The organism is Sphingomonas sp. P2_B6 (assembly GCF_056404755.1).
Map to the genome: position 1 here is coordinate 57,672 of NZ_JBFUDK010000015.1, position 55,520 is coordinate 113,191.

Here is a 55,520-nt window from a genome sequence, read left to right on the forward strand (position 1 = left end):
GTCGCGGTGATCGGGCTGCTCAACAAGCGCAATGGCGTCGCGCGCGACGTGACGCTCAAGCCGGGCCAGGCGGTGCGGGTGGGCGACGTGATCATCCGGCTGCGCGCCTGCGAGCAGACCGCGCCCTGGGAGCAGGACCATTATACCGGGGCGTTTGTCCAGCTCGACGTGCAGCAGCTCGACCGGACCTGGAAGCGGGCATTCTCGGGCTGGCTGTACAAGGAGCGCCCGGCGCTGAACGTCGTACAGCACCCGATCTACGATGTCTGGACCAAGAGCTGCGCGATGACCTTCCCTGCCGGCGGCCCCGAGTCGGTGCCGATCGGCAGCGACGAGGGCACGCCGCGGTCGAGCGCGAAGAAGTCGCCCGCCGAGGCAGCGCCCGCCGCCGAGGCGCCGGTGCCGACCACCCCGTCGACCGCCGCGGACAGCAACCCGACATAGGTGCTGCGCGGAATCTCGACCGCCCCCAGCGAGGCGAGATGATCCGTCATGAACTGGCAGTCGAGCAGGGTGAAACCGCCGATACGCAGCCGCGCGACCAGCCAGGCGATCGCCACCTTCGACGCGTCGCGCGCGCGGCTGACCATGGATTCCCCGAAGAACGCCCGGCCCAGCGCGATGCCGTAGAGCCCGCCGACCAACTGGTCGCCGTCCCACACTTCGACCGAATGAGCGAAACCCAGGCGATGCAGCTCGATCGAGGCCTGCTCGATCTGCGGGTTGATCCAGGTGTCGGGGCGATCGGCGGCCGATTCGGCGCAGAGCGCGATCACGCGTTCGAAGGCAGCATCGCCAGTGACGCGAAAGCGGTCCGAGGCGATGGTCTTGCGCAGCGAATGCGAGAGATGGAAGCCGTCGAGCGGCAGGATCGCGCGGAATTTTGGCTCGACCCAATAGACCCCGTCGGCGTCGCGGGCATCGGCCATGGGGAAAACGCCGATCGCATAGGCGCCGAGCACCAGCTGCGGATCGAGCGGCGTGAACGCAGCCGCCGGATCGGGCGGCCCAGCCTTCACTGTACCAGCCGCCGTTCGATCGCCTGCCAGAGCTGGGCAAAGGCCTGGCCGCCCGGCGACTTCGCAGCATAGGCGCCGACCGGCGCGCGGCGCACCGCCATCGACTCGACGATGCTGGCCATGGGCACGACCGGCCAGTCGGGGTTGCGCGCCAGCGCCGCGGCATGGAGCTTGCGGCGGCGGTCGACCATCGAATGGACGGGCATGATTTGTGCCTTGCTGCCGAGATGCTTGACCACCTCGGCATAAGCCCGCTCGGAGAGGGGCGAGGGGATGACGGGCACCACGATCAGGTCCGCGGCGCGCATCACCTGGTCGCTCGTCTCGGTGAGGCCGGGGGGACAATCGAGCAGGATGCGGTCATAGGATTTGCGGAGGCCCGTAAGCAGTTTTTGCAGGCGTTTCTTCTTGTCGAGCTCGTGGAAGAGCAGGTCGAGCCCGCGCAGCGACGAGTCGGCGCTGATCAGGTCTAACCGATCGATGCCGGTGGGTTGAATCAACCTGGACGGCTCGACGTCCTTCGAGAAGATCGACTGGGCCTGATCCCTGGTCTTGCCGCCCGACGAGAGCAGGAAGCTGCTCGCGGCTTGCGGGTCGAGATCCCATAACAGAGTGCGGCGGGCCGAGAGGGTCGCGGCGCACCAGGCGAGGTTGACCGCCAGCGTGGTCTTTCCGACGCCGCCCTTGAGGCTGTAGATCGCGATGGTCGCCATAGCGGCATCGTGCCCGACCCGCTGGAACCGCGCAACCGTTCGGCACATGAAAAAGGCCGGCGGATCGCTCCGCCGGCCTGTTGGAAGTCGATGAACCCGTGCCTTACTGGTGGCAGGTGGTCGAGCCCTTGCCCGGTGCGGTCAGGCTGATGCTCTTGGGCGTGCCGGTGAGCGAATAGCCCTCCGCCTTGAGCGGATCGCCGGCCTTTTCGGCCTTCAGCGTCGTCGCCGGGCCGTCCTTGGCCAGCTTGACCACCGCCATCTTGTCGCCTTCGAAGAAGGTGACGTAGACGAGGCTGTTGTCCTTGCAACGCATGGTCGCTTCCGCCTTCATCGCGGGCGGCAGTTCGACCGGCGCGCGATTGGCGATTTCGGCCGCCTGCGGATCCGGCGCGGTCAAGGTGACCGTCTCCGGCTTGTCGTTGTTACAGGCCGAAAGCGCGAGAAGCGCGACGGCGGCGAGGGGGATGAAGCGGCTCGTCATGTCGGAGGCTGCTTTGCTCACAGAATGGGGTGCGTCAATAGCTTATTAGTGCATCGTATAGGATTCTCCGACCCATTCCGGGCGGTCACAAAATCGTAATATCAAAAAGCATTGGCAAGTGTCGGACTATTCGTGGAACTCGCTCAATTCCGGGATTCTTCCAAAGGCGATCTTGGTGCCGACCCGGTCCAATCTGCCACCATGAAGCGGGCCGACACTGACCGCGTTCCGGCCGAATCGCTGGTTGATTCGGTCCATCGCGCGGCTGAGCGAGAGCGTGCGAGTCTCGCGTGCCAGCGGGTCGTCCGGATCGAGCAGCGCGAACAGCGAGTCCTGCTCCCCCGCCACCGGCTCGATCTCGGCGAGGGTGACGCCAACCATGCGGATCTGGAAGTCGCCCGGACGGGCGCGGCCGACCGCGACCAGCCGCGGGTAGAGCGCCTCGAGCCCGGCCAGCACCGCGAAACTGTCCTGCGTGGCGGGCAGCTTGATGCTGGCGCGCCAGGTCGACTTGTCATCCTCGAACCGGGCGTGGAGCACGAGCAGGCGGCTGCGACAGGATTTGCGCCGCAGCCGGCTCGCCGCCTTGAGCGCGAGACGGCGCGCGGTGAGGCGGACCGGTTCCACGCCGCGCTTGCCGGGCGAGAGGACATGGCTGTGGCCGATCGAACGGTTCTGCGTCGCCTTCTCGGGCAGGTCTACGCCGTGGAGCAGATACCAGAGCCGGTCGCCATTGGTGCCGCCCCAGGCGGTGCCGGCGTCGCGCGGGCGGCGTTCGCACAGCTGACGGATGTCGTTGATGCCGTCCTGCGCGAGGCGCCGCTCCATCTTTGCGCCGATGCCCGCGATGTCGCGCAGCGGCATGTCGAACAGGCGCTGGGGAAGCTGGTCTGCGGAGAGCACGACCAGGCCGTCGGGCTTCATCATGTCCGAGGCGAGCTTGGCGAGCAGGCGGTTGGGCGCGATGCCGACCGAGCTGGTCATGCACTCGCCGACATTGGCGCGGATGCCGGCCTTGATGCGGTGCGCCAGCGCGATCGCGGCCTCGGGGCTGTTCTCATTGTCGAGCAGGCGGCAGGCGACCTCGTCGATCGAGCAGACGCGGGTGACGGGGACGTGTTTCCAGATCTCCTCGATGATGGCGTCGTGGAACTCGACATATTTCTCGTGCCGGGCGGGCGTGATGATGAGGTCGCGGCAGAGGCGTTTCGCTTCCCAGACGGGCGTGCCGGTGGAGATGCCGTAGCGCTTCGCCTCGACCGAGGCGGCGATGGCGACGGTGGTGTCGCTGTCGACCGGCGCGACGAGGACGGGCTTGCCGCGCAGTTCGGGCTGGAGCTGCTGCTCCACGCTCGCGAAATAGCTGTTCAGGTCGAGGAACAGCCAGCGCAGCGGGCGTGGGGGCAGGAGGGGCGAGTCGTCCGGCACGGGTGGAACATAGCATGAACGATGGGATTTGTTGAATCGGATTCGGGACTTCCTTTTACCTTCCCCGGCGGAGGCCGGGGCCCAGTAGGGGAAGGGTTCGTGACTAGCGCGCCGACCGTTTCCAAGCGTCTCCCAACTGGGCCCCGGCCTTCGCCGGGGAAGCAAGAAGGGGGAGGGGGTTGTGGTTAGGCCAGATATTCCCGCAGCGCGTTCCATGCGGGTTGTTTCGCCGCTGCGCCGACGGTGTGGAGGGGGCTGCTGGAGGGGAGGGCGACCAGCGCGAGGCCGGGGGCGTCGCCGAGTTGCTTCGTGCCGTGGCGGAAGGAGGTGGCGCCGTTGAAGCCGATCGCGCGGAGATCGGGCAGGGTGGCGACCAGCCCGGCGAGATCGTTGCCGACGAGATCGCGGATCGCGGCGTCGCTGCTGCCGTCGCGGCGGGCGCTGGCGACGACATCCCACAGGCCGACATGGGCGGCGAGCAGGGCGGCGAGGCGGTCTTCATAAGCGAGCGCGGTCAGATCGCGATCGATGACGCCGGACATGAGCCGCCAGAACTGGTTCTGCGGATGCGCGTAATAACGCTGTACGTCGAGCGAGCGATCACCGGGGAGGCTGCCGAGCACGAGCAGGCGGACCTGCGGGTTCACGACCGGGGGGAAGGAGCGTTTCGCGACCATTTGCGTGCTTTACCGGTCGCGGGGCGCTTGTCGAAGCGCTGCGTGGGAAGGGGTTGGACGATGAAAAGAGCGGTGTGGGCTATGTCTGCGGCCGGAATAGAGGAGGGTGGGGGACGGTTGAATCAATCATGCGCCTTTCGCCGGCGGGTGTTGGAGCGGCGGGATGATAGTCACGAAGAATTCGCGGCATGCTTTGCGCGGGTCTGCGAAAAATCTCGAACTATTCGATGATTTTTGCCAGCCGACGTCGACCCCGAATTTTTTTAGTGTTTCTTCGGGCCTGCAAGAAAATCGGCGAGGATCGGAATCTGCCTTGGCGCGGGGACTGTCTGGACGTGGCGAAAGGCGATTCAGCGTACTGAAGGGGTATTCGCCTTTTACTTCCAGAATTATGAGAATGGGTCGTAGTTTCTTCACGCTTTCTCGCCCGTTGAATCGAGTAGTTCGGTGCCCGAACGAGGTGGCGTGCGGGCGGTTCCGGGAGATTTGAGCACAGGGGCGCGGCGGGTTGAATCGGGGATGGTCGGGGGTGGATCCACTATCGGCGTCCGTCCGGGCTGGCCTGATTTGGTTCACGCGAAGACGCGGAGGCGCGAAGGGAGATTGGGCAGGGCGCGGACGGGATCGAGCGGTCGCTTTCGCGGAAGGCCGGCGGCAGGGCGATCGCTCTATGCTCTGCGTCTTCTGCTTCGCGTCTTCGCGGCTTCGCGTGAAACCTCTTCCGCGCCGCAAGGAGCGAAGCCCGACCGAGTGCCATCGAGCCTCTCGAAGACGCTTGCGACAGGCTAGGTCTCCAGTCGACTGGAACGGGTGCCAGGGGCGGCGGCGCGGGCCTCAGTCCCCGTTTACGCTTTCGGCAGGCAAGGGGCCTTTGCCTTGCTGAAGCGGATGCAGTCCCACTCCGTGTCGTCCCGGCCGATCGCATTGTGCGTGTAGCGTACCGCGAGGGTCGCGTTTTGCGGGTCGGTGAGGGGCTCAGCCCGCGCGGCGGCGGCGGGGTCCGTCCAGCCATAGATGGTGCAGGCCTGCCGGCCCTCGCACTGCTTGCGAAGGGCGGCCTCGGTCTTCCGGACATCGGCGTTCGGGGCGATCGTGACGGCGAAGACGTCCGTGCCGATCGGCCTGAACTGGGTGCCCGTCGCGCCGTCGGCCTTGCCGCCACCGCCGTCGCAGCCCGACAGGAGCAGGGCGGCGGCGAGCGCGGCCGCGCGCGTTGCCGATGGTCGCACGGGCATCAGCGCGCGCCGAGATAGTCCAGCTTGCCGATCGGCACGCCCTTGTGGCGCAGCAGGGCGTAGGCGGTCGTGATGTGGAAATAGAAGTTCGGCAGGGCGAAATTGGTCACATAGGAACGGCCGGTGAAGTCGATCGAGCCGCCGGGCGTGGTGAGGGTGACGGTGGTCTCCTCCTTGCCGTCGATCGCCTCGCGCGGGACGGCCTGGAGGAAGGCGACCGTCTTCGCGATGCGCGCCTGCAGGTCGGCGAAGCTGGTTTCCTCATCGGCCATGGGAAGGTTCTCGACCCCGCCGAGGCGGACTGCGGCGAGCTTCGCCGTGTCGCTGGCGCGCTGAATCTGGCCGGTGAGCGGCGCCATATCCTCGATCAGCCGGGCGGTGAGCAGCGCCGTTGGATCCAGCCCCTTCTCGGCGGCGAAGGCCTCCCCCTTGGCGAGGAAGGTGGACATTGCGTGGAAGCCCCGGAGGAAGATCGGGACGGTGAGATCGTAGAGCTGAGTCGTCATGGCGCGCGGTGTAGCGGGGTGGGGGCGGGGCGTCGATGCCGCCAAGGACGGCAGGACTCGAAAAGCGATAGGCCGAGGATAACGCGGAACGCACTCCGGCCGTTTGTCCACGTCGCCTAGTCAGCCAACGTCCTGACACAGTGCGCGCACAGCCCGGCAAGCTCGACGAAATATCGTGGGTCCTTTAGCCCCGCCGCCATCACGAGGTTTTCGAGTCCGTCGAATGCCTCGGCGCAATGAATTTCGTTGAATTCACCGCATTCGGAACACCAAAGCACCGCTACCCGTTTTTCACCGACCAGCGCATAGCCCCCAGCGACGAAGATTTTGCGCGCCACCCCATGATCGATCAACCGCCTGATCTCCCGAAAGATCATGCTGAGAGGAACCACATTTCCTCGGTCGCGCAGCTGTTTGGCCAATTCCCGTCCGCTCAGTGGACGGCGCTGTTCCCGCAAGATTTGCATGACAGCTTCATGCACGTAGCGCGACCGTCGCCTGGACTCAGCCATGCCGATGCCGGCGATGGCGCAGCCGCCAATTCGAGAGATGGGCGAAGATCAGGCAGGCGCTGCCAATGATGGTCGCGGGCGTCTCCCAGCGATTGCCGGACACGAACAATGCGCCGACCGCCAGGAGGGCGAGGCCTACACCCCCTATAATTGCGGGGGAGTATGCGCGATGTCCCCGATGTCCCAGGAGCAACGCCGCGCCCGAGGTTGGGAGTGCAAAACCCAGTACCCAGACATGAAAGCTCTCGGGCAATGCGATCAGCCTGGAGAGAGCAGGCAATGCCGCGAGGAGTAGCGGGAGCCCAATGCAGTGGATCAGGCACAGCATCGAGGCGCCGACCGCTGCCCGCTCGAACCAATCGGCAACCGGGGGGCAGGCGGCCCGTTGTCCGCAGGTCATGATGTTTCTCCAGATCCGTGCCGGCCGAAACCGTGCCGCCGCGGGAAGACCCGCAGCGGCGCGTGGGGCTTAGAAAGACGCTGCCCGGAGGACGAAACGGATGGTGCGGCCTGGCATCACGACATCTTCCTTGTTGAACGCGGAGGCGTTGCGGATGACGTCGTCGGTCAAATTCTGTCCGACCACCGCCAGTTCGATCCCCGGATGATTCCTGAACGGGCGCACGGCGAGATTCGCGCTGAGCGTGTTGTACCCGTCGGTTTCGGTGTCGAAATCGCCGAACTTGTCCTGCCTGCCGACATGCATCAGCAGGAAGCCTGCGTCGACGCGCGGGCTGGTCCAGTCCAGTCCGCCGCCGATCCGGTAGGGCGGGATGCGGGGCACGTTGCTGCCATCGTCAAGTTTCGCCCGGGTATAGTCGCCGAGTGCCTTGACCTCGAGGCCGCCGACCTCCGTCTTCAACAGTCGATAGTGCGCCGCGGCTTCCAGTCCCGAGAAGCGTGCGCCTTGCTGGCCATAATTGAGTTCCTTCAACTCCCCGCCGTCGCCGACTGCGCACACGCCGTCATCGTCGCAGGTGCGGCCGGTCAACTGGCCGAAGATATAGTTATGGAACCAGGTGGCGTAGACGCTACCTTCGAAGCGGAACGGTCCCGAATTTACCCTGAGCGTACCCTCGAGCGAATTGGCGCGCTCAATCTTGAGCATCGGGTCACCGGTTTCGAAGGTCTGCGGGCCGTCATGTCCGCCGCGGGCAAACAATTCGGTGATCGCGGGCGCACGACCGGTGCTCGCAAAGGTCGCGCCCAGCTTGACGGCCGGGCTCAGGTCGAGCAGCGCGCCAATAGCACCGCTCACTGGCGTGAAGTCGCGGCGCGTGAGGACGTCCGACGCGGGCGTGCCCTCGACATGGACGTCTTCGACCCGCCCACTGGCCTGGAGGTGGAGCGCGGTGCCCACCGGCACCTCAGTGAACAGGTAGGCCGCGGCGCTCCGCGAGGTGGCCGGCTGGAGATAGGCGCTGTCCTCACCGATCGCGGAGAAATCGCGGTGGCCGGCCTGGATGCCTAGCGCCGTCCTGGAGAAAAAGCCGATCGGACCGAGCAGCAATTCTGCATGGCTGTCGAGCTCCTTGTTCTTGAAGGTCGTGTTGATCGAACCGTCGGGGTTTTTCTCGTCATGGCTATAATCGCCATAGCTGCCGTCGATCGACAGCGACTGGAGCGTGCCGTCGCCGAGCGTAAACAGCGAACGCCCGATCACCTTGGTCTGCCGCATATCGATCCAGGCAGTGTCGGCCGGAATGCCGTACTGCGCGGCATAGTGGATCACCGTCGCGCCGACATGGCTGCCATTGTCGGGCCCGAAAAAATAGGAGCCACCGAGCGCGCCGCCCCATCCGCGCAGGAACGAATTCGACTGGGTGCCGAGCGGGGTGTCGTAATCACCGGCATGACGATAAAAGCCATCGGCGTGCAGCGCGAGGTTGCCGACCTTCGCATCGGCAAGCGCCGAACCCTGCCACGTATCGGCATTGGTCGCGTAGCTGCCGCTCGCCTCGCCCGAAAGGTCGCGCGTCGGCAGATCGGTCGGCACGCGATTGTTGATCACGTTGACCACGCCGCCGATCGCCTGGCTACCATAGCGCAGCGTCGCCGCCCCGCGCACGACCTCGATGCGCTGAGCGGAGAGTGGATCGATCGGTACGCCGTGGTCCGGGCCGATGTCCGACACGTCGGAGGCGCTACTGCCGTCTTCGAGCATGCGCACGCGCGTTGCGTCCATGCCACGGATGATCGGCCGGCTCGCACCCGAGGCGAAGCCCGTGCCGGCGACGCCGGGCACCTCGCTGAGCGCGTCGGCGATGTTGCCACCGCCCGTCTTCACGATCTGGTCGCGATCCACGGTGGCCACGATCGTCGCGGTTTCCGACCCTAGTGGCGATCCGGTGACGATAATGTCACCGTTGCGGGATTGATCAGTCGAATCCGGATCGATCTTGTCCGGGCCCGTCGAGGACACCTCGGTCGGAACGGTGGTTGGGTCTTCGGCGGCGGCGGCATGGGGCAGCAGCGCCGCGGTCGCAGCGCCCAGCAAGAGCAGATATCGCATAATGAAACTCCAGAACCTTGGCGGCGAATTCCTTCGAGGAATCCGTCGAGACGCGACGAGGCGATCGACTCGCCTTCGTTCGTATTGGTGATTTTCAGGCTTGGAGTTGGTACGGCGGCGCCCGGCTTTGCCAGGTATGCGAGCGCTGCCGAGGTGCAATCGTCTGAGCGGGAATGACGATGTGCCAGGAGACGATGTCGTGGGGCAGATGGAATGCGGGCGGGCTCGGCAGCAGATAACTGCCGGAATGGGCCATCTCCTGGCACATCGGACAAGGAGTCGGCACATCCGGTGCTGGATGCCCGGTGTCCGGCCGGGCCGGACTGGCGGCATTTCCGGTCAGACCCGTCACGCCACCATCCGGCCATGCGTGAACGTGCGTCTGGAGGGTGAGGCTCTGCCAAGTCAGTGCCAGCAGCGCAACGAACAGCGTTGAGATCCATAGCGAGCGCAAGCGCTTGCCGGGCAAGCGCAGGCGAGCGTCAGCGCGCCGGGCGTCGGCCCGAGCTCCCATCGCTGCTCGCCTCTTGTTCACTCTATACGATTCCAAGCAGCAACGGATTCACAACACAGGGTGAGTGTGATATGGTGTATTATCACATTGGTCAATTCTCCTGCCGCCGAGACGCTAGAGTAGCTTGCATTAAATCAGAGCCACCAGCACCCGTTCGTCCTGAGTAGCCATCGAGTAGCCGCGCAGCGGCGTATCGAGAGGGCGTATCGAAGGACAGGTTCCGCGCGACAACCTGTCCTTCGATACGGGCTCTCGATACGCCTTCGGCACCTCGATCCCTACTCAGGACGAACGGATCAGATTTAACGCTCGCCGCTCTAGATCGACAACGAAGGTCGGGGGAGGGGGCAGGCGCGGTTTCCGCCCGGTCGCTTGTTGTCCACGCTCCCGCCCATGCCCTGCACCGGATGGCTTCATGCCCTGCCACCGCCTTTCCGCTGGCGCCGCCGCGTCTTCGCCTAGGCCTGTAAAGAGTTCTTGACAATAAGACGCCTGTCTGTAAAGAGCTCTTTACAGGCTTGGAGGATCGTCTTGGAAAGCAACTTGAAGGCGATGCGTGAGCGGCGGGGATGGAGCCAGGGCGAGCTTGCCCGGCGGCTCGGGGTTTCGCGCCAGACGATCAACGCGGTCGAGACCGACAAGTACGATCCCAGCCTGCCGCTGGCATTACGCATGGCGAAGCTGTTCGGCGTCGCCGTGCCTGAGCTCTTCATCGATCATTGGGAACCGGAGGACGAATGATGGCCATCGCGAGCAATCAACCCGTGTCGGTATGGCGCGATTTTGTGGCGTGGAGCGCCGTGGCGGCGATTCCCTACATCCTGGCCATGGGCGCGGCGCTCTCGCTGATGCACCGTGACGGGCTCCGCGCGATAGTCCAGCCGGGCGTCGCCCCGGTGCTGGGCCTGAGCCTGATCGCCGCGATGGCGGTGGTTGGCCTCAGCCGGCGGAAGCGGCCGGTCACGCCGCGGAATCTCCGCAACTTCCTGGTCGCCGATTCGGTGGCGGTCAGCCTGTTCCTGCTCGCCGCCTGGTCCTTCAGGTCGATCGGCGCGGCCCGCGCGATGGGCGCCTCCGAGGCGGTCGCCGCTTTTACGGGCCTGGTTCTCCTCATCTGCGCCATGACGGGCATGCTTTTCACGGCGAGCGCGCGGACCGGCGCCGATCTCATCGGCGACGAGGATGCGGCCGAGGAGATGCGCGACCGCAGCCTGCTCTATTTCTACAGCTTCATCTGGATGGGGATGTACGGCCTGTTGCTGATCGGGCTGAGCCTCGCGGGGCGCGGAGACCCGCTGCCGCCCGTCCCGGCGCTGGCGGGCGCCCTGGCGCTGGTCCTCGTCCTGGTCGCGCTGGGGATCGCGGTATGGCGGATGTCGGACGAGCTGGGGCGCACCCTGTCGCACGAGACCGGCAACATGGCCTTCTACCTGATCCTGGCGCTGGGCGGCGGCTGGGCGATACTGGCCCATCTCGGCTTCGTGGCCGCGCCCGCGCCGCTCGACTGGCTGACGCTGTTCACCGTGCTGCTGTTCGCGGCGAGTTTCATCGTCCTGGGGCGGCGGAAACTGCTGACGCGGTGAGCGCAAGCAAGCGACGACCTTGCCAAAAAGCGGTCGGGTGGCCAGAGGGGGAGGACCTCGGGCGAGTGGCGTCGGCCCCGGTTGGTCATCGTAACGGCCGTTCTCGAGGGACCAGGCAGCTGACCATGACTCCGCGGGTTCGCCACGGCATCGACCTCCTGCGCGCCGGCCTGCCCGTGCTGCCGATGGTCCTTATCGCCGTGCTGCTGTTCCTCTGGGCCTATCATCCGGCGATGCTCGATCCCACCCAGCTTGGCTGGGTGCTGCGCGGCGGCGACAATGGCGAGAATGCGCTGGGCATGCATGCCTTTCTGCACCGGGCCGACGGGCCGTTGCACACGCCGCTGCTCAACGCGCCGGAAGGCGCCTCCCTGTTGTTCACGGACAGCAATCCGCTGCTGGGCATCGCGTTGTGGGTGGTCGCGCCGCTGCTGCCGGCCGAGGCGCAGTTCGTCGGCCCGTGGATGTTGCTGTGCCTGTTCCTGCACGTCTTCTTCAGCTGGAAGCTGCTGCGGCCCTATGCGCCCGGTGTGATCCCGCTCTGGGCGGGCGTCGTGCTGATGACGCTGCTGCCGACCTTGTTCAACCGCTACGTCCATGTGAATCTGATGGCGCACTGGCTGATCCTGTGGGCGCTGTGGCTGTTCGTCGATGCGCGCCGCGCGGGCAATCTGCTGGCCTGGGCGGCGGTGCTGGTCGCGGCGGTGCTGGTCCACAGCTATCTGTTCGTGATGGTGGCGGCGATATGGGGCAGCGCGATGCTCGAGCGGTTCGCCGTCGCGCCGGACTGGCGGGAGCGGGGGCGGCTGGTGCTGGGCTCCGCGCTGATCCTCGCGGCGACCGGGTCGATCGCGATGATGCTCGGCGCCGGCGGGGAGTTCGTGCGGCCCTGGGGCTATGGCAAGTTCGCGATGTCGCTCGATGGCCTGTGGAACCCGAATTTTCCGGGCTTTTCGACGATCCTGCCGGCGACCCCGCCGAGCGGCCTGCGGCCCTATGAGAGCTTCCAGTATCTCGGCGTCGGCCTGCTGCTCCTGGCGGTCATCGGGCTGGCGGCCGGCTGGGCGGCGCCGCGCCGCCCGGTCGAGGACGGGCTTTATCGCCGGCTGCTCTGGCTGCTGCCCGCGCTGCTGGTGCTGACCCTGGTTGCGATCAGCAACGAGCTGGAATTCGGTGGGGTGGCGCTGGTCAGCCTGCCACTGCCCGCGTTCGTCACCCCGGTGACCGATGCCCTGCGGGCTTCGGGCCGCCTGTTCTGGCCGTGCAGCTATAGCCTGGTGTTCGCCGCGATCGTCGCCGTGTACCGCCTCAGGCTCTGGCAGAGCGGGGCGGTGCTTGCCGCGCTGGTCGTCGTGCAGCTGGTCGACATCTCCGGGATGATGAGCCTCATCCGTGCCTATCACTATACCGAGATGACGATGCCGTTCCAGAATTTCACGCGCAGCGCGCGCTGGGACGAGCTGATCGCCTCGTCGCGCGACATCTCGTTCGACGCCCCCGACGTGACGCGCGATCTCGGCCGGTTCCAGGAGATTGCGTGGCGCGCGGTGAATCACGGCGTGCCGGTGCGCCAGGCCTATGTCGCGCGCTGGTCGACCGCCACGATGGAGCGCTACCGCCAGGAAACCATCGCCTTCCAGGCCGGGGAGCGCGTGCCGGGCCGGCTCTATGTGGTCCTGGCGGGAACGACGCCGCCGGCCGGTGCGGATACCGAGATAATCGATGGGGTGACGGTGGTGCGACCGGCAAAGCCACTGGCCGGATCGGCGCGGTGAACGGCGGCGCCGAGTGAACCCGATAGGGAAAAGCCGGGCGCGGTTTCCCGCGCCCGGCCTCCCGTACCGCAACCCTGCCGCTCAGAGCCCGAACGAAATCCGCGCATAGCCAAACTGCCCCGGCACATCATAGGTGGTCGGGTCGAAGTTCGCGCTGTCGCAGGTGAAGCAGGCCGGGGGATCCCGGTCGAACACATTGTTCACCCCGAGCGTCAGGCGCACGCGGTGGTCCATCCAGGCGGGCGAGACATAGAGCTGCACGTCGCCATAGAGCACGCGGCCCATGGTGTGCACGCCGTCGCGTTCCGCGACCTTGCTGATATAGCGGCCAGTGAAGGACGCGCCGAACATCGGGCCTGACCAGTCGATCGTCGCGTTGGCCTTGAAGCGGGGATAGGCCTGGTCGGGGCTGCCGCGCTCCGTGCCGGCGAATTCGAGCGTCGGGGCGCCGAGATCGGCGGGCGGCAGGACATTGTATTTCAGCAGCCAGGCGGCGTTGACCGACAGGCCCGCGGTGCCCCCCGCGATGTCGCGCGAGCGGAAGTTGAACGAGGCGTCGACGCCGTCGGTCTCGATCGCGTTGAGGTTGAGCAGCCGGGCATTGATGCTCGCCACCGCGCCGCTGCCGGTGCGGCGGACCGCCGCGCAGCTGATCGGATCCGCATTGAACGCGCAGCGCGTGAGCGTGAGCGTGGCGGGGACCGAGTCGATCGCGTTCTTCAGGCTGATCTTGTACCAGTTGACCTCGAGGCTGAGCGCGCTCGAGAAGCCGCGCGCCCAGCTCGGGCTGTACACGCCGCCCGCCGTCCAGGTCTTCGCCGTTTCCGGCTTCAGCGCGGTGTTGCCCTGGGAGAAGACCCCGAGCTGTCCGCCGACCGGTTCCGCATAGCTGCCATTGGCGGGGACGCCGTTGGCGATGCAGTTGGCGCGGACGGTCGCGTTGGTCTGGAAGAAGCCGCCCGCCGCGCTGGTGCAGGGATCGTCGATCGTCGCGTCGAAGCGCGAGGGACCGGCATAGAGCTCACCGATGCTCGGGGCGCGCAGGCTCTCGGCATAGCCGCCACGCAGCAGCAGGTCAGTCACCGGCTTCCACAGGCCGGACGCGGTGTAGGTCGTGTTGCTGCCGAAGGACGAATAATTGGAATGGCGGACGGCACCGTCGAGTTCCAGCTTTTCGAAGAAGGGCGTGCCGCTGAGCAGGGGCACGCGGATTTCGCCGTAGAATTCGTCGACGTTGAAACCGCCGCGGGCCGGGCTGGTCGGCACGTCGGCACCGAGGCCGGCGACGATCAGCGGATCGGGATCGTAGCTCGCCTGCTGATCGCGGTGCTCGTAACCGATCGCGACGCCGACCGGGCCGGCGGGCAGATCGAACAGGTCGCCCGACAGGTTGGCAGTGAAATCGGCGAGGCGCTGGTTGCTCTTGTCGCGTTCGTCGAAGGTCACATAGTTGAGCATCGGCTGCGTGATCGAGCCGACGCCGCCGAAGATGTTGAAGGGCACGCACTCGCCGGTGCAGGCCGAGACCGGGCCGAGCGCGCGGGCGAGCTTCGCCGCGTTGAGGTTACCGGTGAACAGCTGGTGCGCGTCGTTGTTGCCGTAGACGCCGTTCACGTCCCAGTACCAGCGGTGATCGCCGATGTGGAAGGAGCCGTCGAAGGTGACGGTGGCCGACATGGTGTCGACATTCTGGGTGAAGGTGCGCTGCCCGCCCTCGACGAAGCGGCGGCGGATGGTGGAATAGTTGGCCGGGGTGCCGTCCGCGCCCGACGAGAGCGTGACGCCGAACGGGTTGTACGGGTTGGTCGCGTCGACCGAGATGGTGTCGAGCAGGTTGCCGTTGCCGGCGTCAGGCCCGAGGAACAGCGGGAGGAACGCCGCCTGGGTGGTCGAATGACGATGGTTGTAGACCAGCTTCACCCGCATGTTGATGTTGTCGGTCAGTTCCTGCTTGAAGTTGAAGAAGGCGCCGTAGCGTTCCGACGGGGTGAGCAGGTAATTATAGGGTGCGAAGTTGAAGCTGTCGGTCGCCGAAACATAGTTGCGGAAATCGGCCGGGTAGCTCGGGCGGCCGACGACCGGCGCGCGCAGGGTGAGGCTCTGACCGAGCACGTCGAAGCGCCCATTGGGGATCGCGCTGGAGCAGCCGCCCGCGGCGCAGCTGGTGGCGCCGGGAGTGGGGAATTGCGAGATCGCGCGGTCGCGGGTGCTGACCGCTTCCTGCTTGGCATAGCTGCCGCCGAACACGACCGAGGTGCCGGTGTTCGGGGACTGGATGCCGTAGCTTGCCTCGAGATTCCAGGTGTGGCCGTCGCCTGCGCGGTAGGTGCCGAATTGCGCGGACGCCTTGAGCCCGACTTGCGCCTGTTTGGTGATGATGTTGACGACGCCGGCGACTGCGTCCGACCCGTAGAGCGGGGAAGCGCCGGATTGCAGCACCTCGACGCGCTCGATCATGTTGGTGGGCAGCTCGTTGAGGTCGACCGAGGCGGGGATACCGCCCGCCGCCGAGCCGTTGACGAAGCGCAGCCCGTCGACCAGCACGAGCGTCCGCTTGGCGGCGAGATAGCGCAGGTCGATCTCGGCCGAGCCCGAGCTGACGCCGGTGCCGTCGGGCGGGCCGCCGATATTGCCGGCATTGTTGACCTTGGTGTTAAGGCCGCCCGCGGCGCTGGGCAGGCGTTGCAGCACGTCGCCGATGGAGGTGAGGCCGGTGCGCGCGATGGCGTTCTCGTCGACGGTGACGACGGGCTTGTCCTGGTCGAGCGGGCTGCGCCGGATGCGCGAGCCGGTGACGACGATGTCGTCGCTGCCGGCGGCGGTGTCGGCCGGCGTCTCCTGGGCCTGGGCCGGTATGGCCGACAGCCCCGCGATGAGCGCCAGCGACGCTATACCAATGAGTTTCCCCGATTTAAATGTGCGCATGATATCATCTCCTGAACCACGCCCCCCGCGACATCCCCCCTTTTTTTCTGCCCTGTCACAAAGGTGAAACGGTGCGGGGGACGCTGGCAAGCGGAGATGCGCGCGCGTACGGTTTCGTTGCTCGTTTGTTGCCGGAGCGTGCTTTGCGGGAGACACATCGAACGCGTTTCGGTTGATTTTTCAGGGCGCTCGTCCGGCGGCGGCGGGACCGCGTACCCATAGTGAGCGCATGGATGGTGCCAAAAGGTCCGAAATGGCATAAAGGCGCCGCCCGCGCGGTCTCACCGAGTCTGCGACGCGCCCGTGTCCGAGGAGCCTGCCCCCAATGCCGTCGACTGCGAGACGCAGTTCCCAGCTCGCCCGATGGGTGGTGGGCGTGGCGATCATCGGCATTCCGCTGATCCTGCTGATCCTGACGGTGACGATCGACCGGGGGTTCGGCGACGACGCCGAGCTCCGGCGCGAAGTCATCCGGTCGTACGAGACGCGGGCCGATCTGCAGCGTGTCCTGTTGCTCCATCAGGATATCGAGACGGGGCAGCGCGGCTTCGTGATCACCTCGAACCACCGCTTCCTAGGCCCCTATTTCACCGCCATCACCCGGGTGGACGCGGACCTCGCGCGGCTCTCGGAGGATCTGCGGTCCGACCCCGAGGAGCAGGCCGACCTCGCGGCGCTGCGCACGGCCTCGGCCGGGGTGCGCGACTTCGCCGCCCGCACGATCGCGCTGACGCGCGCCGGCGCGCGCGACGATGCGCAGCGGCTGGTGGCGGGCGGCGAGGGCAAGCAGCGGATGGACCGGCTGCGCGAACTGGTCGCGAAGCTTTCCAGCGCCGAACGGATCGACCTGAATCAGCTGACCCAGGAAGCCGAGCTAGCACGGATCGACCTGCGGCGCCGGAGCACCGCGCTCGAGGTGCTGATGCTGCTGACGCTGGGCGCGGCGGCCTATCTGATCGCACGCGGCAGCGCCTCGCGGCAGCGCGCGCTGCTGCGGCACGCCGACCTCTCTGCCCGTCTCGAGGCGATCTTCCACTGCGCGAAGGACGGCATGATCGTGCTCAACCCGAGCGGCAGCATGGAGAGCGTCAATCCCGCCGCGGCGAAGATGTTCGGCTATACCGCCGAGGCATTGTTGCGCCGCGACGTGGCGGTGCTGTACGATGTGGCGCCCGACCGGGGGCAGGTCGAAACCTTCCTGCGTCGGCTGGAATCGCGGCACCGCGAGTCCTCGGGCGAAGTGCAGGAGTTCGTCGGGCGCCGCGTCGACGGCACGGCCTTTCCCATCGAAGTGTCGATCAGCCCGGTCCATCTCGCCTCCAAGACGCTGTTTCTCGCGGTGACGCGCGACATCACCGAGCGGCGCCAGATCGACCAGATGAAGAGCGAATTCGTCGCGACGGTGAGCCACGAGCTGCGCACGCCGCTCACCTCGATCGCGGGTTCGCTCGGCCTGATCACCGGCGGCGTGGCGGGCGAGATCCCGCCCAAGGCGCTGCGCCTGGTGCAGATCGCCCAGGCCAATTCGGCGCGACTGGTGCGGCTGATCAACGACATCCTCGACGTCGAGAAGATCGAGGCAGGGCGGATGGAGTTCGACATCCGGCCGGTCAGGCTCGACGCCGTGCTGGCGAGCGCGGTCCAGGGCAATGCCGGGTTCGCCGCGGAATATGGCGTGACGATCGAGCTGGCGCCGGTCCCGGCCGGGGCGGCGGTGCTCGCCGACGAGGACCGGCTGATGCAGATATTGACCAACCTGCTGTCCAACGCAGTCAAATTCTCGCCGCGCGGCGCCATCGTGGGGGTGTCGGTGACGCCGCTCGACCGCCGTTTCCGGATCAGCGTGTCGGACAGGGGCGGCGGCATTCCCGAGGCGTTCCACGGGCGCATCTTCTCGAAATTCGCCCAGGCCGACAGTTCGGACACGCGGCAGAAGAGCGGCACCGGGCTGGGCCTGAGCATCGTGCGCGAGATCGCCACGCGGCTCGGCGGGTCGGTGAGCTTCGACAGCGTGACGGGGGAGGGCGCGGTCTTCCATGTCGACCTGCCGGCCGCGATGGAAGTCGAGACGCGGCAGAAGGCGGCGCCGGCGGCAGTGCCCAGGGGTCGGACCGGGCTGCCGCGCATCCTGCATGTCGACGACGATCCGGACATGCTGAGCGTGCTGTCGAGCGTGTTCGAGGATCGCGCGGTGATCCATTCAACACCGACGCTCAAGCAGGCGCGCGCAGCAGTGCGCGAGACCGCGTTCGACGCGGCGATCCTCGATATCGGGATGGAGGACGGGAGCGGGCTCGACCTGGTGCCCGAGCTGCGCCAGCGCCGTCCCGACATGCCGATCCTGGTGTTCACCGCGCAGGAAGTCGAACCGCATCAGTTGAACGGTGTCGACCTGGCGCTGGTCAAGTCGCGCGCGACGCTCGACCGACTGGTCGCCGAGGCGATGCGGATGGTCGAAGGGCGCCCCCAGGAGGAAGTCGAATGACGCGGATCCTCTATGTCGATGACGAAGCCGACATCCGCGAGGTCGCGCAAATGGCGATCGAGCTGGACCCCATGTTCGAGGTGCGATGCTGCGCGTCGGGGCCCGAGGCGATCGACCAGGCGACGGAATGGGTCCCGGACCTGATCCTGCTCGACGTGATGATGCCGGGCATGGACGGGCCGACCGTGTTCGCGCGACTGAAGGAGCAGGCCGGGACGGCGGCGATCCCCGTGGTGTTCATCACCGCGCGGACTCAGACCCGGGAAGTCTCGAGCTTCCTCAAGCTCGGCGCGCGCGGCGTGATCGCCAAGCCGTTCGATCCGATGACGCTGGCCGATCAGGTCAGCGCGTTCCTCGCTTGACCGAGTTCGACGCGCGCATGGCCGCGCTGCGCGGGCGCTTCCACGCGCGCGCGCTGGAAGAAGCCGATACCATCACCGGCCAGCTTTCCGCCGGTGCGTGGGGTCCCTTGCGCGACCTGAGCCACGGCCTGTCGGGACGGGCCGGCATGTTCGGTTTTCACGCGATCGGCGACGCCGCCCGGGCGGTCGAACAGGCGATCGACGCCGGCGCTGCGCCGGAGGCTGTACGGGCGTTGGGAGAAACGCTGGTCGCGCTTCTGCGGGAGCCGTCGCAGGCGTCCTGATTCACGGCCGCGTTGCATAGGCCTTGACGAGGTCGAACAGGAAATCCCGTCCGACATAGACGGCGCGCACTTCGCGCCGCTCGTTCAGGCCGTGCGTGCCGTTGCCCTCCACATCGCCCCAGCCGACCGGGACGCCATAGGTCGGGATACCGATCGGGGCGATATAGGTCGCGTCGGTCGCGCCCGTCATCATCACCGGGATGAGCGACACGCCGGGGAAATAGCGCGCGACGAGCTTTTCCGCGGGTGCCATGATCTTCGGATCGAGCGGAGGTGGGACGGCGACGGGGCGGAGGCGGCCGACCAGGGTAACCTTGGCCTTGGAATCGCCAATCGCTGCGATCAGTGCGGCGCGGGTGGAGTCGGCGTCTTCGCCGGGCACGATGCGGCAATTTACCGTCGCCCTGGCCCGTTGCGGCAGGGCGTTGGCGGCATGGCCCGCGTCGAGCATCGTCGCCACGCAGGTGGTGCGCAGCATCGAATTGTAGCTGCGGTCGGCCGACACCAGCGCCTCCGCCGCGCGATCGGCGGGATTGGTCGCGAGCGCCACCATGGCGCGACCGACATCGTCGTTCCGCGCGGCGCCCTCCTTCGCAAAATAGGCGCGGGTCGTGTCGTTGAAGCGGATCGGGAATTTCCAGGCGCGAACCTTCGCGATCGCATCGGCGAGTTCGTAGATGGCGTTGTCGTCGACCGGGGTCGAACTGTGGCCGCCGGGGTTGGTCGTTTCCACTTCGAAATTCCGGTTGGACTTCTCGCCGATCTGGATCGATTGCGAGACGACCTTGCCGTGCCCGTCAGCGCGGCCGCCGCCGCCTTCGTTGAGTGCGAATTCGGCGGCGATGAGATCGGGACGGTTCTCCGCGAGCCATTGCGCGCCGTTCATGCGAGCGCCGGATTCCTCGCCGCAGGTCAGCGCGAGCTTGATCGTGCGCTTCGGCCTGTAGCCCTGTTGCTTGAGGCGGATCAGCGTATCGACCCAGATGGCGACCATCGCCTTCATGTCGGACGTGCCGCGGCCGTAGAAATAGCCGTCCTCCTCGATCAGGCTATAGGGATCGCGCGTCCAGTCCTCGCGGCGGGCGTTGACCACATCGAGATGGCCGAGCAGCAGCATCGGTTTGGCGCCGGCGGAGGTGCCGGGAAGCTGCGCGACGAGGCCGCCATCGAGCGGAAACCCGTCGACCTTGAACAAGGTGAGCTGATCGTCCGCATAGCCGGCGGCCTTCAGGCGTGTCGCCATCTTCTCCGCGGCGGCGGTGCAGCTGCCGGTGGAGACGGAGGTGTCGGTCTCGACGAGCTCCTTGTAGAGGGCGCGGAAGGCAAGCTGGTCCGGCCGCGGGGCGATCGCCTGGGCTGAGGCTGCCTGGGAGAGGAGCAGTACGAGGGCCGTTGCGGCTGCTGTGGCGAGCGGTTTCATATGGTGTCCCCCGGTGCGTCAAGGCGAGGCTAGGGGGCCGGTTCGGGCAGTGTCAAACGCTTCTGCGAGGCGGGCGCCTCTATCCCGATGCTCCGCCTACCAGCAGGATATGCGCCGCGCGATCGATGAAAATGGGATCGCCGGCGCAGAAATGTTCGAGACGGGCAAGGCTTGCCTCGAGCGCGGGATTCTCGGTTTCCGGGTTCCAGGCGCTCTCGGGGCGGAAACGGCTGTGGAAGACGTCGATCCCGGCCAGCTCGCGGATCGCGCAATGCGGCGCGAACAGGGCGCGGAACTCGTGCGCGCTGAACAGATGAAGGCCGAATTCGAGATGGCGGCCATCGACCATGTCGATTTCCAGCCGGTCGTGCGCATGGTCCTGGTGGAAATGTCGCACCTTCTCCATGCCCGAGATGAAGATCGACGGCAGGCTGCCGGCCGAGCGTACCGTGGCGATCAGGACACCATCGGTCACCTGGGCGAGCGCGCGGGTGACTGCAGGGAGTTGAGCGGGGACGACATGGTTGAGCACGCCGTAGAGGCAGAGCGCGAGGTCGCAGGCGTGGCGCCCTTCCCGTTCGAGCGTCTCGAGGATGTCGCCGACGGCAAAGGTCAGGCCGATGCGGGGATCGGTGACCGCCATGGCGGCCTGGCGGGCGAGAGCGATCATCGCGGGCGAGAGGTCGATGCCATGCCCCTCGATCGCGGTGAAGCCGAGCGCGCGAGCGCGGGCGACCGTGCGCAGCAACCAGGTGCCGGGGCCACAGCCGAAATCGAGGATGCGGATGGCGTGGCGGCCCTGGGCGCGCAGCTCGATCAGCGCCTTGTCGATGCGTTGCCACAATTCGCGGTCGGCAAAGCCGTAGCGGCCGGAGAAATGGCCGTCGCCATCGGCATAGTCGCGATAGTCGATGCCGGCGGCGTCGTAGGCGAGGGCGATTTCCGCGCCGGCCGGGAGAGGGTAAGTGTCGTCGAAAGCGATATGGCGGGTTGCCATGGGTTGCTCCTGGAAAGGGGTATTCAGCTATCGGAGTTGCGGAACGGCCTCAGCGATAAGGGTCCCTGAATCCGAGGGTGATGTCGGGGTGCGATTTCCGCGCTGCGCCGAGGCGGCAGGCCAGGGCAGGGCCGATCAGCGCGAGGCAGATCAGCCCGATCACCAGCAAGCCCGTGAGATCTGGGGTCATCGTCTTCCTCCATGTCAGGCCGCGAGGGTTGAGATGAGCGGAGCGTTCACCAGTTCGACCGTCGCGCCGGGGAAGGCGTGGCGTTCGAGGCGGGCGAAATGCAGGGCGGCGTCGCGCGAGATGAACACGCCCTCGATCAGGCCGTGATTCTCCTGGACCATCCAGCGGCCGAGGCGATCCTGTCCGACCTGAAGAATATGGGGTACCGCACCGGCTTCGGCGGGACTGGTGTGCATCGGGATGCTCCTGCGCCGGCAATGGGGCCGCCGGCACGGCACGGCGCGCTGTCGCGTCGTGGTGCTCAGATAGGCGCAGGGAGCATTAAGCTTCGATGGCGCGCTGAAGGCTTTGCATAAGGAATGCGTAAAGAACGGCCGGGGGTTGGACATGTCCCCGGCCGCTCCCTGCTGTGGTGATCGCGTCGCTTTCCGGACCTCCCTAGCCGATCCAGTTGCGGCGCGATTCCACAGGCACTTGCCCCGCCTCGGCGAGTTCAGTGAGCTTGACGAATTCCTGGCGCCAATGGCCGTCCGGGTTGCCGGCGAGGCGACGGATATCGGCATAGGCGATGTCGCCCAGCCGCGTGTCGCCGCGCAGCTTCTGTCCGAAGGCGGCGACGGCAGTGGCGAAGGCCATGTCGCCCTGGGGCAGGGCGCGGGTGGCGAGTTGCGTAGCATCGACCGGGCGTTCGATCAGGCGCGACGTGTCGCCGTTCGGCAATTTGTAGCGCAGGCGGACAAACGCCATTTCACCGTCCTGCTTGCCGGTCGTGGTCGCGCGGCGGTTGTCGGTGTAGCGTCGGTCGGACAGCCAGCCTTTGGTGCCGGCGGGCACGACCTCGTAGATCGCGGTGACCTGATGGCCGGCGCCGATATCGCCCGCGTCCACCTTGTCGTTATCGAAATCCTGCTCGGCCAGCGCGCGGTTCTCGTAACCGATCAGGCGGTATTGGCTGACGTAGGCGGGGTTGAACTCAACCTGGACCTTCACGTCCTTGGCAATGGTGAAGAGCGTGGAGGACAGCTCCTCGGACAGGACTTTCTTCGCCTCCATCGCACTGTCGATATAGGCATAATTGCCGTTGCCGAGGTCGGCGATCGATTCCATCAGCGAGTCGTTGAAATTGCCCTGGCCGAAGCCGAGCGTGGTAAGGGTAATCCCGTCGTCGCGCTCCTGCTCGATCAGCTTTTCCAGCTCGGTCTGGTCAGTAATGCCGACGTTGAAGTCGCCGTCGGTCGCGACGAGGATGCGGTTGACCCCGTCCTTGATGAAATTGTCGCGGGCGATGGCATAAGCGAGTTGCAGACCTTCGCCGCCCGCGGTGGAGCCGCCCGCGCTGAGATCGTCGAGCGCTGCCTTGATCTCGGACGGATTACTGGTGGAATCGAGCACGACGCCAGCCGCACCGGCATAGACGACGATGGCGACCTTATCCTCGCGGCCGAGATTGTCGGCCAGGGTGGAGAGGGCGGATTTGACCAGAGGCAGTTTGTCGGGCTCGTCCATGGACCCAGAGACATCGACCAGGAATACGAGGTTCGCGGCCGGGCGGCGGGCATAGGACAGGTCGTAGCCGCGCAGGCCGATGCGCAGGATCTTCGTGTCCGGGTTCCAGGGCGCTTGCGCGACGTCGGTGGTGACGCTGAACGGCGCTTCGCGGTCGGCGGGCAGGGGATAGTCGTAGCGGAAATAGTTGATCATCTCCTCGGTGCGGACGGCATCGACCGGCGGCTTCTGGCCCTGGGTGAGGAAGCGGCGGACATTGGCATAGGCGCCGGTGTCGACATCGACCGCGAAGGTCGAGACGGGGGCATCGGCCACCATGTGGACCGGCGAGATGGCGTTGGGTTTGTACTTCTCGCCGCTGGCATCGGGGGCGACCAGTTCGTCCGCTACGGCGCCGCCCGTTTCGTAATTGGGGGTCGAATAGCCGTTGCTGCCGGACCTTTCACAGCCTGCCAGCATCGCTGCCAACGCCACGCCGCACAGAATCGCTTTGGACTTCATGACATGCTCCCTAACTCGGCGCGCCTTATTTGAGCCACATTATGGCCATGTTTGTGTCACGGCTTTTTGAGGCTGGCAAGCGTTTTCCTATCTCATCAGGGGAATTTCAATTTTCGGCGGAAAAGCTGGGTTCTTGGGTGGGTGGGCGCCTAAACGACGGCGCGAAATTTCGCCTCGACACTTGTGATGGTCGTGCTAGCATCCCGCTCATGGCAAATCAGATCGCTACCTATGCCGCATTCTGGCCTTATTATCTGCGCGAGCATGCCAGGCCGGATACGCGCCGGTTGCATTATGCAGGGACGGCGCTGACCTTCGTCTTCCTCGCGGTCGCGCTGGTAAAGGGCGGCTGGTGGTGGGCCCTGGTGCCGATCGCCGGCTACGGCTTTGCCTGGGCGGCGCATTTCGGCGTGGAGAAGAACCGGCCCGCGACCTTCACCTATCCGCTCTGGTCGCTGTTCAGCGATTACCGGATGTTCTTCCTGTGGCTGAGCGGGCGGCTGGGCCCGCATCTGCGCGCGGCGGGCGTCGCCCGATCATAGGGCGGAGACGATATCCGTCCGGGTGAAGTCGTTACCTTTGAAGAGGAGCGGTTCGCCGGTCGCCTTGGCGAGTGCGTAGGCGAAGCAATCGCCGAAATTGAGGTCGGCCGCATGCCGTGTACCTCGGCCATATTGCCGATAGCCGTCATTCGCTATTGCGGCGATTTCCCGCGTGACAGCCTCGATCTGGATGTCGAAGCGAGACAGCAAGACATCGGCCGCCTCGCCGATCCGCGCATCGCCCCCGCGTGTCGCGACCACCGTCAGTTCCAGCCAGGAGCCGGCGGACATCCGCACGCTCGTTGCCGTGGCTATGGCCTCCAGAAACGATCTCGCCTCGGGCTCGTCTCGCAGGATGGCAATGACCGCCGAGGTATCGACGATCACTTGAACGAGCCATCCTCATTATACAGCAGGTCGCCATGCGTGAGCGACAATTCCTGAGCGTGAAACTCCGGTTTCCAATGCTCCCGCAAGCCGCGAACGACCGCCATCATCTCCTCGACATTTGCCCGGGGCCGCGGCGCCGCCGTGCGAGCACGCCGTTCCTGAAGCGCGATGCGTACCGCCTGGGTAACGCTCTCGCCCATCTCGGCGGCGAGTTCGCGGGCCAGGCGAACCGTCTCTTCGTCCTTGATGTTGAGCTGCACACCCATGTTTCTACCTCCGGGATCAAAAATTCTACCATGGGGATGATGGAGCGACAATGGCGAACTTGGCGGGCCGATGATTCAGCTTGCTTGCCCGCCACGCGATCGCGCGCCATCTAGGCGCCATGCACACCGCCCCCAACACGCTCGCCCTGATCGGCAATACCCCGCTCGTCCGCCTGACCGGACCGAGCGAGGCTACCGGCTGCGACATCTACGGCAAATGCGAATTCGCGAATCCGGGCGCCTCGGTGAAGGATCGCGCCGCCCTGTTCATCGTCGAGGATGCCGAGGCGAAGGGGCAGATCCGGCCCGGCGGAACGATCGTCGAGGGTACCGCGGGCAATACCGGCATCGGCCTTGCGCTGGTCGCCAATGCCAAGGGATACCGGACGATCATCGTGATGCCGGAGACTCAGAGCCGGGAGAAGATGGACACGCTACGCGCGCTCGGCGCCGAGCTGGTGCTGGTGCCGGCCGCGCCTTATTCTAACCCTGGTCACTTCGTGCATACCTCGCGGCGAATCGCCGAGGAGACGGCCAATGCGATCTGGGCCAATCAGTTCGACAACATCGCCAATCGCCGCGCGCATATCGTGGGCACGGCGGAAGAGATCTGGACCCAGATGGAGGGGCGGGTCGATGGCTTCACCTGTTCGGTCGGTACCGGCGGTACGCTGGCCGGCGTCGGACTGGGGCTGAAGGCGAAGGACGAGAATGTCTGCATCGCGCTGAGCGATCCGTATGGCGCGGCGCTCTACGAATATTATGCCTGTGGCGAACTGAAGTCGGAAGGGAGTTCAGTCGCGGAAGGGATCGGGCAGGGGCGGATCACCGCCAATCTGGAAGGCGCGCCGATCGACACGCAATTCCGCATCTCCGACGAGGAGGGCATGGAATGGGTGACCCGGCTGCTCGACGAGGAGGGGCTTTGCCTCGGGCTGTCGTCGGGCATCAACGTCGCAGGCGCGGTGCGGCTGGCCCGGGAACTGGGCCCAGGCAAAAGGATCGCGACGATCCTGTGCGACACCGGGTTCCGCTATCTCTCGACCCTGTATAATCGCGCCTGGCTCGAGTCGAAGGGCCTGACGGTTCCGGAGCGGCTGAAACGCGACTAGTCCAGCCATCGACAAGACTATCTTCATGCGTTACATTTATGCCACACGTATGAAAATCATTGCTCAAGATCCTGCGCAGACGTCGCAACGGGTGAAGGTCGGGATGATCGGCCTTGCGGCCGTCCTGCTTCTCATCGGGCTGGCGGCCGCGATCTTCTCCACCGCCAGCAAGGAACGGCCGCTGATCGTGGTCGGCGGCGCACGTCCCGATGTCGTCGCCAACATGGCGGCGGGCAACCAGGCGCCACCGGCAGAGGGCACCACCAGCGAGCCGCTCGCGGAGCTCGGTGTAGCGCCGAGCACCGCGACCGACCTGAACGTCGCGCAGCTTTCCAACAACGCGAAGCCGAGATGACCTCCCGCCCCGGAACCGAGTGCGTCGGCCGGGAAAGTCGGGGAGATCATGGCAAAACTCCCGGGCATTCCGGGGAAAACGCCCCCAAAACCCAGCGAGCTGTGGAACACACCGGGAACATGTTGAAATGACAGTAATTAATTCCCCGGGGAATCGAAGATATTAGGGCCGCCGCCCCGGTTTTCCCCTGATTTCCCCTTGAATCCCCGAGAGCCCCGAGTTAACCCTGTGCCGACAGGGGTAAACTCATCTCGCCTGCGCGGCGTCGCGCTGGAGGGCGGCGAAAGCCGTCTTTCGAAGACGGGAGAGTCATGCCTGCTGGAGTTCGGGGTACGGCGTGGCGCAAAGGGCAGAATATCAGGGAGACGGACTTGGCCTTGTCGACGACAAGGGCCGTGTCGCCATCCCCGCTTCGCTCAGGGCCATTCTCGCCCAGAACAGCCCGCGTCCCGACGGCAAGGACGGCGGCACCGTCATCATCGGCGTCCATCAGAAGCACCCCTGCCTGATCGCCTATGACCCCGCCTATGTGCCGATCCTGAAGGCTAAGCTCGACGCACGCGAGGAAGCCTATACTGCCGATGACGGCGAGTATGACTACAACATCAAGCGCCGCGCGGCGCAGGGCGAGGCGACGCCGTTCGACGGCAGCGGTCGTTTCATCATGCCGGGCTTCCCACGCTTTCACGCCAAGATCGGAACCAACGCCTTTTTCTACGGCGTGTTCGATTATTTCGAGATCTGGGACCCCAAGACCCTGATCGAGGCCGAGGGCGTGGCCGAGATGGTCAAGTCATGTGCCCGCTATCACTGCCAGCTCAAGGGAATCGCGTTGTGAGCGCCCCGGAGCTGTCTGTCCCCGCGCCGCATGTCCCCGTGCTGCTCGACCAGGTCGTCGCCGCGCTCGCCGTTACCCCGGGCGAACGTCATGTCGATGCGACCTTCGGCGCGGGCGGCTATACCCGCGCTCTCCTGTCCAGCGGCGCGATCGTGTTCGCGTTCGATCGCGACCCCGATGCGATCGCGGGCGGGCGGGCGATGGAAGCGGCGTCGGACGGTGCCCTCACGCTGATCCCGGCGACCTTTTCGGCGCTTGATGCCGAGCTGGAGGCGCGCGGCGCGGTGCCGGTGGACGGCGTGACGATGGATATCGGCGTGTCCTCGATGCAGCTCGACCAGGCCGAGCGCGGCTTTTCCTTCCAGGCGGACGGGCCGCTCGACATGCGCATGAGCCAGGAAGGCGAGACCGCGGCCGACTTCGTCAACCATGCCGACGAAGCGGTGATCGCCGACGTGCTGTACAATTATGGAGAAGAGCCGCGGGCCCGCCGGGTGGCGCGCGCGATCGTCGCCGCGCGCCCGATCGCGCGGACGGGCGAGCTCGCGCACGTCGTTCGCCGGGCGCTCGGCTACAAGCCGCACGACAAGAAGGATCCGGCCACCCGGACCTTCCAGGCGATCCGGATTCATCTGAACAGGGAACTCGACGAGCTCGCCGACGGCCTTGCCGCGGCGGAGCGGGTGCTGAAACCGGGCGGCCGGCTGGCCGTGGTGACGTTCCACTCGCTCGAGGACCGGATGGTGAAGCGATTCCTGCGCGAGCGCAGCGGATCGCTGCCTGGCCGGTCCCGCCATCTTCCCGAATTGACGGCCAATGCGAAGCCGAGTTTCGAGAATGTCGGTCGCGCGGTGCGCGCCGACGACGCCGAGATCGCGCGTAACCCCCGCGCGCGATCGGCGACCTTGCGGACAGCGTTGCGGACCGATGCCGCAGCCTGGACTTCTGAAGGAGCGTTGTGATGCTTGCGTATGCTTGGAAGAGTCTCGGTTGGTTCCTGGCCGGCGTCGCTGTCGCGCTGGGCTTTCTGCTCGTGCCGTTGCAGGTCGCGGCGGAGCGCAAGAAGCTGGACAAGACGGTGGCGCTGATCGCCCAGGCGCACCGCGACATCCGCGCGCTCGAGACCGAGTTCGACACGCGGGCCAACCTTGCCCAGCTCGAGAGGTGGAACGGCGACACGCTGCGCCTGACCGCGCCGGCGGCGGCCCAGTTCGTGGCCGATGAGGGCGCGCTCGCGTCGCTCGACCTTAGCCAGGGCCAGGCCGCGACGGTGCAGACCGCGTCGCTGGTCGTGCCCGCTTTGCCCGACGGTTCGACCATGCGCCCGGCGGCGACGCCGGCGGTGGCGACGCGGATCGTCGAGACCACGCCCGCCGTGGCGCAAGCTCCGGCTCCCGTCACGGTCGCCGCGGCGACCCGCGTGGCGGCCAAGCCGATCCGGACGGCGGCTGCGGCGCCGACGACGACGCCCGGGCGCACCGTCCGGAGCGTCAAGCCGCAGGCGGTGGCGCTCCTCGACCGCAAGCTGCTCAGCGATTCGACGATCGGCGACCTGTTCAGCGGTGCCCGCACGGAATCGGGGCGCATGCGTTGACCGCGCTCGTCGCACGCCCGCTGCCACAGCGCCGCCCGACCGGCCAGCGCCATGCGCTGGTCGCGACGGCGCATGTGCGGCTGATGATGCTGATGCTACTGATCGCCGCCGGCTTCACGCTGGTGATCGGGCGCATCGCGATGCTCGGCTTCGTCTCGGAGCCGACCAGCACCCAGGGACCGGTATCCGGCATCATGCAGCGCGGCGACATCCTCGACCGCAATGGCGAGCCGCTGGCGCGGACGATCGAGGCGTGGACCATCGGCGTGCATCCCGGCAAGCTGCTCGGCGACAAGCGCGACCTGGCGGCGAAGCTCGCCGCCGTGCTGCCGGGGCATGACGAATCCTGGTATTATGCCAAACTGACCTTGCCGGTGAGCTTCACCTATCTCGATCGCCATGCCTCGCCCGCCTTGGTCAACGCCGTGCACGCGATCGGTGAGCCGGGGCTTGCCTTCGCGCGCGAGCCGGAGCGTCTCTATCCGCAGACGACCATGGCGGCGCATGTGCTCGGCTATATCGGCCCGACGGGCGACGACAGGCGGATCATGGGGCGTGCGGGAATCGAGCGGGCGTTCGAAGACCAGCTGACCAGCCCCTCGACGCGCGGCACGCCGGTGACCCTGTCGATCGACAGCCGCGTCCAGGCGGCGATGGAGAGCGAACTGGGTCGGGCGATGCTCTCGTTCAAGGCGCGATCGGCCACGGGCATCGTGCTCGACGTCCACACCGGCGAAGTGATGGCGATGGTGTCGCTGCCGGTCTACAATCCCAACAAGCTTGCCGGCACGAGCAGCGATGCGCTGCGCAACAACGTGACGCAGAGCGTGTACGAGCTGGGATCGACCTTCAAGCCGATCACGATGGCGACCGCGATCGAAAGTGGCGTCGTCACCTCGATGGCGCGGCGCTTCGACGCGACTGCGCCGCTGCATGTCGGCGGCTTCACCATCCATGACGACCATGCGCAGAAGCGTTTCCTCGACATGCCCGAGGCGCTGATCCATTCGTCGAACATCGTTACCGCCCGCATCGCCGACGAGATCGGCAAGGATCGCATGGCGGCGATGTTCAAGGCGATGGGCTTCGACACGCGCCCGGAGATCGAGCTGCGCGAGAAGCAGAAGCCGATCTGGCCGGTCTTCTGGGCGCGTACCACGGTGATGACCACGGCCTATGGCCATGGCATCGCGGTGACGCCGCTGCACCTCGCCAACGCCTATGCGACCCTCGTGAACGGCGGCATCTGGCGGCCGACGACTCTGCTCAAGGTCGCGCCGGGCAAGGCGCCGGAGGGCCGCCGCGTGCTTTCCGAGGCAACCAGCGCGCGTATGCGCCAGCTGCTGCGGCTGGTCGTGACTCAGGGCACCGGCCGCAAGGGCGAAGCGCCGGGATACCGCGTCGGCGGCAAGACCGGCACGGCCGAAGTCGCTGGTGCGGGCGGTTATTCGAAGAAAGCGAACGTCTCGACCTTCGCGGCGGCTTTCCCGATGGACGCGCCGCGCTATGTGGTGATCGCCATGCTCGATTCGCCCATCGGCAATGCCGAATCCTTCGGTCTCACCACCGCCGCCTGGACCGCGGCCCCGGTCGTCAGCCGCGTCATCTCGCGCACTGGCGCGATGCTGGGCGTGACGCCCGACGACCATCGCGACGTCGATGTCTCGGAGCTGCTGCCGCTGCTCTGGCATGCTCCGGGCGAGAACCCGGCGGACGCCGAATGAAGCTTGGCGCGCTGACCGGTGGAGCGGAGGACGCGACGGTCACCGGCTTCGCGATCGATCATCGCAAGGTGGCGCCCGGCACCGTGTTCGGTGCGTTCGAGGGCGCGCAGGTGAATGGCGAGGATTTCATTCCGGCGGCGATTGCCGGTGGGGCGATCGCCGTGGTCGCCCGGCCGGAGGCGCGCGTCGAGGGCGTGGCGCACATCGCCGACGTCAATCCGCGCAAACGCTTCGCCGGCCTGGCGGCGCGCTATTTCGCGCCTTTCCCGGGGACTGCGGTCGCGGTGACGGGCACCAACGGCAAGACCTCGACGGTCGAGATGACCCGGCAATTGTGGCGGATGACCGGCTTCCATGCCGCGTCGATCGGGACCCTGGGCGTGACCACGGCGGACGACCAGGTCTCGACCGGCCTGACCACGCCGGACATCGTCACCTTCCTGTCGAATGTCGCGGGGCTGGCGCGCGAGGGCGTGAGCCATGTCGCGTTCGAGGCGTCGAGCCATGGGCTGTCGCAATATCGCACCGAGGGGCTGCCGGTGCAGGCGGCTGCCTTCACCAATCTCAGCCGCGACCATCTCGATTATCATGGGACGATGGACGCCTATTTCGAGGCCAAGCTGCGGCTGTTTTCCGACGTGGTGGTCGATGGCGGCGCGGTGGTGGTGTGGGCCGATGATGCCCATGCGGCGCGGGTGATCGATATCGCGCGGGAGCGGGGGCTTCGCGTGCTGACGGTCGGCACCCAGGGCGAAACGCTGAAGCTGGTGTCACGCGATCCGACCCTGCTGGGACAGGGGCTGGTGATCGAGGCCGAGGGCAAGGCGCACAAGGTGATGCTGCCGCTCATCGGCGCCTATCAGGCAGCGAATGCGCTCACAGCTGCAGGGCTGGTGATCGCTACCGGCGGCGATGTGGCGCAGACCCTGGCGGCGCTCGGCCGGCTGCAGCCGGTGCGCGGGCGGCTCGAGCGCGCGGTGATCGCGCGGAGCGGGGCGCCGGTCTATGTCGATTATGCGCATACGCCCGACGCGCTGGAGGCAGCGATCGCGGCATTGAAGCCGCATGTCGCCGGCCGGCTGATCACGGTGTTCGGCGCGGGCGGAGACCGCGACCAGGGCAAGCGGGCGCCGATGGGCGCGGTCGCGGCGGCATTGTCCGACAAGGTCTATGTGACCGACGACAATCCGCGTTCCGAGGATCCGGCGGCGATCCGCTCGATGGTGATGGAGGGCGCCCCCGGCGCGACCGAGATCGGATCGCGGCGCGACGCAATCGGCGCGGCGATCGCCGAGGCGGGGCCGCGGGACATCGTGCTGGTCGCCGGCAAGGGACATGAGCAGGGGCAGATCGTCGGCGATCTGGTGCTGCCGTTCGACGATGTGAGCGTCGCGCGGGAGATGGCGGCATGATCCATTTTCCGTTCGCTTCGAGCGCAGTCGAGAAGCAGGCGCGCAACAAGTGTTTCTCAACTGCGCTCGAAACGAACGGCGGAGGGGTGGTGCTGTGACCGCTCCCCTCTGGACCTCCGCCGAGATCGCGGCCGCCACCGGCGGGACCGCATCGGCCGACTTCGCCGCCAGCGGCGTCACCTTCGACTCCCGTGAGGTCGGCCCGGGCGATCTGTTCGTCGCGCTGAAGGGCGAGGCGAGCGACGGGCACAAATTTCTCGATCAAAGCTCCGAGCGGGGAGCGTCGGGTGCGGTTGTCAGCGTATCGACACCGCACCCGCATGTTTTGGTCGCCGATACGATGGCGGCACTGGAAGATCTGGCGCGCGGCGCGCGGGCGCGCACGGACGCGAAGATCATCGGCGTGACCGGATCGGTCGGCAAGACCAGCACCAAGGAGGCGCTGTTCGCGGCGCTCGATCGTGGTGCGCCCGGCACCGCGCATCGGTCGGTGAAGAGCTACAACAATCATACCGGCGTGCCGCTGAGCCTCGCGCGCATGCCGGCGGCGAGCCGGTTCGGTGTGTTCGAGATGGGCATGAACCATGCCGGCGAACTGGCGCATCTGACCACATTGGTGCGCCCGCATGTCGCGATGGTGACCGCCATCGCCCCCGCACACACTGCCTTTTTCCCCGACGAATCCGCCATTGCCGACGCCAAGGGCGAGATCTTTGCCGGGCTCGAGCCGGGTGGGGTGGCAATCATCCCGTATGACAGCCCGCATCGCGACCGGCTGATCGGCCATGCCAGGCCCCATGCGGCCAGGATCGTGACCTTCGGGCTCGACCAGGGCGCGGACGTCCGCGCGATCGAGACGATGCGCACCGCGAGCGGCGGAACCTTCATCACGGCATCGCTGGGCGAGAAAGAGCTGAGCTTCACCGTCGGCCAGCCCGGCATGCACTGGGTGTCGAACGCGCTGGCGGTGCTGGTGGCGGTCGACGCGGTCGGCGGCGATCTTGCGATGGCCGGGCTTGCCCTGGCGGAACTGAGCGGGCTTGCCGGGCGCGGCGCCCGGTTGACGGTGCCGGTCGCGGGCGGCGAGGCGCTGGTCATCGACGAGAGCTACAACGCCAATCCAAGCTCGATGCGCGCGACCCTGGCGGTGCTCGGCGCCGAGAAGGCGATACGCAGGATCGCGGTACTGGGCGAGATGCGCGAGCTCGGCGAGAAGAGCGACGCCTATCACGCGGGGCTGGCCGAACCGATCATCGCGGCAGGCGTCGAACGGGTCATTCTGGTCGGTGAAGCGATGGCGGCACTGGCGAACGCGCTTGAGGGCAAGGTCGATTTCGTTCATGTGGCCGATGCCGCCGCCGCGCGGACGAGCCTGTCGGCATTGCTGGCGCCGGGCGACGCGGTTCTCATCAAGGGTTCGAACGGAGTCGGGTTGGCGAGCGTGGTCGCCGGTTTGGCGAACGGGACAGCATAATGCTCTATTTGATCGCCAATTATCTCGGTTTTCCGGGCCTTCTCAATCTCTTCCGCTATCAGAGCTTTCGGTCGGGCGGCGCGGTCGCGACGGCTTTGTTCATCGGCCTGATCATCGGTCCCCGTTTCATCGGCTGGCTGCGCGTGCGGCAGGGCAAGGGGCAGCCGATCCGCACCGATGGACCGCAGAGCCATCTGGCCAAGCGCGGCACGCCGACCATGGGCGGGTTGATGATCCTGACCTCGCTCACCCTCTCGCTCCTGCTGTGGATGCGATTCGACAACCCGTTCGTCTGGGCCTGCGTGTTCGTGACATTGGGGTTCGGCGCGATCGGTTTCCTCGACGACTATGACAAGGTGAGCAAGGCCAGCACCAAGGGCGTTTCGGGCAGGATGCGCCTGCTCGGCGAGTTCGCGATCGCGGCGATCGCGAGCGCCCTGATCGTCCATGAGAACGGGACGCATCTCTATCTGCCCTTCACCACCGGCGTCTCGATCGACCTGGGCTATTTCTACATCGTCTTCGCGGCGTTCACGATCGTGTCGTTCGGCAACGCGGTCAATCTGACCGATGGGCTCGATGGCCTGGCCACCATGCCGGTGATCATCGCCTCGGTGACGTTCATGATCATCGTCTACCTGGCGGGCAATGCGAAGTTCGCGGCCTATCTCGGTATCCCGCACGTGCCGGGCGCCGGCGAGCTGGCCATCTTCTGCGGCGCCATCGTTGGCGGCGGGCTCGCCTTTCTGTGGTTCAACGCGCCCCCGGCGGCCGTCTTCATGGGCGACACGGGCAGCCTGGCACTGGGCGGCGCGCTGGGTGCCATCGCCGTCGTCGCGCACCATGAGATCGTGCTGGGCATCATCGGTGGCCTGTTCGTGATCGAGGCGCTGTCGGTCATCATCCAGGTGTTCTTCTACAAGCGCACCGGCAAGCGTGTGTTCAAGATGGCGCCGATCCATCATCATTTCGAGCAGCTCGGCTGGAGCGAACCGACGGTCGTGATCCGTTTCTGGATCATCGCGCTGGTGCTCGCGCTCGCAGGCCTGTCGACCTTGAAGCTTCGGTGATCACCAGCCCCACCTGGCGCGGCAAACGCTACGCAGTGCTGGGGCTTGCACGCTCGGGCGCGGCGACGGTGCGCGCGCTGGTGGCGAGCGGGGCCGCGGTGACGGCGTGGGATTCGAACGAGGCGGCGCAGGCAGCGGTTGGCGGAGCGATCATCGCCAACCCGGAAGAGATCGATCTTGCCGGCTTCGACGGGCTCGTCGTGTCGCCGGGGGTGCCGATCAATCGCCACCCGGTGGCTGCCAGGGCGCGCGCGGCGAACGTCCCGATCATCGGCGATATCGAGCTGTTCGCGCAGGCGCGGGCCAGCCTCCCGGCACACAAGGTGGTCGGGATCACCGGCACCAACGGCAAATCCACCACGACCGCGCTGATCTACCATATCCTGGAGACCGCGGGCGTCCCTGCGCGGCTCGGCGGGAATATCGGCAAGCCGATCCTGGGCGAGGAGCCCTTGTCGGAAGGTGGCGTCTATGTACTCGAGCTGTCGAGCTATCAGATCGACCTGACCACCAGCCTGGATTGCGATGTCGCGATCCTGCTCAACATCACACCCGACCATCTCGATCGCTATGACGGTTTCGAGGGTTATGCCGCCTCCAAGGCGCGGCTGTTCGCGATGCAGTCGCCCGATCACGCTGCGATCGTCGGGATCGGCGATGCCGCCTCGGCCGGGATCGCGCGGTCACTGTCGGCGCGGGGCGAGCATCTGACCAGGATCGCGCCGGGCATCTGCATGGACCAGTCGCGTTGGCCGTCGCTGCAAGGGCCGCACAATGCCCAGAACGCGCTCGCCGCGATCGACGCGTGCACGGCGCTCGGCGTCGATGACACAGCGATCGAACGCGGTCTGGCGAGCTTCAAGGGTCTGCCGCACCGGATGGAGCGGGTCGCCGCGCATCGCGGCGTGGCGTTTGTCAACGACAGCAAGGCGACCAACCCGGAATCCACCGCGCCGGCGCTTGCCGCCTTCTCGCACATCCACTGGATTCTGGGCGGGCAGGCCAAGACCGATGACCTGGATGCCTGCGCTCCCTGGTTCGGGCACGTCGCGCGCGCTTATACGATCGGCGAAGCCGGACCGCGGTTCGCCGCTATCCTGAAGCCGCTGATGCCGGTCGAGCAAAGCGGCACGCTTGAGGCAGCGGTGAAGAGCGCGGCGGCGAACGCCGCGGCGGGAGACACGGTGCTGCTGTCGCCGGCCTGCGCGTCGTTCGACCAGTTCCGCGATTTCGAGGATCGCGGCGATCAGTTCCGCGCGCTGGTCGAGGCGTTGCCATGACCAGGACCGGCTCCGGCACGCTGACGCTGTGGAAGCGCATGAAGGGCGAAGGCGGTCGCGGCGACCGTTCGGCGCTCGGCATGTGGTTCTGGGATATCGACCGCGTGCTCCTGCTGCTCACGCTGTTGCTGATCGCGGTCGGGCTGATCGCGGTAGGCGCTGCCTCGCCAGCGGCGGCGACGCGCTATTCGGACGACAAGCATCATATCCCGCCGCTCTTCTATCTCTGGTGGCAGCTGGCCTGGGTGTGCGTGTCGCTGCCGATCCTGTTCACCGTGTCGATGCTGCCGGTCGCCATCGCGCGGCGCATGGCGCTGCTCGGCACCGTCGCCTGCCTCGTGCTGCTGATCGCGGTGCCGTTCTTCGGGGTGGAGAAGAATGGTTCGACGCGCTGGCTCAATTTCGGCGTGTCGCTGATCCAGCCGTCGGAATTCCTGAAACCCTTCTTCATCGTCACCTGCGCCTGGCTGTTGTCGATGCGCGCCAAGGACGAGTCGCTGCCGGTGGTGATCATCACCGGGGCGATGACCGTGCTTGTCGCGGCGCTGCTGATGCTTCAGCCCGATTTCGGCCAGACCATGGTGTTCGTCGCGGTGTGGCTGGCGTTGCTGATGATCGCGGGGACATCGCCCAAGGTGATGGCGGCGCTGATCGGCTGCGTGCCGGCCGGCGTGATCGCCGCCTATCTCTTCTACGGCACGGCGCGGACACGCATCGACGCCTATCTCTTCCCCAACGCCGAGGGGGCGGGGGGATCCGACCATTTCCAGACCAACGCGGCGCACGACACGATCACCGGGGGCGGCTGGCGCGGCACCGGGCCGGGCGGCGGATCGATGAAATTCCGCCTGCCCGAAGGGCATACCGACTATATCTTCTCGGTGATCGGCGAGGAATTCGGGCTGATCGCCTGCATGATCATCGCGCTGCTGTTCCTCGCGATCGTCGTCAGGGTGTTCGTGAAGCTGCTCGACGAACAGGACGAGTTCCGGCTGTTCGCCGCCGCCGGCCTCGCGACTCAGTTCGGCACTCAGGCGCTGATTTCGATGGCGGTGAACACCGGGCTCGCCCCGTCCAAGGGCATGACCTTGCCCTTTATCAGCTATGGCGGATCGTCGATGATCGCGCTGTCGATCGGCATGGGCATGTTACTGGCTTTCACCCGGCGCAATCCCTTCGTATCGCGGTCGCCTTATATCGCACGATGGAGCGGGGAATGACTCAGGCACGGCATTTCGTCCTCGCCGCAGGCGGCACCGGCGGCCATATGGTCCCGGCAGCGGCGCTCGCGGCCGAACTGATGAAGCGCGGCCATCATGTCGCGCTGATCAGCGACGATCGCGGCGTCCGTTTTCCCGGGCTGTTCGAGGACGTGCAGACTCATGTGCTGCCGGCCGGGCGTCTCGCCGGCGGGCCGCTCGGCTGGGCGCGCGCGGCGTCGGCGATGCTCAAGGGCCGCGCGATGGCGATCGAGCTGTACCGCACCTTCCGCCCCGCGGCGGTGATCGGGTTCGGCGGCTATCCCGCGCTGCCGGCGCTGCTCGCCGCGTTCCACCAGAAGATCCCGACCGCGGTGCATGAGCAGAATGCGGTGCTGGGGCGCGTCAACCGGCTGGTCGCCGGCAAGGTCAGCGCCATCGCGACCTCCTATCCCGATGTCGCGCGGCTCGCGCCGAAATATCGCGGCAAGACTCACCTGGTCGGCAATCCGGTGCGCGATTCGGTGCTGGCGCTGCGTTCCAGGCCCTATCCGCTGCTTGAAGAGGACGGCATCTTCCGTGTGCTGGTGACCGGCGGCAGCCAGGGCGCCAACATCTTGAGCCGGGTCGTGCCGGAGGGGCTATCGCTGTTGCCAGTGAGCTTCCGCCGGCGGTTGCAGGTGACGCATCAGGCGCGGATCGAGGATATCGATGCGGCCCGGGCGAAATATGCCGAACTGTCGATCGCGGCCGACCTTGCGACCTATCTGCCCGACCTGCCCGAACAGCTTGCCTGGGCGCATCTCGTGATCGCCCGGGCCGGCGCGTCGACTCTGGCCGAGCTGACCGTGGCGGGCCGGCCCGCGATCCTCGTGCCGCTGCCGAGCGCGACGGACGACCACCAGACCGCCAATGCGCGCGAAATGACCGAGGCCGGCGGCGCGCGCACGATCGACCAGCGCAGCTTCACCCCGGTCGAGCTGGCCAGGCAGATGCAGAAGCTCGGGCTGGACCCCGTGGCGCTGCAGAACGCGGCGGGCCGTGCGCGCAGCTGCGGCCGTCCCGACGCCGCGCGCGACCTCGCCGACCTGGTCGAGAATTTGAACGACACGCCCGGGGACATGCCGATCGGCGTGCCGATCCCGATGGGCAGCAATGGAAAGCCGCTTTACGCATGAAGGGTGTCGCAACCGATATCGGCACGATCCATTTCGTCGGAATCGGCGGGATCGGCATGTCCGGCATCGCCGAGGTGMTGCACAATCTCGGCTACAAGGTGCAGGGCTCCGACATGGCGGAGGGCTATGTCGTGCAGGGCCTGCGCGACAAGGGCATCACCGTCCATATCGGCCAGAAGGCCGAAAATCTCGCCGACGCGGTGGTGATCGTCACCTCGACGGCGATCAAGCGCGGCAACCCCGAACTCGAGGCCGCGCTCGAGCGCCGCATCCCGGTGGTGCGGCGCGCGGAGATGCTGGCCGAGCTGATGCGGCTGAAATCCACCGTCGCGGTCGCCGGCACGCACGGCAAGACCACGACGACGTCGATGATCGCGGCGCTGCTCGACGCGGGCGGCGTCGATCCGACCGTGATCAACGGCGGGATCATCAACAGCTACGGGTCCAACGCGCGGCTCGGCGCGAGCGACTGGATGGTGGTCGAGGCCGATGAAAGCGACGGCAGCTTCCTGCGGCTCGACGGGACGATCGCGGTCGTCACCAACATCGATCCCGAACATCTCGACCATTATGGCTCGTTCGACGCCGTGAAGGACGCGTTCGTCGAGTTCGTCGAGAATGTGCCCTTCTACGGCGCGGCGCTGCTCTGCCTCGATCATCCGGAGGTCCAGGGCATCATCCCGCGCCTGCGCGACCGCCGCGTGGTAACCTACGGCTTCTCCGCCCAGGCCGATGTGCGCGGCGTCAACGTCACGCCCATCCCCGGCGGCAATCGTTTCGAGACCATCGTGCGCAACCGTGACGGGACAAGCCGCTCGATCGAGGGGATCGAGCTGCCGATGCCGGGCCGCCACAATGTCCAGAACGCGCTCGCCGCGATCGGCGTGGCGCTCGAGCTCGGCATCGACGATGCCACGATCCAGCAGGGGTTCAGCAAGTTCGGCGGGGTGAAAAGGCGCTTCACCAAGGTCGGCGAGGTGCCGCTCGACGGCGGCGTCGTGACGATCATCGACGATTACGGTCATCACCCGGTCGAGATTCGCGCGGTGCTGTCGGCGGCGCGCGAGGGCGTCGAAAGCCGGGTGATCGCGGTGGTGCAGCCGCATCGCTATTCGCGGCTCGGCGACCTGATGGAGGAGTTCCAGCAGGCGTTCAACGATGCCGACATGGTCTATGTGACGCCGGTCTATGCCGCGGGCGAGGCGCCGGTCGAGGGGGTCGACGCGGAAGCTTTGGTCGAGGGCATCAAGCGGCGCGGCCACCGATCGGCGGCAACGATTGCCGATGCCGATGCGCTTGCGACGACGCTGGCCGGGGTGGCCCGGCCGGGCGACATGGTCGTATGCCTCGGGGCGGGGGACATCACCAAATGGGCTGCGGGCCTCGCCGATGCGATCGAGGCAGCGCGATGAGCAATGTCTGTCATGCCTTGCCGCCGCTGCAGGGCACGGCCGTGCATGACGGCAGCCTGGCCGACTTCATCTGGTTCCGCACCGGCGGGCCGGCCGAATGGCTGGTGCGGCCGAAGGACGTGCACGACCTGTCGGTGTTCCTGGCCGGGCTCGATCCCGAGACGCCGGTGCTGCCGGTGGGGGTCGGATCGAACCTGATCGTGCGCGATGGCGGCGTGCCCGGGGTCGTGGTGCGCCTGCCCAAGGCGATGGCGAAGACAGTCATTGAACCGGGCAACCGGGTGCGCGCCGGTGGCGCGGCGATGGGGATTTCCGTCGCGAGCGCCGCACGGGACGCTGGCATCGCCGGGCTGGAGTTCCTGCGCGGCATTCCCGGCACGGTCGGCGGCGCGGTCAAGATGAATGCGGGCGCTTATGGCCGCGACACGTCGGATATCCTGATCGAGGCGACCGTCGTGACACGCTCGGGCGATGTCGAGATCTGGCCGGCGGCGAAGTTCGGTTATGTCTATCGCCATTCCGATCTACCGCCGGGTGCCGTGGTGGTCGAGGCAGTGTTCGGAGGTACGCCAGGCGATCCGGCGGTGATCGGCGCCGAGATGGACCGGATCGCGGCCGAGCGCGAGGCGTCGCAGCCGCTGCGGTCACGCACGGGCGGATCGACCTTCAAGAATCCCGACGGCCACAAGGCCTGGGCGCTGATCGACCAGGCGGGCTGTCGCGGGCTGACCCGCGGCGACGCGCAGGTCAGCGAGAAGCATTGCAACTTCCTGCTCAACCTCGGCCGCGCGACCAGCGCGGAGATCGAGGCGCTGGGCGAGGAAGTGCGCGAGAAGGTGAGGGCGACGTCCGGGGTCGAGCTCGAATGGGAGATTCAGCGCGTGGGCGTAAAGAAGTGAGCTTGCACGTCGCAGTCCTGATGGGCGGCTGGTCGGCCGAGCGCGAAGTGTCGCTGATGTCGGGTGCCGGGGTCGCTGATGCGTTGGAAAGCCTCGGCCATCGGGTCACCCGGATCGACATGGGCCGTGACGTCGCGGCCAGGCTGGCCGAGGCGGCGCCGGATGTCGTGTTCAACGCGCTGCACGGGACACCCGGCGAGGACGGGTCGGTGCAGGGCATGCTCGACCTGATGGGCCTCAAATACACGCATTCGGGCCTCGTCACCTCAGTGATCGCGATCGACAAGCTGCTGACCAAGCAGACTCTGGTACCGCACGGCATCCCGATGCCGGGCGGGCGGATCGTGAAGAGCGAGACCCTGTTCGATGGCGATCCATTGCCGCGCCCCTATGTGCTGAAGCCGGTCAATGAAGGCTCCTCGGTAGGCGTGGCGATCGTCACCGACGAAGGCAATTACGGCAACCCGATCGCACGCGGCGTAAGCGGGCCCTGGGGCGAGTTCGAGGAGCTGCTGGCGGAGCCCTATATCCGGGGGCGCGAGCTGACCACCGCCGTGCTGGCCGGCGAGGCGCTCGCCGTGACCGAGCTCAAGCCCAAGAGCGGCTGGTACGATTATGATGCGAAATATACCGATGGCCTGACGTTGCATGTCTGCCCGGCGGAGATCCCCGACGAGATCGCCGACGCCTGCAAGCGCATCGCGCTCGATGCGCACCGGCTGCTCGGCTGCGAGGGCGTGTCGCGCGCCGATTTCCGCTGGGACGACAGCCAGGGCGTGGACGGCCTGTTCCTGCTCGAGGTCAATACCCAGCCCGGCATGACCGCGCTGAGTCTCGTGCCCGAGCAGGGGCGCTATATCGGTCTCAGCTATGCCGAGCTGGTCCAGAAGATCGTCGAGGAGGCCCTGGGTCCGGAGAAAAAGACGTGAGCCGAACGATCAAGCGCGGATCGCCGCCCCGCCGGCAGATCCAGTCGAAACGCCGCCAGCAGCCCAAACAGTCGATCATCGACCGGATGATCGAGGCGCTGCCGATCAGCCACGAGACCCTGGGCCGGATTGCCACCTGGTCGATCGTCGGCGCGGTCGGTGCGGTCGCGATCGCGGCGGCGACCTGGTTCGGCGTACCGGGCGCGATCGGCGTGGCCATTGCCGAGGGTGTCGGTCGTGCCGGCTTTCGTGTCGAGCAGGTCGAGGTCACGGGTCTCAAGCGAATGGATCGGATGACGGTCTATGCCGTTGCGCTCGATCAGAAATCCCGCGCGATGCCGCTGGTCGATCTCGAGGACGTTCGCCAGAAGCTGCTGTCCTTTGGCTGGATCGCCGATGCCCATGTCTCGCGCCGGCTGCCCGACACACTGCTCGTTCATATCGTCGAACGCACACCGACCGCCGTGTGGCAGGATCGCGGGCGGTTGTCGCTGATCGCGGAGAACGGGGTGTGGCTGGAGCCGGTAAAGGCTGACGCCATGCCCGATCTGCCGCTGGTGATCGGCCCCGGCGCGAACCAGCAGGAAGCGAATTATCAGAAGCTGCTCGAGGCCGCGCCCGCGCTCCGCCCGCTGGTCAAGGCGGCGACCTGGGTCGGCAACCGGCGCTGGAACCTGTTGTTCGAATCCGGCGAGACGCTGGCGCTGCCCGAAGGTGATGCCGACGCCGCCAGGGCTCTGGTGAAATTCGCCCAAATCGACGGAGTGACGCCATTATTGGGCAAGGGCTATCTCCGTTTCGACATGCGCGATCCGAAGAAGTTTGTCGCACGCAAGCCCGGTCAGGTGGTCGAGCGTGCGATTTCCGACCCGGACAGCGAAAATAGGCCGCAGGGACCGGCACTTATCGAAGCTAAGCATAGCGCGTTCAAATTGGTACAGGGATAAGGCGTATGGCGAAGACAGCACCTGAAGGACTGATCACTGCGCTCGATATCGGATCGTCCAAGGTTTCGGCGCTGATCGCGCAGAAGGGCGATGGCGGCGAACTGATCGTGCTCGGCACCGGCCAGCGCGAGAGCAGGGGGGTCAAGCGCGGCTATATCGCCGATGCGGCGGCGACCGAAGTCGCCGTGCGCGAGGCGGTCGAGCAGGCCGAGCGGATCGCCGGTACCAATATCGAGAATGTCTGGGTGAGCTTCTCGGCCGGCGGGCTGGTGTCCGATGTCGCCTCGATCGAGTTCGAACTGGGCGGCCACCGCGTCGAACAGTCGGATATCGACGCGCTGCTCCAGGCGGGGCGTGAATCGATCGATCCGGCCGGCCGCATGGTGCTGCATGCGCAGCCGGCATTGTACACGCTCGATGGCCTGACGGGGGTGAAACGCCCGCTCGGCCTGCATGCCGACCGGCTTGGCGTGCATATCCATGTCGTCGCCGCCGACGGATCACCGGTGCGCAATCTCGGCCTGTGCGTCGCCAATGCGCATCTCGAAGTGAAGGCGATCATCGCGTCGCCGGTCGCGACCGGCATGGCCTGCCTGTCGGAGGAAGAGCGCGAGCTGGGCGTCGCGATGGTCGAAATGGGCGCCGGCATCACCAATGTCTCGCTGTTCGCGGGCGGCATGCTGGTCGGCCTGACCTCGATCCCGATCGGGGCGGCGGACATCACCGACGACATCGCCTCGGCATTCGGCACGCGCCGGGCCCAGGCCGAGCGGATGAAGTGCTTCTACGGGTCGGCCAATGCGTCACCGCGCGACAATCACGACATGATCGAGGTCGCGCCGATCTCCGCCGAAGACGGCGCGGGCGAGGGCGCCCGCATCACGCGCGCGCAGCTGATCTCGGTGATCCGCCAGCGCCTCGATCATCTGATGAGCGAAGTGCAAAAGGCGCTGGTCGACCTGAAGTTCGAAGGTCCGGTCGGGCGCCAGGTCGTGTTGACCGGCGGCGGCGCCGAGCTGAAGGGGATCGCCGATTATGCGCAGCAGGCCCTGGGCCGTTCGGTCCGCATCGGCCGGCCGCGCGGGCTGACCGCCTTGCCGGAAGCGCATGGCGGACCGGCATTCGCGACCCTGGCGGGCCTCGCTTTCTATGCCGCGGCGGATCCGGTCGATTTGCGGTCCTTGTCACCGACTAACCAATTGGTGCACCGGCCCAAGGGACTTGCGATCTTCAAGAGGCTGATCGCAACCGCCAAGGCGAATTATTAAAGAAATACGACAAGATTTAGCTGTTCGTGCTGGAGTCACCGCAAGGGATGGTGCAGAACGAACGGTATCATCATTTAAGCGCCCCGATGTTTGGGGTGTTGCGGAGACCAGGCGATGAGCATCGAATTCCTTCCCCCTGAAGTCGACGAACTGACGCCGCGCATCGCGGTGATCGGGGTCGGCGGTGCCGGAGGCAACGCGATTGCGAACATGATGCGCGCTGAAGTCCAAGGCGTCGATTTTCTTGTCGCCAACACCGATTCGCAGGCGCTCAAGCAGTCGAGCGCGTCGCACAAGATTCAGCTCGGCGCGAAGATCACGCAGGGCCTGGGTGCCGGTTCGCGTCCCGAGATCGGCCGCGCCGCGGCGGAGGAGACGATCGAGCAGGTCAGCAAGATGCTTGAGGGCGCGCACATGTGCTTCATCGCCGCCGGCATGGGCGGCGGCACCGGCACGGGCGCCGCGCCGGTCATCGCCAAGGCAGCACGCGACATGGGCATCCTGACCGTCGGTGTCGTGACCAAGCCGTTCGCCTTCGAGGGCAAGCGCCGCGCCGCGAGCGCAGAGGCAGGCATCGAAGAGCTGCAGAAATATGTCGATACGCTGATCGTCATCCCGAACCAGAATCTGTTCCTGGTCGCCAATGCGAACACCACCTTCAAGGAGGCGTTCCAGATGGCGGACGAAGTGCTGCAGCAGGGCGTGCGCGGCATCACGGATCTGATGGTCATGCCGGGCCTCATCAACCTCGATTTCGCCGACGTCCGCTCGGTGATGCAGGAGATGGGCAAGGCGATGATGGGCACCGGTGAGGCGTCGGGCGACAATCGCGCGATCGAGGCGGCGTCCAAGGCGATCGCCAATCCGCTGCTCGACGGTGTGAGCATGAAGGGCGCCAAGGGCGTGATCGTCTCGATCACCGGCGGCGACGACATGCGCCTGCTCGAAGTCGACGAGGCGGCGAACCACATTCGCGAACTGGTCGACGAGGACGCGAACATCATCTGGGGTTCGGCGTTCAACCCCGAGCTCGAGGGCAAGATCCGCGTTTCGGTCGTTGCTACCGGCATCGAAGCTGACTCGCGTCCGACCGCCGCGGCGGCCCCGGTGTCGCGCGCCTTCACCTTCTCCGCGCCGAAAAAGGCCGAGGAAGCGCCAGCACCCGTGATAGAGGCCCCCGAGCCCGTGGCGTTCGATGCCGAGCGACCAGCGGACATCGTCCTTGAGGCGCCCGAGGCCGCCGGCGACAGCGATGAACTCGTACTCGGCAGCGAGACACGGGTTTCCGACATCCCGGTGTTCGGCGACGAGGAAGAGGTCGCGGCGGCGCCTGAAGCCGCACCCAATCCCGATTTCCCGGCGCGCCGCCGCTGGCTGTCGCCCGGTGCCCCCGCCGCGGAGGAAGCTCCGGCCGAAGCGGAGCCCGCCCCCGCCGCGCCGCGCGTGAAGCTGGGCGGTACCCTGTTCGAGCGCATGTCGAGCGTCTCGCGCGGTGCCGCGCGCGACGAGGAGCCGACCGACAAGGATGGGCTCGACATTCCACGCTTCCTGCATCGCCAGAACAATCAATGAGATGACGCCAGCGTGCGCGCCCGGTTTGTCGCCGGTGCGCGTCGCTCTGGCGCGCGGTGCCCCGACGGGACATTGCCCGTTCAGCCGGGCTCGGCTCTAGGCTGCCTTCTCATGCGCGTCTCCCGCCTCTTCGGATATGCCTTCACGCTTGCCGTGCCCCTTTCGGCGATGTCGGCGGTGGCACAGGTGCAGACGGTGCAGCCGCTCAATCCGATGGGCGACGAGCTGGCGGCGGAAATGCGCCTGCTCGCGGCCAACCCGCTCGACATCAACGCGTTGGTACGCGCCGGCGAACTCGCGCTGAAGCTGGGTGACCAGACGGCGGCGGCGACGTTTTTCGCGCGCGCCGAGCGGCTCGATCCGCGTAATGCCCGAATCAAGGCCGGCACGGGCAGCCTGCTGGTCCAGGCCGAACGGCCCGGCGAGGCACTGCGCCGGTTCGGCGAGGCCGAGGCACTGGGGCTCGATCCGCGCTATTATGCCGCTGATCGTGGCCTGGCCTATGATCTGGTCGGCCAGCAGGAACGCGCCCAGCGCGACTATCGCCTGGCCCTGAAGGATGGCGCCGCCGATGAGACGATCCGCCGCTATGCCCTGTCGCTGGGTATATCGGGCAAGCGCGATCTGGCGCTGCAGCAGCTCGATCCTTTGCTCCGCCGAAGCGATCGCGGCGCATGGCGCGCGCGCGCCTTTATCCTGGCGATGAATGGCGACGAGCAGGGCGCGGCGCGTATCGCCACCAACATGATGCCCCCGGGACTCGCCGAGGGGCTGCAGCCCTTTTTCGAGCGGCTTCCGGGCCTCGGCGCGACCGATCGGGCCTTTGCGGTGCATTTCGGCGAGCTGCGCGCGACGCCCGAGCGGATCGCGGACAGCCGGATGGTCCCGACGCTCGCACCGCTGCCGCCCGAGCCCGGTGCCGTCGCGCCCGCAGTCTTGGCGGCGGCGCAGGTCCAGTCCAAACCCCAGCAGGACGATCGTCGCAGCCGCCGCAGGAAGCGCGGCAAGCTGGATATCGTGCCGGCGGCAACGGTGCCGCCGCCGCAGGTCCAGCCGCAGGCGCCGCCGTTGCCGCAACCGCCGGCCTATGTCGCAAGCACTGAACCGGCCTATCAGCCACCCTACAGCCAGCCGGGCATGGTACAGCCGCTCCCCGGCGTACCGACGCGGACATCGGAGGTCGGTCGGCGAAACATGACGCTGGCCCCGGCGACCGGATCGCGGCCCGCGACCGTCGCCCCGACGCCGCCGCCCGCGCCGGAACGGCGTACAGTACAGGCGGAAGCCGATACGCGCGTGGCTGCTGTTTCGACCCCGTCGCCGGCCGCTCGGCCGGTATCGCCGCCGCCCTCGGCATCCGGATCAACAGCGCGTGCCTCGTCGACGTTGCCGGATCGTCCGGCAATCGTGACGAGGTCGCCGCTGCCGTCCGCGATGGAAACCAGCACCGGGGCCCCGGAAAACTCTCCCCGGCCGCTCGTCGGTGCACCGGTATCGGTTGCGTCGTCCACCGCGGTGCCCACGCCTGCCGTGACGACCCCGCCGGTGCGCGGCGTCGCGGCGGCACCGACCCCGGTACGGAGCGAGGATTCGATCCTCGCCAGCATTATCGCGAATATCGCCGTGCCCGGATCGGAACTGGTGGCCGGCGCCCCGGTCGACACCGTCCGGGCCGATCCGACTCCCGCGCCAGCGCCGGTCCGGGCGGCGCAACCACCGGCCGACACGGGTGCAGCGGCGCGCGAGCTCGCGGAAAAAAAGGCGGCGGCCGATAAGCAGGCGCTTGCCGACAAGAAAGCGGCTGAAACGAAGAAGCTGGCCGAGGCCAGGAAGCTCGCGGACGCAAAAAAGGCCGCCGAGCTGAAAAAGAAGAACGATCCCAAAATCCTGGAACCCTCGCGTATCTGGGTTCAGGTCGCGGGCGGGGCGAATGAAGCGACCCTGCCCAAGGAATGGGAGAAGGTCCGCGCCAGGGCGCCTGTGGCGTTCAAGGGCAAGACCGGCTGGACCACGCCGCTGCGCGCCACCAACCGCGTGCTGGCGGGGCCGTTCAAGACCAATGACGAGGCCCGCGCCTTCGTCAATGCGCTGGCCAGGGAGGGGCTGTCGGCCTTCACCTTCACCAGCGACGCTGGCCAGAAGGTCACGAAGCTGGCGGCGAAGTGAGCGCCGCCCCGCGTCACGCGCCCTGGGCCGCGGACCCGGCGAAGAGCCGCGGCCGCCTGAACGACGAGCAGCGCGAAACCGTGCGTGGGCCGCGCGACGCGTTCCAGCGCGACCGCGACCGCATCATCCATTCGATCAGCTTTCGCCGGCTGCGCCACAAGACCCAGGTGTTCATGGCACCGGATGGCGACCATTTTCGCGTTCGCCTGACTCATAGCCTGGAGGTTGCGCAGATCGGGCGAACCGTGGCGCGCACGCTTGGCCTGAATGAGGACCTGACCGAGGCCTTGTGCCTGGCGCACGACATCGGCCATCCGCCCTTTGGCCATGCCGGGGAGGATGCGCTGAAAGAGGCGCTGACCGGGCTGGGCGGGTTCGACCATAATGGCAACACGCTGCGGGCGCTGATGGTGATCGACAGCCCCTATCCGCGCTGGAACGGCCTGAACCTGACCTGGGAGACGCTTGAGGGGCTGGCCAAGCACAATGGCCCGATCGCCCGACCGCAATGGGCGCTGGCGGAGGCCGATGCGGCGTTTCCGCTCGACCTGACGCGCTGGCCTTCGCTCGAGGCGCAGGTCGCGGCGATCGCCGACGACATCGCCTATGACAATCACGATATCGACGACGGATTGCGTGCCGGGCTGCTGACGCTGGATCAGATCCTGGCGGTGCCGGTCGTGGCGGCGGGCTGGGACGCGACCCGCAAGCGCTTTCCCGACATCGCGCCCGACCGGCTGGTCGGCGAGCTGGTGCGCTCGCAGATCGGCACGATGGTCAACGATCTGATCGCGGAGACCCGGCGCCGCGTGACCGATGTGGGAATCGAGACGGCCGAGGATGTACGGGCCGCAGAGACCTGCCTCGCAGGCTTTTCGGACGAGATGCGTGAGGCCGAGCGGTCGCTCAAGCGCTTCATGTACGCCAATCTCTATCATCATCCGCGCCAGCTCGAGGCAGCGCGGATCGCCGGGGAACTGGTGGCGGGGCTGTTCGACGCCTATCACGCCGACCCGAGCCGCATGCCCCCCGACTGGCATGGGCGGCTACCCGCGGAAGAACCCGCGCGCAGCCGCCACATTGCCGATTTCATTGCCGGGATGACCGACCGATATGCCATCACCCGCTATCGCGAAGTGGTCGGTCCGATCGATCTGCCCGAAGGGTTTTAGCGCAAGAGTTTGTTGGCTTGAATCATCTCTCTCCGTTCGCCCTGAGCTTGTCGAAGGGCTGTTCTTTCTTCGGAGGAAGAGAAGAGCAGGGCTTCGACAGGCTCAGCCCGAACGGTGGGGATCAACCCAGCCCGAGAACGTCTTAGCGCGAGGCGAGCACGACCGGGGTCAGCTTGGCCTGGGCGTCCTTGACGGTGAACGAGACGGGCTCGCCGCCCGACACACCGCTGACCTGGTCGCCGCGCACGACGAAATCGAACGCGCTGCCGGAGGGATAGCGGCGGCCGCTGATGACCACGCGGTTGGCCTTGATCGCCATGGTGTAGACATAGGTCTGGCCGTCGCGGGTGAACTTGCGCTGGGGTGCCGCGTCGCTGGCGAGAGCGGGCGCGGAGAGGGTTGCCAGCATCGCGGCGGCGGCGAGGAGACTCTTGGGGAGGATAGTCATGGATCTTTCCTTTCGTTGCTCGAAAGCCAGATCAGCATCCTCACCGCTCGTCTTGTGGGCTCATGATATTGCAGTGCAGCAAAATCCCAACCGCAAAGATTGCGCGGCCAGTTGCAAGAAATGGAGGTGCACCGCTGCGGCCATGGATCCGAGGGCTTGCCTGCGAACAGGACTGGGTTGGTCGCGCGATTTGAGTGTGGGCGCGCCATCCGCTAAGGCCCGCGCTCGCTCTTTTGACCGGACCAGCAATGACCCTTTACACCCGTTTCGCCGCGCATCTCGATGCGGCGCTTGATGCCCTTGTCGCGGCGGGCGATCTGCCCGCCGGGCTGGATCGCGCCAACGTCACCGTCGAGCCGCCGCGCGACCCGAGCCATGGCGATCTCGCGACCAACGCGGCGATGGTGCTGGCCAAACCCGCGGGGACCAATCCGCGCGTGCTGGCGGAGAAGATCGCGGCCGAACTGGGCAAGCTCGACGAGGTCCAGGCCGTCTCGGTCGCCGGCCCCGGTTTCATCAACCTCGCGCTGACCGACGACACGTGGCGGTCGGAACTGTCGACGATCCGTGACGAGGGCGGCGATTATGGCCGCTCGACCAAGGGCGCGGGCACCACGGTGAACATCGAATATGTCTCGGCCAACCCGACCGGGCCGATGCATATGGGCCATTGCCGCGGCGCGGTGGTGGGCGATGCGCTGGCCAGCCTGCTCGAATTCGCCGGCGCCACCGTGATCCGCGAATATTATGTCAACGATGCCGGCGGCCAGGTCGATACGCTCGCCCGCTCGGTACACCTGCGGTATCGCGAGGCGCTGGGCGCCGATATCGGCGAAATTCCCGAAGGCCTGTATCCGGGCGATTATCTCGTACCGGTGGGTCAGGCGCTGGCCGCCGAATTCGGCGACGAATATGTCGACGCGCCGGAGAGCGAGTGGCTGGTGCTGTTCCGCAAGCGGGCGGTTGCGGCGATGATGGAACTGATCAAGGCCGATCTCGCCTTGCTCGGCATTCACCACAACCTCTTCTCCTCCGAGGCGGAACTTCAGGCAGCGGGCAAGCCCGAGGCGGCCGAGGCGGATTTGCGTGCGCGCGGCCTGGTCTATGACGGCATGCTCGAAGCGCCCAAGGGCGAGACGCCCGAGGATTGGGAGCCGGTGGTGCTGCCGCTGTTCCGCTCGACTCAGTTCGGCGACGACCAGGACCGGCCGATCAGGAAGTCGAACGGGCAATGGACTTATTTCGGCGCTGACCTGGCCTATCATTACCAGAAGGCGCAGACCGCCGACGCGCTGATCGACATCTGGGGCGCCGACCATGCCGGCACGGTGAAGCGGATCGTCGCGGCGGTGCAGGCGCTGACCGGCGGCAAGACGCGCTTCGACGTGAAGCTGGTGCAGATGGTGCGCCTGCTGCGCGCCGGCGAGCCAGTGAAGATGTCGAAGCGTTCGGGCAACTTCGTCACCCTGGCCGATGTCGTGCGCGAAGTCGGCAAGGACGTGGTGCGGTTCACCATGCTGACCCGCAAGTCGGACGCGCAGATGGACTTTGATTTCGCCAAGGTGGTCGAGGCGTCGAAGGACAATCCGGTCTTCTATGTCCAATATGCGCATGCCCGGGTTGCGTCGCTGCATCGCCGGGCCGCCGAGGCGGGTATCGTTTGCGGGGCGGTCGATCTGTCCCGACTGGAAACGGAGGATCTCGCGCTGGTGAAGCGCGCCGCGCAGTTCCCGCGAGTCGTGGAAACGGCGGCGGCGGCGCGCGAGCCACACAGGATCGCCTTTTATCTCTACGATCTGGCCGCTGAATTCCATGCGCTGTGGAATGTCGGCAACGATCGGCCTGACCGCCGCTTCCTGATCGCGGACAATGCAGCGGTTACCTGCGCGCGTCTTTTCCTGGCGGAAGCAATCGGGCAGATCATCCGCAATGGCCTCGGCATCATGGGGGTGCAGGCGGTCCAGGAGATGAACTGATGACGACGTCGAGAGACTATGAGGTCCGCGACGAGGATCGGCTGCCCTGGCTTCAAACCGTGGAAGAGGATTACGATCAGGGTCCTTCGGTCCTTCGCGTGATCCTGATGATCGTCCTTGGCCTCGCGGTCATCGCGGCGGCGATCTTCGGTTATTATTGGTACCAGCGGCATCGGGGCGCCGACGGGAACGGCGCGCTGATCGTCGCGCAGGAAGGCGATTACAAGGTCAGGCCCGACGATCCCGGCGGCCTCAAGGTCGAGGGCGAAGGCGAGGTAGCCGTCGCGACGAGTGACGGCGAAGGTAGCGGCAATGCCGCGATCGATCTCGGCGCGACGCCGGAGACGCCTGTTGTCGGTACGAAGGTCGCCCCCGTCGCGCCCGCTTCAGGCGGCTCGAAGACGGCTGTCGTGGCCGTCCCGGCATCGGGCGGCAAGCTGGCCGCGACGACGCGGTCGTCCGCGCCCACCGCCGGACCCATGTCGCGCGGTTCGCTGGTGCAGCTCGGCTCCTTCCCCGACGAGGCGTCGGCCAACACGGCCTGGGCCCGGGCGTCGAAGCGCTTCACCTACCTCGCCCCGCTCGGCAAGTCGGTGCAAAAGGCCGAGGTGAACGGGCGCACCGTTTTCCGCCTCCGCGTCAATGCGGGCAGCGCGGGCGCGGCGACCGAGCTGTGCGGTCGTCTGAAGGTCGCGGGGGAAGACTGTTTCGTGGCGAACGACTGACCCGTCTCCAGACAGGCGGCGTGCGTCACACCACAGAAGCTCATTGTTCGGTAAGCGGGAGATATGGGACATTATGGTGTCCCATATCCCGCTTGCCCTCGGACCGCTTCCTGAGGACGGGGCTTTTTGACGGAGGGGCTTCCTGTTAGTCCGCTTTTATGAAGCCCGTCATCTACGGCCTGTCCGGCCCGACTCTCACGCCCCAGGAACGCGCCTTTTTCGGCGACGCCGATCCGGCCGGCTATATCCTGTTCAAGCGGAACATCGCTGATCGGGCGCAGGTCCGCGCGCTGACCGACGATCTGCGGGCCCTGTCGGGACGCAACGACCTGCCGATCCTGATCGATCAGGAGGGCGGTCGCGTCGCGCGGATGGGGCCGCCCGAATGGCCCGCTTTCCCGGCCGGCCCGGCCTTCGACGCGCTGTACGAGACCGCGCCGATCTCGGCGATCGAGGCGGCGCGGGCCAATGCCCAGGCGATCGCGCTGATGCTGGCCGAGGTGGGCGTCACGGTCGATTGCCTGCCGTTGCTCGACGTGTCGCAGCCGGACACCACCGAGGCGATCTCGACCCGCGCGCTTGGCTCCGAGCCGATGCGCGTCGCGGCGATGGGCCGCGCGATCATCGAGGGGTTGCGCGAGGGCGGGGTGGTCGGCGTGGTCAAGCATATGCCGGGGCACGGCCGGGCGAAGGTCGACACTCATTATCACCTGCCGACCGTCACGGCCTCGGACGCCGAGCTCGAGATCGACCTGGCGCCGTTCAGGGCGCTGGCCGGCGCGCCGATGGGAATGACCTCGCACATCGTGTTCGAGGCCTGGGATGCGGAACGGCCGGCAACGCTCTCTCCGGTCGTGATCGAGCAAGTGATCCGCGGGCGGATCGGCTTCGACGGCCTGCTGATGACCGACGATATCGACATGAAGGCGCTCAGCGGCAGCGCGGGCGACAAGGCGGCCGGAGCGATCGCCGCCGGATGCGACCTGGTGCTCGATTGCTGGGGCCGGATGGACGAGATGGAGGATATCGCCGCGCGGCTTGGCGAAATGCCCGCGCGGTCGCTCGAGCGGCTCGACCGGGCGATGGCGACGATTGCCGGCAAGGCGCCGCAAGGCGAGATCGCGGCGCTGATCGCCAGGCGGGACGCGCTGCTGGCGCACACCTAGTGCCTCCCTCTCCCCCTGCGGGGGAGGACCTGTTAGCGTGATGCAATGGACGCTGAAGCCGAGACGCTGACCCTTGATATCGATGGCTGGGAAGGCCCGCTCGACCTGCTGCTGGCACTCGCGCGCAACCAGAAGGTCGATCTGCGCGAGATCTCGATCCTGGCGCTGGTCGACCAGTATCTGCGTTTCATCGAGGAAGCCAAGGCGATCAAGCTGGAGGTGGCGGCCGATTATCTCGTGATGGCCGCGTGGCTCGCCTATCTCAAATCGGCGCTGCTACTGCCGCGCGATCCGGAGGAACAGCCGAGTCCAGAAGAACTGGCGCTTCGCCTCCAGCTTCGCCTCGAACGGCTCAATGCGATGCGTGAGGCCGGCGCCCGGCTGATGGCGCGCGACCGGCTCGACCGCGACGTCTTCCTGCGCGGCGCGCCCGAAGGGCTGCGTACGGTGCGCAAGGCATTGTGGCAGGCCGAGATCTACGACCTGATCTCCGCTTATGGCCGGATCAGCGCGCGTACCCGGCCGGTGATGCATATCGTCGCCAACCGGCCCGTGATGACGCTCGACGCCGCGCTGGAGAGGGTATCGCGTCTTGTCGGCGAACGGATAGACTGGGCCATGATCGAGACCTTCCTGCCTGAGTCAGCTTCGGGCATTTTCCGCAAGTCGGCACTCGCCTCCAGCTTCGTCGCCGCGCTCGAGCTGGCGCGGCAGGGCAGGGTCGAGCTTCGCCAGAAATCGCCCTTTGCTCCGCTCTACCTGAAGGCGCCGTCGGTGGAGGCCGGGGCATGAAGCGCGCCGACGATCTGACGCGGGCGGTGGAAGCCGTGCTGTTCGCCGCGACCGAACCGATGACGGTGGACGCGATCCGCGCGCATCTCGGCAATGCCGACAATGTCCGTAGCGTGCTGGAGGAGATCCAGGCCGATTTCGCCGGGCGCGGTATCGAACTGGTCCGGCGCGGCGACCGATGGCATTTCCAGACCGCGGGCGACATGGCGCACCTGCTCCGCCGCGACCGGGAGGAGCCGCGCAAGCTCAGCCGGGCGGGCATCGAGACGCTGGCGATCATCGCCTATCACGAGCCGGCGACTCGCGCCGAGATCGAGGCGATTCGCGGCGTGCAGATCTCCAAGGGCACGCTCGACGTGCTGATGGAAGCGGGCTGGATTCGCCCCGCCGGGCGCCGTGAGGTGCCCGGAAGGCCGCTCCTCTACGCGACGACGCCCGAATTCCTCGGCCATTTCGGCCTTGCCAGCAGGCGTGACCTGCCGGGAATCGACGATCTCAAGGCGGCGGGGCTGCTCGATCCGGTCGATCTCGCGCTGGAACATGCCGGCGAGCATGAAGATGAGAACAGCGAGGTAGAAAAGGCGGACGATGAGGACTAGATAGGCCTGCGTCCTAGGAGATTTGTGATGGGTAGTTTCAGCCTGATGCACTGGCTGGTGTTCGGTGTAATCGCGATCCTCGTGCTCGGGGGCGGTCGTTTCTCGAACATGATGGGTGACGTCGCCAAGGGCATCAAGCAGTTCAAGAAGGGCATGGCCGAAGAGGAAGAGACGCCTCGCGAGCCGAGCCGGATCGACCGCAAGGTCGGCGAGCCCGTGATCGAGGTCGAGGGCGAGAAACTGCGCGAGGAGCGCTGAGCGTTGCAGGCGTGCGTCGCGTCGAGCCCGCTTGAGGCGGACCGGCGCGTGCGCGCTTCCATGACCTTCATCGTCGCACCGAAAATGGCCCTGGCGCGCCTTCGGGGCCACGGCATTTCATAGAGTTTCCGCATGTTCGATATCGCGCCCACCGAATTGATGCTTGTCGGGATCGTGGCGCTGCTCGTCATCGGTCCCAAGGACCTGCCCAAGGCGATGCGTTTCGTCGGCTATTGGGTGTCGCGCGCGCGCGGCGTCGCGCGGCAGTTCCGCTCCGGCTTCGATTCGATGATGCGCGAGGCCGAGTTGCAGGAAATGGAGAAGAAATGGGCGGAGGAGAATGCGCGGATCATGCGCGAGCATCCGCCCACGCCCCAGCAGATGCTCCCGATGGCCACGATCGATCATGAGGATGCCGAGCCGGTGCTGGTCGAGCAGCCCCTGATCTCCGCCGCGCCGGACCCGGAATTGGAAGCATTGCCCGCGCCCGAGGCGAAGCCGGTCCGCAAGTCCGCCGCAAAACCAAAGGCTGAGGCTGACCCTGATGCGGCGCCTGCCAAGCGGGTGCGCAAGCCCGCCGCCAAGGTTGAATCGTGAACGCGCCCATGGACGATCTCGACGCCAGCCGCGCTCCCTTGCTCGATCATCTGATCGAGCTGCGGCGGCGGTTGCTCTACTGCGTCGCGGCGATCGTGGTGAGCTTCTTCGTCGCTTTCTATTTCGCCGAGCAGATTTTCGCCTTCCTTGTCCATCCGCTGGCGGCCGCCGGACAAAGCAAGGTCATCTATACCCAGATCTTCGAGGCCTTTTTCGTCCAGGTGAAGGTCGCCTTCTTCGCGGCGATGATGCTGTCCTTCCCGGTCATCGCCAACCAGCTCTGGCAGTTCGTGGCGCCGGGCCTGTACCGCCAGGAGAAAAAGGCGCTGCTGCCCTTCCTCCTGGCAACGCCGGTATTGTTCATCTGCGGCGCGGCGATGGCCTATTATATCGCCGTCCCGATGGCGCTGCACTTCCTGCTTTCCTATCAGGGCGACCTGGGGGGCGGCATCAAGCAGGAGGCGCTGCCTTCGGTCGCCAATTACCTGTCTTTCGTGATGCAGTTCCTGTTCGCCTTCGGCGTCTCGTTCCT

Annotated in this window: 55 protein-coding genes and 1 pseudogene (2 of these 56 cut by a window edge); 36 read left to right on the forward strand and 20 right to left on the reverse strand. The window is 66.7% G+C overall.

Translation table 11 applies throughout. The features are described 5' to 3' along the window. Positions 1–222, forward strand: a pseudogene (locus tag AC1DX5_RS18870) (DUF2155 domain-containing protein) (its annotated part extends 12 nt beyond the left edge of the window); the annotation flags it as partial. Between the two features lie 35 nt (positions 223–257). Here AC1DX5_RS18870 and aat read toward each other — a convergent pair. From aat to AC1DX5_RS18925, 11 genes are all read right to left on the reverse strand, one after another. Then, positions 258–1,019 carry a leucyl/phenylalanyl-tRNA--protein transferase gene (gene aat, locus AC1DX5_RS18875; protein WP_478016716.1) on the reverse strand — a complete coding sequence of 254 codons (762 nt, stop codon included), beginning with the start codon at positions 1,017–1,019 and terminating at the stop codon, positions 258–260. Continuing rightward, positions 1,016–1,732, reverse strand: a complete 717-nt coding sequence (locus AC1DX5_RS18880; RefSeq protein ID WP_465169545.1) for a ParA family protein — start codon at positions 1,730–1,732, stop codon at positions 1,016–1,018. The genes aat and AC1DX5_RS18880 overlap by 4 nt, the downstream gene beginning before the upstream one ends. Positions 1,733–1,835: 103 nt before the next feature. Continuing rightward, positions 1,836–2,216 (reverse strand): hypothetical protein, encoded by a 381-nt coding sequence (locus AC1DX5_RS18885; RefSeq protein WP_465173958.1) that lies wholly within the window; start codon positions 2,214–2,216, stop codon positions 1,836–1,838. A 126-nt stretch (positions 2,217–2,342) separates the two neighbouring features. Then, positions 2,343–3,644: a Y-family DNA polymerase gene (locus tag AC1DX5_RS18890; RefSeq protein WP_478016719.1), complete on the reverse strand. Its 1,302-nt coding sequence runs from the start codon at positions 3,642–3,644 to the stop codon at positions 2,343–2,345. 185 nt (positions 3,645–3,829) lie between these two features. Next, positions 3,830–4,321: a DNA-deoxyinosine glycosylase gene (locus tag AC1DX5_RS18895; protein ID WP_478016721.1), complete on the reverse strand. Its 492-nt coding sequence runs from the start codon at positions 4,319–4,321 to the stop codon at positions 3,830–3,832. An 845-nt stretch (positions 4,322–5,166) separates the two neighbouring features. After that, a complete protein-coding gene (locus tag AC1DX5_RS18900; protein WP_478016724.1) occupies positions 5,167–5,556 on the reverse strand; it encodes a hypothetical protein in 390 nt (129 codons plus the stop codon). After that, a complete protein-coding gene (locus AC1DX5_RS18905; RefSeq protein ID WP_465174082.1) occupies positions 5,556–6,062 on the reverse strand; it encodes a DUF1993 domain-containing protein in 507 nt (168 codons plus the stop codon). The genes AC1DX5_RS18900 and AC1DX5_RS18905 overlap by 1 nt, the downstream gene beginning before the upstream one ends. Before the next feature lie 116 nt (positions 6,063–6,178). After that, positions 6,179–6,529, reverse strand: coding sequence for a hypothetical protein (locus AC1DX5_RS18910; RefSeq protein ID WP_478016726.1), 351 nt, complete (start codon positions 6,527–6,529; stop codon positions 6,179–6,181). A gap of 37 nt (positions 6,530–6,566) precedes the next feature. Next, on the reverse strand, positions 6,567–6,974 hold the full coding sequence (locus AC1DX5_RS18915) for a MerC domain-containing protein (protein WP_478016728.1): 408 nt from the start codon (positions 6,972–6,974) through the stop codon (positions 6,567–6,569). Between the two features lie 69 nt (positions 6,975–7,043). Next, positions 7,044–9,086 (reverse strand): TonB-dependent receptor, encoded by a 2,043-nt coding sequence (locus tag AC1DX5_RS18920; RefSeq protein ID WP_478016730.1) that lies wholly within the window; start codon positions 9,084–9,086, stop codon positions 7,044–7,046. 94 nt (positions 9,087–9,180) lie between these two features. Next, positions 9,181–9,600: a hypothetical protein gene (locus AC1DX5_RS18925; RefSeq protein WP_478016732.1), complete on the reverse strand. Its 420-nt coding sequence runs from the start codon at positions 9,598–9,600 to the stop codon at positions 9,181–9,183. Between the two features lie 552 nt (positions 9,601–10,152). On the opposite strand from AC1DX5_RS18925, the gene AC1DX5_RS18930 reads away from it, so the two are divergent. The 3 genes from AC1DX5_RS18930 (at position 10,153) to AC1DX5_RS18940 (ending at position 12,958) form a co-directional block, all read left to right on the forward strand. Next, positions 10,153–10,341: a helix-turn-helix transcriptional regulator gene (locus AC1DX5_RS18930; RefSeq protein ID WP_478016815.1), complete on the forward strand. Its 189-nt coding sequence runs from the start codon at positions 10,153–10,155 to the stop codon at positions 10,339–10,341. Next, positions 10,338–11,183 (forward strand): hypothetical protein, encoded by an 846-nt coding sequence (locus AC1DX5_RS18935; protein ID WP_478016734.1) that lies wholly within the window; start codon positions 10,338–10,340, stop codon positions 11,181–11,183. The genes AC1DX5_RS18930 and AC1DX5_RS18935 overlap by 4 nt, the downstream gene beginning before the upstream one ends. A 125-nt stretch (positions 11,184–11,308) precedes the next feature. Next, complete coding sequence (locus tag AC1DX5_RS18940) at positions 11,309–12,958, forward strand: DUF6311 domain-containing protein (protein WP_478016736.1); 1,650 nt, start codon at positions 11,309–11,311, stop codon at positions 12,956–12,958. 81 nt (positions 12,959–13,039) lie between these two features. Here AC1DX5_RS18940 and AC1DX5_RS18945 read toward each other — a convergent pair whose 3' ends face one another. Beyond that, complete coding sequence (locus AC1DX5_RS18945; RefSeq protein ID WP_478016738.1) at positions 13,040–15,883, reverse strand: TonB-dependent receptor domain-containing protein; 2,844 nt, start codon at positions 15,881–15,883, stop codon at positions 13,040–13,042. A 325-nt stretch (positions 15,884–16,208) separates the two neighbouring features. Between AC1DX5_RS18945 and AC1DX5_RS18950 the strand changes: the two genes are divergently transcribed. The 3 genes from AC1DX5_RS18950 to AC1DX5_RS18960 are packed head-to-tail and all read left to right on the forward strand — an operon-like array spanning position 16,209 to position 19,014. Next, on the forward strand, positions 16,209–18,368 hold the full coding sequence (locus tag AC1DX5_RS18950) for a CHASE3 domain-containing protein (protein ID WP_478016740.1): 2,160 nt from the start codon (positions 16,209–16,211) through the stop codon (positions 18,366–18,368). Beyond that, positions 18,365–18,730, forward strand: a complete 366-nt coding sequence (locus tag AC1DX5_RS18955; protein ID WP_465169532.1) for a response regulator — start codon at positions 18,365–18,367, stop codon at positions 18,728–18,730. The genes AC1DX5_RS18950 and AC1DX5_RS18955 overlap by 4 nt, the downstream gene beginning before the upstream one ends. Further along, entirely contained in the window at positions 18,727–19,014 is a 288-nt protein-coding gene (locus AC1DX5_RS18960; protein ID WP_478016742.1) for an Hpt domain-containing protein, read from the forward strand. Before AC1DX5_RS18955 ends, AC1DX5_RS18960 begins: the two co-directional genes overlap by 4 nt. Before the next feature lies 1 nt (position 19,015). On the opposite strand, the gene AC1DX5_RS18965 is transcribed toward AC1DX5_RS18960, so the two are convergent. From AC1DX5_RS18965 to AC1DX5_RS18985, 5 genes are all read right to left on the reverse strand, one after another. Beyond that, positions 19,016–20,434: a M20/M25/M40 family metallo-hydrolase gene (locus tag AC1DX5_RS18965; RefSeq protein WP_478016744.1), complete on the reverse strand. Its 1,419-nt coding sequence runs from the start codon at positions 20,432–20,434 to the stop codon at positions 19,016–19,018. Positions 20,435–20,513: 79 nt separating this feature from the next. Then, complete coding sequence (locus AC1DX5_RS18970; RefSeq protein WP_478016746.1) at positions 20,514–21,431, reverse strand: class I SAM-dependent methyltransferase; 918 nt, start codon at positions 21,429–21,431, stop codon at positions 20,514–20,516. A 49-nt stretch (positions 21,432–21,480) separates the two neighbouring features. Further along, on the reverse strand, positions 21,481–21,621 hold the full coding sequence (locus AC1DX5_RS18975; RefSeq protein WP_478016748.1) for a hypothetical protein: 141 nt from the start codon (positions 21,619–21,621) through the stop codon (positions 21,481–21,483). 14 nt (positions 21,622–21,635) lie between these two features. Next, complete coding sequence (locus AC1DX5_RS18980; protein ID WP_478016749.1) at positions 21,636–21,857, reverse strand: hypothetical protein; 222 nt, start codon at positions 21,855–21,857, stop codon at positions 21,636–21,638. A 202-nt stretch (positions 21,858–22,059) separates the two neighbouring features. After that, the gene (locus AC1DX5_RS18985) at positions 22,060–23,628 is read right to left on the reverse strand and encodes a vWA domain-containing protein (protein ID WP_478016751.1); all 1,569 of its coding nucleotides are present in this window, start codon (positions 23,626–23,628) and stop codon (positions 22,060–22,062) included. 209 nt (positions 23,629–23,837) lie between these two features. Here AC1DX5_RS18985 and AC1DX5_RS18990 point away from each other — a divergent pair, with 209 nt between their 5' ends. Then, positions 23,838–24,170, forward strand: a complete 333-nt coding sequence (locus tag AC1DX5_RS18990) for an Mpo1-like protein (RefSeq protein ID WP_478016752.1) — start codon at positions 23,838–23,840, stop codon at positions 24,168–24,170. On the opposite strand, the gene AC1DX5_RS18995 is transcribed toward AC1DX5_RS18990, so the two are convergent. Both AC1DX5_RS18995 and AC1DX5_RS19000 read right to left on the reverse strand, forming a co-directional pair. Beyond that, positions 24,165–24,557 (reverse strand): type II toxin-antitoxin system VapC family toxin, encoded by a 393-nt coding sequence (locus tag AC1DX5_RS18995; protein ID WP_478016753.1) that lies wholly within the window; start codon positions 24,555–24,557, stop codon positions 24,165–24,167. The genes AC1DX5_RS18990 and AC1DX5_RS18995 overlap by 6 nt on opposite strands. Further along, on the reverse strand, positions 24,554–24,826 hold the full coding sequence (locus AC1DX5_RS19000; RefSeq protein WP_478016754.1) for a type II toxin-antitoxin system VapB family antitoxin: 273 nt from the start codon (positions 24,824–24,826) through the stop codon (positions 24,554–24,556). The genes AC1DX5_RS18995 and AC1DX5_RS19000 overlap by 4 nt, the downstream gene beginning before the upstream one ends. Positions 24,827–24,945: 119 nt before the next feature. On the opposite strand from AC1DX5_RS19000, the gene AC1DX5_RS19005 reads away from it, so the two are divergent. The 20 genes from AC1DX5_RS19005 (at position 24,946) to AC1DX5_RS19100 (ending at position 48,427) form a co-directional block, all read left to right on the forward strand. Next, the gene (locus tag AC1DX5_RS19005; RefSeq protein ID WP_478016755.1) at positions 24,946–25,938 is read left to right on the forward strand and encodes a cysteine synthase A; all 993 of its coding nucleotides are present in this window, start codon (positions 24,946–24,948) and stop codon (positions 25,936–25,938) included. 25 nt (positions 25,939–25,963) lie between these two features. Continuing rightward, complete coding sequence (locus AC1DX5_RS19010; protein ID WP_478016756.1) at positions 25,964–26,293, forward strand: hypothetical protein; 330 nt, start codon at positions 25,964–25,966, stop codon at positions 26,291–26,293. A gap of 337 nt (positions 26,294–26,630) precedes the next feature. Then, positions 26,631–27,131: a division/cell wall cluster transcriptional repressor MraZ gene (locus AC1DX5_RS19015; RefSeq protein ID WP_478016758.1), complete on the forward strand. Its 501-nt coding sequence runs from the start codon at positions 26,631–26,633 to the stop codon at positions 27,129–27,131. Positions 27,132–27,142: 11 nt separating this feature from the next. Next, complete coding sequence (gene rsmH, locus AC1DX5_RS19020; protein ID WP_478016816.1) at positions 27,143–28,093, forward strand: 16S rRNA (cytosine(1402)-N(4))-methyltransferase RsmH; 951 nt, start codon at positions 27,143–27,145, stop codon at positions 28,091–28,093. Next, positions 28,093–28,725, forward strand: a complete 633-nt coding sequence (locus AC1DX5_RS19025) for a hypothetical protein (RefSeq protein WP_465174066.1) — start codon at positions 28,093–28,095, stop codon at positions 28,723–28,725. The genes rsmH and AC1DX5_RS19025 overlap by 1 nt, the downstream gene beginning before the upstream one ends. After that, a complete protein-coding gene (locus AC1DX5_RS19030) occupies positions 28,722–30,449 on the forward strand; it encodes a peptidoglycan D,D-transpeptidase FtsI family protein (protein WP_465169517.1) in 1,728 nt (575 codons plus the stop codon). Before AC1DX5_RS19025 ends, AC1DX5_RS19030 begins: the two co-directional genes overlap by 4 nt. After that, positions 30,446–31,861, forward strand: coding sequence for a UDP-N-acetylmuramoyl-L-alanyl-D-glutamate--2,6-diaminopimelate ligase (locus AC1DX5_RS19035; RefSeq protein ID WP_478016760.1), 1,416 nt, complete (start codon positions 30,446–30,448; stop codon positions 31,859–31,861). Before AC1DX5_RS19030 ends, AC1DX5_RS19035 begins: the two co-directional genes overlap by 4 nt. 94 nt (positions 31,862–31,955) lie before the next feature. Continuing rightward, entirely contained in the window at positions 31,956–33,335 is a 1,380-nt protein-coding gene (locus tag AC1DX5_RS19040) for a UDP-N-acetylmuramoyl-tripeptide--D-alanyl-D-alanine ligase (RefSeq protein ID WP_478016764.1), read from the forward strand. Continuing rightward, complete coding sequence (mraY, locus tag AC1DX5_RS19045; protein ID WP_478016768.1) at positions 33,335–34,405, forward strand: phospho-N-acetylmuramoyl-pentapeptide-transferase; 1,071 nt, start codon at positions 33,335–33,337, stop codon at positions 34,403–34,405. Before AC1DX5_RS19040 ends, mraY begins: the two co-directional genes overlap by 1 nt. Next, complete coding sequence (gene murD, locus AC1DX5_RS19050) at positions 34,402–35,685, forward strand: UDP-N-acetylmuramoyl-L-alanine--D-glutamate ligase (RefSeq protein ID WP_478016771.1); 1,284 nt, start codon at positions 34,402–34,404, stop codon at positions 35,683–35,685. Before mraY ends, murD begins: the two co-directional genes overlap by 4 nt. Then, a complete protein-coding gene (locus tag AC1DX5_RS19055; RefSeq protein WP_478016774.1) occupies positions 35,682–36,905 on the forward strand; it encodes an FtsW/RodA/SpoVE family cell cycle protein in 1,224 nt (407 codons plus the stop codon). Before murD ends, AC1DX5_RS19055 begins: the two co-directional genes overlap by 4 nt. Continuing rightward, on the forward strand, positions 36,902–38,062 hold the full coding sequence (gene murG / locus AC1DX5_RS19060; RefSeq protein WP_478016776.1) for an undecaprenyldiphospho-muramoylpentapeptide beta-N-acetylglucosaminyltransferase: 1,161 nt from the start codon (positions 36,902–36,904) through the stop codon (positions 38,060–38,062). The genes AC1DX5_RS19055 and murG overlap by 4 nt, the downstream gene beginning before the upstream one ends. Beyond that, entirely contained in the window at positions 38,059–39,474 is a 1,416-nt protein-coding gene (murC, locus tag AC1DX5_RS19065; RefSeq protein WP_478016779.1) for a UDP-N-acetylmuramate--L-alanine ligase, read from the forward strand. Before murG ends, murC begins: the two co-directional genes overlap by 4 nt. Further along, the gene (gene murB / locus AC1DX5_RS19070) at positions 39,471–40,373 is read left to right on the forward strand and encodes a UDP-N-acetylmuramate dehydrogenase (protein ID WP_465169509.1); all 903 of its coding nucleotides are present in this window, start codon (positions 39,471–39,473) and stop codon (positions 40,371–40,373) included. The genes murC and murB overlap by 4 nt, the downstream gene beginning before the upstream one ends. Before the next feature lie 20 nt (positions 40,374–40,393). Then, positions 40,394–41,302: a D-alanine--D-alanine ligase gene (locus AC1DX5_RS19075; protein ID WP_465173956.1), complete on the forward strand. Its 909-nt coding sequence runs from the start codon at positions 40,394–40,396 to the stop codon at positions 41,300–41,302. Beyond that, positions 41,299–42,249: a cell division protein FtsQ/DivIB gene (locus tag AC1DX5_RS19080; RefSeq protein ID WP_465169508.1), complete on the forward strand. Its 951-nt coding sequence runs from the start codon at positions 41,299–41,301 to the stop codon at positions 42,247–42,249. Before AC1DX5_RS19075 ends, AC1DX5_RS19080 begins: the two co-directional genes overlap by 4 nt. Before the next feature lie 5 nt (positions 42,250–42,254). Beyond that, positions 42,255–43,517, forward strand: coding sequence for a cell division protein FtsA (gene ftsA / locus AC1DX5_RS19085; RefSeq protein WP_465169507.1), 1,263 nt, complete (start codon positions 42,255–42,257; stop codon positions 43,515–43,517). A gap of 114 nt (positions 43,518–43,631) precedes the next feature. Then, complete coding sequence (ftsZ, locus tag AC1DX5_RS19090; RefSeq protein ID WP_478016781.1) at positions 43,632–45,089, forward strand: cell division protein FtsZ; 1,458 nt, start codon at positions 43,632–43,634, stop codon at positions 45,087–45,089. 111 nt (positions 45,090–45,200) lie between these two features. Then, on the forward strand, positions 45,201–47,255 hold the full coding sequence (locus tag AC1DX5_RS19095) for an SPOR domain-containing protein (RefSeq protein WP_478016784.1): 2,055 nt from the start codon (positions 45,201–45,203) through the stop codon (positions 47,253–47,255). After that, positions 47,252–48,427: a deoxyguanosinetriphosphate triphosphohydrolase gene (locus AC1DX5_RS19100; protein ID WP_465169504.1), complete on the forward strand. Its 1,176-nt coding sequence runs from the start codon at positions 47,252–47,254 to the stop codon at positions 48,425–48,427. Before AC1DX5_RS19095 ends, AC1DX5_RS19100 begins: the two co-directional genes overlap by 4 nt. 142 nt (positions 48,428–48,569) lie before the next feature. Here the strand turns inward: AC1DX5_RS19100 and AC1DX5_RS19105 are convergent, their stop codons facing one another. Continuing rightward, complete coding sequence (locus AC1DX5_RS19105) at positions 48,570–48,875, reverse strand: hypothetical protein (protein ID WP_478016786.1); 306 nt, start codon at positions 48,873–48,875, stop codon at positions 48,570–48,572. 248 nt (positions 48,876–49,123) lie between these two features. On the opposite strand from AC1DX5_RS19105, the gene argS reads away from it, so the two are divergent. From argS to tatC, 8 genes are all read left to right on the forward strand, one after another. Next, positions 49,124–50,851: an arginine--tRNA ligase gene (argS, locus tag AC1DX5_RS19110; RefSeq protein ID WP_478016788.1), complete on the forward strand. Its 1,728-nt coding sequence runs from the start codon at positions 49,124–49,126 to the stop codon at positions 50,849–50,851. After that, on the forward strand, positions 50,851–51,576 hold the full coding sequence (locus AC1DX5_RS19115) for an SPOR domain-containing protein (RefSeq protein ID WP_465169501.1): 726 nt from the start codon (positions 50,851–50,853) through the stop codon (positions 51,574–51,576). The genes argS and AC1DX5_RS19115 overlap by 1 nt, the downstream gene beginning before the upstream one ends. A 158-nt stretch (positions 51,577–51,734) precedes the next feature. After that, on the forward strand, positions 51,735–52,742 hold the full coding sequence (locus tag AC1DX5_RS19120; protein WP_478016790.1) for a glycoside hydrolase family 3 N-terminal domain-containing protein: 1,008 nt from the start codon (positions 51,735–51,737) through the stop codon (positions 52,740–52,742). A gap of 45 nt (positions 52,743–52,787) precedes the next feature. Continuing rightward, a complete protein-coding gene (locus tag AC1DX5_RS19125; protein ID WP_465169499.1) occupies positions 52,788–53,534 on the forward strand; it encodes a segregation and condensation protein A in 747 nt (248 codons plus the stop codon). Then, complete coding sequence (gene scpB / locus AC1DX5_RS19130) at positions 53,531–54,133, forward strand: SMC-Scp complex subunit ScpB (RefSeq protein WP_465169498.1); 603 nt, start codon at positions 53,531–53,533, stop codon at positions 54,131–54,133. The genes AC1DX5_RS19125 and scpB overlap by 4 nt, the downstream gene beginning before the upstream one ends. 27 nt (positions 54,134–54,160) lie before the next feature. Continuing rightward, entirely contained in the window at positions 54,161–54,391 is a 231-nt protein-coding gene (locus AC1DX5_RS19135; RefSeq protein WP_372848388.1) for a twin-arginine translocase TatA/TatE family subunit, read from the forward strand. A 132-nt stretch (positions 54,392–54,523) separates the two neighbouring features. Beyond that, entirely contained in the window at positions 54,524–54,988 is a 465-nt protein-coding gene (tatB, locus tag AC1DX5_RS19140) for a Sec-independent protein translocase protein TatB (RefSeq protein WP_478016793.1), read from the forward strand. 8 nt (positions 54,989–54,996) lie between these two features. After that, a protein-coding gene (gene tatC, locus AC1DX5_RS19145; protein WP_478016817.1) for a twin-arginine translocase subunit TatC crosses the window boundary here: on the forward strand, positions 54,997–55,520 show its 5' portion. The gene runs 259 nt beyond the window's last position; the window shows 524 of its 783 coding nt (coding positions 1–524); the start codon lies at positions 54,997–54,999; its stop codon lies off the right edge, out of view.

What these genes read in the sequence shown, in the direction of transcription:
- mraY (WP_478016768.1), top strand. Translation starts at nt 33,335, where the DNA reads ATGCTCTATTTGATCGCCAATTATCTCGGTTTTCCGGGCCTTCTCAAT.
- AC1DX5_RS19095 (WP_478016784.1), top strand. Translation starts at nt 45,201, where the DNA reads ATGCGCGTCTCCCGCCTCTTCGGATATGCCTTCACGCTTGCCGTGCCC.
- murG (WP_478016776.1), top strand. Translation starts at nt 36,902, where the DNA reads ATGACTCAGGCACGGCATTTCGTCCTCGCCGCAGGCGGCACCGGCGGC.
- AC1DX5_RS19000 (WP_478016754.1), bottom strand. Translation starts at nt 24,826, where the DNA reads ATGGGTGTGCAGCTCAACATCAAGGACGAAGAGACGGTTCGCCTGGCC.
- AC1DX5_RS19135 (WP_372848388.1), top strand. Translation starts at nt 54,161, where the DNA reads ATGGGTAGTTTCAGCCTGATGCACTGGCTGGTGTTCGGTGTAATCGCG.
- AC1DX5_RS18895 (WP_478016721.1), bottom strand. Translation starts at nt 4,321, where the DNA reads ATGGTCGCGAAACGCTCCTTCCCCCCGGTCGTGAACCCGCAGGTCCGC.
- AC1DX5_RS18945 (WP_478016738.1), bottom strand. Translation starts at nt 15,883, where the DNA reads ATGCGCACATTTAAATCGGGGAAACTCATTGGTATAGCGTCGCTGGCG.
- scpB (WP_465169498.1), top strand. Translation starts at nt 53,531, where the DNA reads ATGAAGCGCGCCGACGATCTGACGCGGGCGGTGGAAGCCGTGCTGTTC.
- AC1DX5_RS18910 (WP_478016726.1), bottom strand. Translation starts at nt 6,529, where the DNA reads ATGCAAATCTTGCGGGAACAGCGCCGTCCACTGAGCGGACGGGAATTG.
- AC1DX5_RS18950 (WP_478016740.1), top strand. Translation starts at nt 16,209, where the DNA reads ATGCCGTCGACTGCGAGACGCAGTTCCCAGCTCGCCCGATGGGTGGTG.
- AC1DX5_RS19105 (WP_478016786.1), bottom strand. Translation starts at nt 48,875, where the DNA reads ATGACTATCCTCCCCAAGAGTCTCCTCGCCGCCGCCGCGATGCTGGCA.
- AC1DX5_RS18905 (WP_465174082.1), bottom strand. Translation starts at nt 6,062, where the DNA reads ATGACGACTCAGCTCTACGATCTCACCGTCCCGATCTTCCTCCGGGGC.
- AC1DX5_RS18975 (WP_478016748.1), bottom strand. Translation starts at nt 21,621, where the DNA reads ATGACCCCAGATCTCACGGGCTTGCTGGTGATCGGGCTGATCTGCCTC.
- AC1DX5_RS18940 (WP_478016736.1), top strand. Translation starts at nt 11,309, where the DNA reads ATGACTCCGCGGGTTCGCCACGGCATCGACCTCCTGCGCGCCGGCCTG.
- ftsZ (WP_478016781.1), top strand. Translation starts at nt 43,632, where the DNA reads ATGAGCATCGAATTCCTTCCCCCTGAAGTCGACGAACTGACGCCGCGC.
- AC1DX5_RS18935 (WP_478016734.1), top strand. Translation starts at nt 10,338, where the DNA reads ATGATGGCCATCGCGAGCAATCAACCCGTGTCGGTATGGCGCGATTTT.
- AC1DX5_RS18920 (WP_478016730.1), bottom strand. Translation starts at nt 9,086, where the DNA reads ATGCGATATCTGCTCTTGCTGGGCGCTGCGACCGCGGCGCTGCTGCCC.
- AC1DX5_RS19120 (WP_478016790.1), top strand. Translation starts at nt 51,735, where the DNA reads ATGAAGCCCGTCATCTACGGCCTGTCCGGCCCGACTCTCACGCCCCAG.
- AC1DX5_RS18970 (WP_478016746.1), bottom strand. Translation starts at nt 21,431, where the DNA reads ATGGCAACCCGCCATATCGCTTTCGACGACACTTACCCTCTCCCGGCC.
- AC1DX5_RS18915 (WP_478016728.1), bottom strand. Translation starts at nt 6,974, where the DNA reads ATGACCTGCGGACAACGGGCCGCCTGCCCCCCGGTTGCCGATTGGTTC.
- AC1DX5_RS19005 (WP_478016755.1), top strand. Translation starts at nt 24,946, where the DNA reads ATGCACACCGCCCCCAACACGCTCGCCCTGATCGGCAATACCCCGCTC.
- AC1DX5_RS18885 (WP_465173958.1), bottom strand. Translation starts at nt 2,216, where the DNA reads ATGACGAGCCGCTTCATCCCCCTCGCCGCCGTCGCGCTTCTCGCGCTT.
- AC1DX5_RS18990 (WP_478016752.1), top strand. Translation starts at nt 23,838, where the DNA reads ATGGCAAATCAGATCGCTACCTATGCCGCATTCTGGCCTTATTATCTG.
- AC1DX5_RS18930 (WP_478016815.1), top strand. Translation starts at nt 10,153, where the DNA reads ATGCGTGAGCGGCGGGGATGGAGCCAGGGCGAGCTTGCCCGGCGGCTC.
- AC1DX5_RS19035 (WP_478016760.1), top strand. Translation starts at nt 30,446, where the DNA reads ATGAAGCTTGGCGCGCTGACCGGTGGAGCGGAGGACGCGACGGTCACC.
- AC1DX5_RS19055 (WP_478016774.1), top strand. Translation starts at nt 35,682, where the DNA reads ATGACCAGGACCGGCTCCGGCACGCTGACGCTGTGGAAGCGCATGAAG.
- ftsA (WP_465169507.1), top strand. Translation starts at nt 42,255, where the DNA reads ATGGCGAAGACAGCACCTGAAGGACTGATCACTGCGCTCGATATCGGA.
- murB (WP_465169509.1), top strand. Translation starts at nt 39,471, where the DNA reads ATGAGCAATGTCTGTCATGCCTTGCCGCCGCTGCAGGGCACGGCCGTG.
- AC1DX5_RS18925 (WP_478016732.1), bottom strand. Translation starts at nt 9,600, where the DNA reads ATGGGAGCTCGGGCCGACGCCCGGCGCGCTGACGCTCGCCTGCGCTTG.
- AC1DX5_RS19125 (WP_465169499.1), top strand. Translation starts at nt 52,788, where the DNA reads ATGGACGCTGAAGCCGAGACGCTGACCCTTGATATCGATGGCTGGGAA.
- AC1DX5_RS18955 (WP_465169532.1), top strand. Translation starts at nt 18,365, where the DNA reads ATGACGCGGATCCTCTATGTCGATGACGAAGCCGACATCCGCGAGGTC.
- AC1DX5_RS18880 (WP_465169545.1), bottom strand. Translation starts at nt 1,732, where the DNA reads ATGGCGACCATCGCGATCTACAGCCTCAAGGGCGGCGTCGGAAAGACC.
- AC1DX5_RS19075 (WP_465173956.1), top strand. Translation starts at nt 40,394, where the DNA reads ATGGGCGGCTGGTCGGCCGAGCGCGAAGTGTCGCTGATGTCGGGTGCC.
- argS (WP_478016788.1), top strand. Translation starts at nt 49,124, where the DNA reads ATGACCCTTTACACCCGTTTCGCCGCGCATCTCGATGCGGCGCTTGAT.
- AC1DX5_RS18900 (WP_478016724.1), bottom strand. Translation starts at nt 5,556, where the DNA reads ATGCCCGTGCGACCATCGGCAACGCGCGCGGCCGCGCTCGCCGCCGCC.
- AC1DX5_RS18980 (WP_478016749.1), bottom strand. Translation starts at nt 21,857, where the DNA reads ATGCACACCAGTCCCGCCGAAGCCGGTGCGGTACCCCATATTCTTCAG.
- AC1DX5_RS19010 (WP_478016756.1), top strand. Translation starts at nt 25,964, where the DNA reads ATGCGTTACATTTATGCCACACGTATGAAAATCATTGCTCAAGATCCT.
- AC1DX5_RS18985 (WP_478016751.1), bottom strand. Translation starts at nt 23,628, where the DNA reads ATGAAGTCCAAAGCGATTCTGTGCGGCGTGGCGTTGGCAGCGATGCTG.
- AC1DX5_RS18965 (WP_478016744.1), bottom strand. Translation starts at nt 20,434, where the DNA reads ATGAAACCGCTCGCCACAGCAGCCGCAACGGCCCTCGTACTGCTCCTC.
- tatB (WP_478016793.1), top strand. Translation starts at nt 54,524, where the DNA reads ATGTTCGATATCGCGCCCACCGAATTGATGCTTGTCGGGATCGTGGCG.
- AC1DX5_RS19025 (WP_465174066.1), top strand. Translation starts at nt 28,093, where the DNA reads ATGCTTGCGTATGCTTGGAAGAGTCTCGGTTGGTTCCTGGCCGGCGTC.
- AC1DX5_RS19115 (WP_465169501.1), top strand. Translation starts at nt 50,851, where the DNA reads ATGACGACGTCGAGAGACTATGAGGTCCGCGACGAGGATCGGCTGCCC.